This window comes from Rhodococcus sp. 06-156-4 (genome assembly GCF_002259345.1).
Lineage (GTDB): Bacteria > Actinomycetota > Actinomycetes > Mycobacteriales > Mycobacteriaceae > Rhodococcoides > Rhodococcoides fascians_E.
Map to the genome: position 1 here is coordinate 57283 of NZ_NPGB01000003.1, position 57671 is coordinate 114953.

At 64.9% G+C, this 57671-nt stretch carries 52 protein-coding genes (2 of these 52 only partly in view); 31 read left to right on the top strand and 21 right to left on the bottom strand.

Annotated features, from left to right (window positions below):
• Both CH290_RS00515 and CH290_RS00520 read right to left on the bottom strand, forming a co-directional pair.
• Positions 1–302, bottom strand: partial view of a hemolysin family protein gene (locus CH290_RS00515; RefSeq protein WP_019663690.1) — the 5' end (the start) only. Its footprint begins 1102 nt before the window's first position; the window shows 302 of its 1404 coding nt (coding positions 1–302); its start codon is at positions 300–302; its stop codon lies off the left edge, out of view.
• Positions 303–490: 188 nt separating this feature from the next.
• Positions 491–910 (bottom strand): universal stress protein, encoded by a 420-nt coding sequence (locus CH290_RS00520; protein WP_019663691.1) that lies wholly within the window; start codon positions 908–910, stop codon positions 491–493.
• Between the two features lie 106 nt (positions 911–1016).
• Between CH290_RS00520 and CH290_RS00525 the strand changes: the two genes are divergently transcribed.
• From CH290_RS00525 to CH290_RS00535, 3 genes are read left to right on the top strand one after another with little or no spacing between them, the layout of a single operon-like run.
• A complete protein-coding gene (locus CH290_RS00525; RefSeq protein WP_019663692.1) occupies positions 1017–2006 on the top strand; it encodes a Bug family tripartite tricarboxylate transporter substrate binding protein in 990 nt (329 codons plus the stop codon).
• On the top strand, positions 2003–2533 hold the full coding sequence (locus tag CH290_RS00530) for a tripartite tricarboxylate transporter TctB family protein (protein WP_019663693.1): 531 nt from the start codon (positions 2003–2005) through the stop codon (positions 2531–2533). The genes CH290_RS00525 and CH290_RS00530 overlap by 4 nt, the downstream gene beginning before the upstream one ends.
• Before the next feature lie 16 nt (positions 2534–2549).
• A complete protein-coding gene (locus CH290_RS00535) occupies positions 2550–4055 on the top strand; it encodes a tripartite tricarboxylate transporter permease (RefSeq protein WP_019663694.1) in 1506 nt (501 codons plus the stop codon).
• A 97-nt stretch (positions 4056–4152) separates the two neighbouring features.
• Here the strand turns inward: CH290_RS00535 and CH290_RS00540 are convergent, their stop codons facing one another.
• Entirely contained in the window at positions 4153–6330 is a 2178-nt protein-coding gene (locus tag CH290_RS00540) for a glutamine synthetase III family protein (RefSeq protein WP_033189251.1), read from the bottom strand.
• A gap of 301 nt (positions 6331–6631) precedes the next feature.
• Between CH290_RS00540 and CH290_RS00545 the strand changes: the two genes are divergently transcribed.
• From CH290_RS00545 to CH290_RS00565, 5 genes are read left to right on the top strand one after another with little or no spacing between them, the layout of a single operon-like run.
• Positions 6632–7900: an alkane 1-monooxygenase gene (locus CH290_RS00545; RefSeq protein WP_033189250.1), complete on the top strand. Its 1269-nt coding sequence runs from the start codon at positions 6632–6634 to the stop codon at positions 7898–7900.
• A complete protein-coding gene (locus CH290_RS00550; protein ID WP_019663697.1) occupies positions 7900–8067 on the top strand; it encodes a rubredoxin in 168 nt (55 codons plus the stop codon). Before CH290_RS00545 ends, CH290_RS00550 begins: the two co-directional genes overlap by 1 nt.
• A 3-nt stretch (positions 8068–8070) precedes the next feature.
• The gene (locus CH290_RS00555; protein WP_019663698.1) at positions 8071–8256 is read left to right on the top strand and encodes a rubredoxin; all 186 of its coding nucleotides are present in this window, start codon (positions 8071–8073) and stop codon (positions 8254–8256) included.
• A 20-nt stretch (positions 8257–8276) separates the two neighbouring features.
• Complete coding sequence (locus CH290_RS00560; protein WP_033189249.1) at positions 8277–8930, top strand: TetR/AcrR family transcriptional regulator; 654 nt, start codon at positions 8277–8279, stop codon at positions 8928–8930.
• The gene (locus CH290_RS00565) at positions 8927–9379 is read left to right on the top strand and encodes a GNAT family N-acetyltransferase (protein ID WP_019663700.1); all 453 of its coding nucleotides are present in this window, start codon (positions 8927–8929) and stop codon (positions 9377–9379) included. The genes CH290_RS00560 and CH290_RS00565 overlap by 4 nt, the downstream gene beginning before the upstream one ends.
• On the opposite strand, the gene CH290_RS00570 is transcribed toward CH290_RS00565, so the two are convergent.
• The 3 genes from CH290_RS00570 to CH290_RS00580 all read right to left on the bottom strand — a co-directional run bounded on the left by CH290_RS00570 (position 9376) and on the right by CH290_RS00580 (position 13861).
• Positions 9376–11508, bottom strand: coding sequence for a thiamine pyrophosphate-dependent enzyme (locus CH290_RS00570; protein ID WP_033189248.1), 2133 nt, complete (start codon positions 11506–11508; stop codon positions 9376–9378). The genes CH290_RS00565 and CH290_RS00570 overlap by 4 nt on opposite strands.
• Before the next feature lie 41 nt (positions 11509–11549).
• Complete coding sequence (locus tag CH290_RS00575; protein WP_033189247.1) at positions 11550–13121, bottom strand: MFS transporter; 1572 nt, start codon at positions 13119–13121, stop codon at positions 11550–11552.
• A 164-nt stretch (positions 13122–13285) separates the two neighbouring features.
• A complete protein-coding gene (locus tag CH290_RS00580) occupies positions 13286–13861 on the bottom strand; it encodes a TetR/AcrR family transcriptional regulator (protein ID WP_026347543.1) in 576 nt (191 codons plus the stop codon).
• Between the two features lie 90 nt (positions 13862–13951).
• Here CH290_RS00580 and CH290_RS00585 point away from each other — a divergent pair, with 90 nt between their 5' ends.
• Positions 13952–15211 carry an NADH:flavin oxidoreductase/NADH oxidase family protein gene (locus CH290_RS00585; protein ID WP_033189246.1) on the top strand — a complete coding sequence of 420 codons (1260 nt, stop codon included), beginning with the start codon at positions 13952–13954 and terminating at the stop codon, positions 15209–15211.
• 69 nt (positions 15212–15280) lie between these two features.
• Positions 15281–16165: a DUF5996 family protein gene (locus tag CH290_RS00590; protein WP_033189547.1), complete on the top strand. Its 885-nt coding sequence runs from the start codon at positions 15281–15283 to the stop codon at positions 16163–16165.
• Here CH290_RS00590 and CH290_RS00595 read toward each other — a convergent pair.
• The 6 genes from CH290_RS00595 to CH290_RS00620 all read right to left on the bottom strand — a co-directional run bounded on the left by CH290_RS00595 (position 16132) and on the right by CH290_RS00620 (position 25489).
• The gene (locus CH290_RS00595; protein WP_254924981.1) at positions 16132–17748 is read right to left on the bottom strand and encodes an MFS transporter; all 1617 of its coding nucleotides are present in this window, start codon (positions 17746–17748) and stop codon (positions 16132–16134) included. The two genes, CH290_RS00590 and CH290_RS00595, sit on opposite strands and share 34 nt — an antisense overlap.
• Positions 17749–17789: 41 nt before the next feature.
• A complete protein-coding gene (locus CH290_RS00600; RefSeq protein WP_033189545.1) occupies positions 17790–18623 on the bottom strand; it encodes an NmrA/HSCARG family protein in 834 nt (277 codons plus the stop codon).
• 53 nt (positions 18624–18676) lie between these two features.
• Complete coding sequence (gene madC, locus CH290_RS00605) at positions 18677–20215, bottom strand: MadC family VWA domain-containing protein (RefSeq protein WP_033189245.1); 1539 nt, start codon at positions 20213–20215, stop codon at positions 18677–18679.
• On the bottom strand, positions 20212–21279 hold the full coding sequence (locus CH290_RS00610) for a MadB family AAA-type ATPase (RefSeq protein WP_020111876.1): 1068 nt from the start codon (positions 21277–21279) through the stop codon (positions 20212–20214). The genes madC and CH290_RS00610 overlap by 4 nt, the downstream gene beginning before the upstream one ends.
• Positions 21280–21297: 18 nt before the next feature.
• A complete protein-coding gene (gene mdo, locus CH290_RS00615) occupies positions 21298–22569 on the bottom strand; it encodes an NDMA-dependent methanol dehydrogenase (RefSeq protein WP_019663709.1) in 1272 nt (423 codons plus the stop codon).
• Between the two features lie 118 nt (positions 22570–22687).
• The gene (locus tag CH290_RS00620) at positions 22688–25489 is read right to left on the bottom strand and encodes a helix-turn-helix transcriptional regulator (protein WP_033189244.1); all 2802 of its coding nucleotides are present in this window, start codon (positions 25487–25489) and stop codon (positions 22688–22690) included.
• A gap of 138 nt (positions 25490–25627) precedes the next feature.
• Here CH290_RS00620 and CH290_RS00625 point away from each other — a divergent pair, with 138 nt between their 5' ends.
• Positions 25628–27781 carry an HNH endonuclease signature motif containing protein gene (locus CH290_RS00625; protein WP_033189544.1) on the top strand — a complete coding sequence of 718 codons (2154 nt, stop codon included), beginning with the start codon at positions 25628–25630 and terminating at the stop codon, positions 27779–27781.
• A gap of 19 nt (positions 27782–27800) precedes the next feature.
• On the opposite strand, the gene CH290_RS00630 is transcribed toward CH290_RS00625, so the two are convergent.
• The 3 genes from CH290_RS00630 to CH290_RS00640 form a co-directional block, all read right to left on the bottom strand.
• Positions 27801–29387, bottom strand: a complete 1587-nt coding sequence (locus tag CH290_RS00630; protein WP_170947621.1) for a GMC oxidoreductase — start codon at positions 29385–29387, stop codon at positions 27801–27803.
• 104 nt (positions 29388–29491) lie between these two features.
• On the bottom strand, positions 29492–30043 hold the full coding sequence (locus CH290_RS00635) for a TetR/AcrR family transcriptional regulator (RefSeq protein ID WP_033189243.1): 552 nt from the start codon (positions 30041–30043) through the stop codon (positions 29492–29494).
• Positions 30044–30071: 28 nt separating this feature from the next.
• A complete protein-coding gene (locus CH290_RS00640) occupies positions 30072–30968 on the bottom strand; it encodes a LysR family transcriptional regulator (protein WP_033189242.1) in 897 nt (298 codons plus the stop codon).
• 123 nt (positions 30969–31091) lie between these two features.
• Here CH290_RS00640 and CH290_RS00645 point away from each other — a divergent pair, with 123 nt between their 5' ends.
• Entirely contained in the window at positions 31092–32183 is a 1092-nt protein-coding gene (locus tag CH290_RS00645; protein WP_033189241.1) for a tartrate dehydrogenase, read from the top strand.
• Positions 32184–32185: 2 nt separating this feature from the next.
• Positions 32186–33130 (top strand): phosphoglycerate dehydrogenase, encoded by a 945-nt coding sequence (locus CH290_RS00650; protein ID WP_033189240.1) that lies wholly within the window; start codon positions 32186–32188, stop codon positions 33128–33130.
• Between the two features lie 34 nt (positions 33131–33164).
• Here the strand turns inward: CH290_RS00650 and CH290_RS00655 are convergent, their stop codons facing one another.
• Together CH290_RS00655 and CH290_RS00660 are read right to left on the bottom strand one after the other, a co-directional pair.
• Positions 33165–33743: a hypothetical protein gene (locus CH290_RS00655; protein WP_019663717.1), complete on the bottom strand. Its 579-nt coding sequence runs from the start codon at positions 33741–33743 to the stop codon at positions 33165–33167.
• 10 nt (positions 33744–33753) lie between these two features.
• A complete protein-coding gene (locus CH290_RS00660) occupies positions 33754–34440 on the bottom strand; it encodes a TetR/AcrR family transcriptional regulator (protein ID WP_230620975.1) in 687 nt (228 codons plus the stop codon).
• A 119-nt stretch (positions 34441–34559) separates the two neighbouring features.
• Here CH290_RS00660 and CH290_RS00665 point away from each other — a divergent pair, with 119 nt between their 5' ends.
• The 4 genes from CH290_RS00665 (at position 34560) to CH290_RS00680 (ending at position 37863) form a co-directional block, all read left to right on the top strand.
• Entirely contained in the window at positions 34560–36047 is a 1488-nt protein-coding gene (locus CH290_RS00665; protein WP_020111887.1) for an MDR family MFS transporter, read from the top strand.
• A 55-nt stretch (positions 36048–36102) separates the two neighbouring features.
• Positions 36103–36303, top strand: coding sequence for a hypothetical protein (locus tag CH290_RS00670; RefSeq protein WP_033189238.1), 201 nt, complete (start codon positions 36103–36105; stop codon positions 36301–36303).
• Positions 36304–36412: 109 nt separating this feature from the next.
• Positions 36413–37132 carry a haloacid dehalogenase type II gene (locus CH290_RS00675; RefSeq protein ID WP_033189237.1) on the top strand — a complete coding sequence of 240 codons (720 nt, stop codon included), beginning with the start codon at positions 36413–36415 and terminating at the stop codon, positions 37130–37132.
• A 59-nt stretch (positions 37133–37191) separates the two neighbouring features.
• Positions 37192–37863, top strand: coding sequence for a response regulator (locus tag CH290_RS00680; RefSeq protein ID WP_019663722.1), 672 nt, complete (start codon positions 37192–37194; stop codon positions 37861–37863).
• Here the strand turns inward: CH290_RS00680 and CH290_RS00685 are convergent.
• Positions 37838–38224: a response regulator transcription factor gene (locus CH290_RS00685; RefSeq protein ID WP_306430910.1), complete on the bottom strand. Its 387-nt coding sequence runs from the start codon at positions 38222–38224 to the stop codon at positions 37838–37840. The two genes, CH290_RS00680 and CH290_RS00685, sit on opposite strands and share 26 nt — an antisense overlap.
• A gap of 75 nt (positions 38225–38299) precedes the next feature.
• Between CH290_RS00685 and CH290_RS00690 the strand changes: the two genes are divergently transcribed.
• From CH290_RS00690 to CH290_RS00755, 14 genes are all read left to right on the top strand, one after another.
• Positions 38300–39919 (top strand): GAF domain-containing sensor histidine kinase, encoded by a 1620-nt coding sequence (locus CH290_RS00690; RefSeq protein WP_033189235.1) that lies wholly within the window; start codon positions 38300–38302, stop codon positions 39917–39919.
• A 130-nt stretch (positions 39920–40049) separates the two neighbouring features.
• Positions 40050–40871 (top strand): alpha/beta fold hydrolase, encoded by an 822-nt coding sequence (locus CH290_RS00695; protein ID WP_033189234.1) that lies wholly within the window; start codon positions 40050–40052, stop codon positions 40869–40871.
• Between the two features lie 255 nt (positions 40872–41126).
• The gene (locus CH290_RS00700; protein ID WP_033189233.1) at positions 41127–42785 is read left to right on the top strand and encodes a serine hydrolase; all 1659 of its coding nucleotides are present in this window, start codon (positions 41127–41129) and stop codon (positions 42783–42785) included.
• Positions 42786–42822: 37 nt separating this feature from the next.
• Positions 42823–44124, top strand: a complete 1302-nt coding sequence (locus CH290_RS00705) for a serine hydrolase domain-containing protein (RefSeq protein ID WP_033189232.1) — start codon at positions 42823–42825, stop codon at positions 44122–44124.
• Positions 44125–44228: 104 nt separating this feature from the next.
• On the top strand, positions 44229–44876 hold the full coding sequence (locus CH290_RS00710; RefSeq protein WP_033189231.1) for a PadR family transcriptional regulator: 648 nt from the start codon (positions 44229–44231) through the stop codon (positions 44874–44876).
• Between the two features lie 18 nt (positions 44877–44894).
• Entirely contained in the window at positions 44895–46574 is a 1680-nt protein-coding gene (locus tag CH290_RS00715; protein WP_019663729.1) for a Na+/H+ antiporter, read from the top strand.
• Between the two features lie 94 nt (positions 46575–46668).
• Positions 46669–47652, top strand: coding sequence for a helix-turn-helix domain-containing protein (locus CH290_RS00720; RefSeq protein WP_033189542.1), 984 nt, complete (start codon positions 46669–46671; stop codon positions 47650–47652).
• Between the two features lie 235 nt (positions 47653–47887).
• The gene (gene oxdA, locus CH290_RS00725) at positions 47888–48940 is read left to right on the top strand and encodes an aliphatic aldoxime dehydratase (RefSeq protein ID WP_033189230.1); all 1053 of its coding nucleotides are present in this window, start codon (positions 47888–47890) and stop codon (positions 48938–48940) included.
• Between the two features lie 101 nt (positions 48941–49041).
• The gene (locus CH290_RS00730; protein WP_033189229.1) at positions 49042–49428 is read left to right on the top strand and encodes an ArsR/SmtB family transcription factor; all 387 of its coding nucleotides are present in this window, start codon (positions 49042–49044) and stop codon (positions 49426–49428) included.
• Positions 49429–49467: 39 nt separating this feature from the next.
• Complete coding sequence (locus tag CH290_RS00735; RefSeq protein ID WP_033189541.1) at positions 49468–50853, top strand: ABC transporter substrate-binding protein; 1386 nt, start codon at positions 49468–49470, stop codon at positions 50851–50853.
• A 130-nt stretch (positions 50854–50983) separates the two neighbouring features.
• On the top strand, positions 50984–52546 hold the full coding sequence (locus CH290_RS00740) for an amidase (RefSeq protein WP_033189228.1): 1563 nt from the start codon (positions 50984–50986) through the stop codon (positions 52544–52546).
• 73 nt (positions 52547–52619) lie between these two features.
• Positions 52620–53243: a nitrile hydratase subunit alpha gene (gene nthA / locus CH290_RS00745; protein WP_033189540.1), complete on the top strand. Its 624-nt coding sequence runs from the start codon at positions 52620–52622 to the stop codon at positions 53241–53243.
• 26 nt (positions 53244–53269) lie between these two features.
• On the top strand, positions 53270–53908 hold the full coding sequence (gene nthB, locus CH290_RS00750; RefSeq protein ID WP_033189227.1) for a nitrile hydratase subunit beta: 639 nt from the start codon (positions 53270–53272) through the stop codon (positions 53906–53908).
• A gap of 77 nt (positions 53909–53985) precedes the next feature.
• Positions 53986–55233, top strand: a complete 1248-nt coding sequence (locus tag CH290_RS00755; RefSeq protein ID WP_052083175.1) for a GTP-binding protein — start codon at positions 53986–53988, stop codon at positions 55231–55233.
• Between the two features lie 76 nt (positions 55234–55309).
• Here the strand turns inward: CH290_RS00755 and CH290_RS00760 are convergent, their stop codons facing one another.
• The 3 genes in view from CH290_RS00760 to CH290_RS00770 are tightly spaced (at most 39 nt apart) and all read right to left on the bottom strand, a layout consistent with a single transcriptional unit that may run on beyond the window.
• Positions 55310–56296, bottom strand: a complete 987-nt coding sequence (locus CH290_RS00760) for a LacI family DNA-binding transcriptional regulator (RefSeq protein ID WP_033189538.1) — start codon at positions 56294–56296, stop codon at positions 55310–55312.
• A gap of 39 nt (positions 56297–56335) precedes the next feature.
• Positions 56336–57571 (bottom strand): alpha-hydroxy acid oxidase, encoded by a 1236-nt coding sequence (locus CH290_RS00765; RefSeq protein ID WP_033189226.1) that lies wholly within the window; start codon positions 57569–57571, stop codon positions 56336–56338.
• Between the two features lie 37 nt (positions 57572–57608).
• A protein-coding gene (locus CH290_RS00770; protein WP_033189225.1) for a rhamnulokinase crosses the window boundary here: on the bottom strand, positions 57609–57671 show its 3' portion. It continues 1398 nt past the right edge of the window; 63 of the gene's 1461 nt are visible here — the last part of the coding sequence; the start codon falls outside the window, past its right edge — the gene reads right to left on this strand; its stop codon occupies positions 57609–57611.

Genomic DNA, 57671 nt, shown 5'->3' on the forward strand with positions numbered 1-57671 from the left:
GTCGGGATTCCGACACCGCCGAGGATGGTGCCGAGCGACTGACCGATGAGTGGTTCGGCGACGTAACCGACGAGCAGTCCGGTCACGGTGATTCCCAGTTGGGCACCGGACAGCATGAAGGACGTGCGTTTGGTTACCTGAAGAGTTCGACGGGCACCCGCGTCACCGGCTTCGGCGCGAGCCTTCAGCCGTGAGCGATCCACCGTCATGTACGCGAATTCCTGGGCCACGAAGTAGCCGGTACCGACCGTGATCAGGAATACGACGAGGAAGCCGAGCAAGAGAGTGAGAATCACGCTCATTCGCCGGACACCGCCTCGCACGTCGTGGAAATAGTGCGGGGGGCCGTGTCCGGCCCGGGTTTATCGCTGTCCATGAATCCTCTGTTTGATGGGTTGGGCAGTGCACGACCCTGGTTTGTTCGACACCGTGGTTTCGGGTGCTGCAACACCGTGGTTTCGGGTGTTGCTTCGGACCGTGATGTCCGATTCTAGCGGGCTCGCTCGACTTCGGGTGCTTTCACCACGAGAACCGGGACCGGACTGTCCAGAAGCACACGCTGCACGGTGCTTCCCATCAAGAATTTCCCGACGGCAGAGCGCCGCTTCGACCCGATGACGAGAAGTTCGGCACCGGTGTCGGCGACCAGGTCGACGATCGCTCCGGCGGGATCTCCCCCGTCCGGTTCGACGCGCACCGAGAAGGTCGCGTCAGCGACACCGCGGCTGGTGAGAATCTGCTCCGTCGCGAGAGTCGTTGCTTCCCTGTCCTCCTCGGACACTGAGTTGGTGTCCACGACAGCCAGGGCGACGAGCTCCAAGCCCCGGAGGTTCGCTTCCGACACAGCCCGGACGAGGGCCTCCCGACCCTCGGGCGAATCGCTCGCCACTACCGCTACAGACATGGGCATTTCACTTCCTCTGAATTGTGCTCATTGTGGTCACGTCGAATGATTGGACTATTCGGACAAAGCGTATCTACTGTGTCGCTGTGACACATCACACGAAAGGTTTTTGATGGCGGTCTCGCCCACATTGTCCAAGTCGATTCTTGCCGTCGCCGTCGTGGCTGCCGTGAGCGTCGCAGGTATCGATGCGAGCCGCAGCGAAAGCGGCTCCGACGCCAGGTCCAAGCTCACGATGATCGCGCCTGCCGCGGCGGGTGGCGGCTGGGATCTCGTCGCCCGCGAAGCGCAGCAAGCCCTGCGCAGCGACGGCATCGTCAACAACGCGCAGGTGGTCAACGTGCCGGGTGCGGGCGGAACGATCGGCCTCAGCCAGCTCGACAATCTGTCCGGTCAGGCGACGACGGTGATGATCACCGGCACCGTCATGCTCGGCGGCATCGCGATCAACAATTCCGAGACGACACTGGCCGACACCGTTCCCATCGCGAAGCTCGCCGAGGACTTCGAGGTCTTCGTCGTGCCGAAGGAATCGCCGTACCAGAATCTCGAGGACATGATCGCGGCGTGGCGTGCCAACCCCGGCGGCCTCCCCATCGGCGGCGGATCGCTCGGCGGCATCGACCACATCGTGGCAGGCCAGCTCGCGCAGGAAGCCGACATCGATCCCGCCGCGATCAACTACATCGCGTACTCCGGAGGCGGCGAAGTCCTCACCTCGCTGCTGTCCAACACGGTCGGGGTCGCCGTCAGCGGATACAACGACTTCCGCGACCAGATCGAGGCAGGCAACGTCCGTGCACTCGCGGTCGCCGCACCCGAACCCGTCGACGGCATCGACGTCGACACCTTCACCGAGCTCGGATACAACGTCGACCTGGTGAACTGGCGCGGCATCGTCGCGCCACCCGGTATCTCGGACGAGGACCGTGACACGTTGATCGCGATCGCCACCGAAATGCACGAGACGGAGCAGTGGCAGGGGGCCGTCGAACGTAATCGGTGGAAGGAATCGTTCTCGACGGGGGACGAATTCGCCGAGTTCCTCGATGTGGAACAGACCCGCATCACCGACATTCTCCGAGAGCTGGGACTCGTATGACCGACACGACTACGAAATCCGAGACCTCGCGCTCGTTCTGGGTCGGCCGTAGCGGACTGATCGTTCCGGCGCTGCTCGTCGCGCTCGGCATCTTCCTCGTCTACGGAACGATCACCATGGATGTTCCGGCGACCGCGACGTCCCCCGGGCCGCAGGTGTTCCCCTCCATCGTGGCGGGAGGCTGCTTCGTCGTAGCCGTACTGGTCACCATTCAGTTGTTGGTCAGGCCCGACGAGATCGATCGGGGCGTCGACGACGACGGACGCGCGTTGACCGGCACGGTCAGCAATTGGCGCACCCTGGCGATCACCGTCGGATCGGTCGCGCTGTTCATCGTGTTGCTCAACCCGCTCGGCTGGGTCCTCGCCGGTGCACTGCTGTTCTGGGGTGTGTCGATCGGCCTCGGCGGACGTCGCTACGTGTTCGACGCGGCCGTGGCGCTACTGGTCTCCTCGGCGGTGCAGTTGGCGTTCTCCGCCGGCCTCGGCTTGACCTTGCCCGGCGGCGTTCTCGCCCAGATCTTCTGATGGAGCTGACGTTCTCATGGATTCACTGAACAATCTCTTCGAGGGCTTCGGCACGGCGCTGACGCCGATGAACCTCGTGTGGGTGTTCGTCGGCGCGCTCCTGGGCACCGCTGTCGGTGTCCTCCCCGGCCTCGGTTCGGCCATGGCTGTGGCCCTGCTGCTCCCGGTGACGTTCACCCTCGATCCCACCGCTGCCCTCATCATGTTCGCGGGTGTGTACTTCGGCGGACTGTTCGGCGATTCGATCTCCGGCATCCTCATGAACACCCCCGGCAACAGCACCGCCATCGCCGGCACCTTCGAAGGCCATCGCATGGCCAAGAACGGTCGTGCGCCCCAGGCTTTGGCGACCTCGGCCATCGCGTCGTTCATCGGCGGCATGATCGCGACGACACTCGTCGTGTTCTTCGCGCCGACCCTCGCCTCGCTGGCGACCAACTTCGGGCCCGCCGAATACTTCGCTCTCGCGGTGTTCGCGTTCATCGCGACGTCCGCGGTGGTATCGGATTCCGCCTTGAAGGGTCTGACGGCTCTGTTGATCGGCCTGACCTTGGCGGTCATCGGCATCGACGGGCCGTCCGGGGCGTCGCGCTTCACCTTCGACGTACCCGCGATGTTCGACGGCATCCACATCGTCGTCATCACCGTCGCGATGCTCGCGCTCGGCGAGGTCATTCACATCGCATCGAGAATCGGCCGCCCCGAGGACAATTCGTTGATCAACTCGGGCGGCCGGCCGTGGCTGAGCAAGTCCGAGTTCCGGGAAGCGCTGCCGGCCTGGCTGCGCGGCACCGCATTCGGTGTTCCGTTCGGCGTCATCCCCGCCGGCGGCGCCGAGGTCCCGAGCTTCCTCGCGTACGGCACCGAGCGCAGGCTCGACCGTCGGCGCAAGAACCCGATGTTCGGCAAGGGCGCTATCCGCGGCGTCGCCGGGCCGGAAGCTGCTGGCAACTCCACCGCCGGTACCGCGATGGGCGCACTGCTCGCTCTGGGGCTGCCGACGTCCGCCACCGCGGCGATCCTTCTCGCGGCGTTCCAGCAGTACGGAATGCAGCCGGGGCCGTTGCTGTTCGAACGCAGCGGCGACATCGTCTGGGCCCTCATCGCCAGCCTGTTCCTCGCGATGATCGTGCTGCTGATCCTCAACCTGCCGTTCGCCCCGCTGTGGGCGCAGCTGCTGAAGATCCCCAAGAACTACCTGTACGCAGGCATCTCGGTGTTCGCGGCCCTCGGTGTCTACGCATCCAGTGCGTCCATCGTCGATCTGATGTTCATGCTCGGCCTCGGAATCCTCGGATTCATGATGCGCCGCTACGGTATTCCGCTGGCCCCGGTCCTCATCGCGGTGATCCTCGGACCCCTCGCCGAGGACTCGCTACGACGCGCACTCGCCGTCAGCGAAGGCGATCCGACCATTCTCGTCGGCAGCGCCATCACCGTGGTGCTGTACTCCCTGATGGCTCTGGCCATCGTCTTCACGATCGTGAGCAAGATCCGCGCTCGGGCGAAGGTCGACTTCTGACCCCTGTGTGAGTGGAAATGCAGGCCCTGGACAGGAGCGGAGCCTGCGGAGCGACCCGGTGGCACTGTCATTTCCACTCACATTGGGCTCACGTGAGTCAGAGGATGTACAGCATTTCCTGGTAGGTCGGAAGCGGCCAGAGATCGTCCGCCACCATGCCCTCGAGAGTGTCCGCTGCTGTCCGGACTGCGGCCATGGCAGGAAGCAGAGCGTCCTTCGCGTGGGTCGCCTCGGCGAGAGCGTCGCCGCCGGGGTCGCTGTCCAGTGCAGCCTCGAGAGTCGCCAGAGCCGAACGCAATGCGGACAGGGGCTCGGTCACCGACTGCAGTTCGGCGGTGTCGGCTTCGACGCCTGCAGCCTTCAGCGCTGCGACGTTCTGTGCCAGCTCGGTCTGGTACCGCACGGCCGCGGGAAGCACCGATGTCCGGCCCATCTCGACGGTGAGGCGCGCTTCGACGAACACCGTCAGTGCGTACTGCTCCAAGCCGATCTCGTACCGCGAGTGCATCTCTCGGTGGTTGAAGACGTTGTACTTCTCGAACAGCTCCATCGCGGAATCGGTGATGAGTTCCGGTAGCGCGTCGAGCGTCGTACGCAGGTTCGGCAACCCGCGGGACTCGGCCTCGATCTGCCAGTTGTCGGAGTAACCGTCACCGTTGAACACCACGGCGCCGTGCTCGGTGATGATCTCGGTGAGCAGATTCTGGACGGCCGTGTCGAATTCGGTGCCGTTCGCAACCGCGGTTTCCAGGTTGGTGGCCATGTAGTCGAGCGACTCGGCCATGATGGTGTTGATCGTGACCATCGGCCCGCTCACCGTCTGCATCGAGCCCGGTGCGCGGAACTCGAACCTGTTGCCGGTGAACGCGAACGGGCTCGTCCGGTTGCGGTCGCCCGGATCGGTCGGGAGCACCGGCAGCGTGTCGGCACCGATCATCATGGTTCCCTTGCCCTTCGACGACGTCGCCGCGCCCTTGGCGATCTGATCGAAGACGTCGGCGAGCTGGTCGCCGAGGAAGATCGAGATGATGGCCGGCGGGGCTTCGTTGGCGCCGAGCCGGTGATCGTTGGTCGCCGACGCCACCGAGGCGCGCAGCAGGCCGCCGTACTTGTGCACCGCTCGGATGACCGCAGCGCAGAAGACGAGGAACTGGGCGTTGTCGTGCGGGTTGTCTCCCGGCACCAGCAGCGACCCGAGCTCGGAGTTGCCGAGCGAGAAGTTGACGTGTTTGCCGGATCCGTTGACGCCGTCGAACGGCTTCTCGTGGAACAGGCATTCCATACCGTGCTTCTTGGCGATCGTCTTGAACGTCGTCATCAACAGCTGTTGGTGGTCGGCTGCGATGTTGCCGCGCTCGAACATCGGCGCGATCTCGAACTGCCCCGGCGCGACCTCGTTGTGCCGTGTCTTCGCTGGAATACCGAGCTTGAACAGCTCGCGTTCGGTGTCCATCATGAAGCCGAGGACACGCTCCGGGATGGCGCCGAAGTAGTGATCGTCGAATTCCTGCCCCTTGGGGGGCTTCGAGCCGAACAGCGTACGGCCTGCATTGAGCAGGTCTGGGCGTGCGAGGAAGAAGTGCCGGTCGACCAGGAAGTACTCCTGCTCCGGGCCGCAGAAGGACACGATGTTCTCGATGTCCTCGTGCCCGAAGAGGGTCAGGATGCGTTCGGCGTGACCGCCCATCGCCTGCTGCGAACGGAGCAGCGGCGTCTTGTGGTCGAGCGCCTCGCCGGTCATGGACACGAACACCGTGGGGATACACAGCGTGTTGCCGTTCGGGTTCTCGAGCACGTACGCCGGGCTGGTGACGTCCCAACCCGTGTAGCCGCGGGCTTCGAACGTGTTGCGCAGACCGCCGTTGGGGAAGCTCGACGCGTCGGGCTCGCCTTGGATGAGGGTCTTGCCGGCGAACTCGGCGAGCGCACTGCCGTCACCGACGGGGTCGAAGAAGCTGTCGTGCTTCTCCGCCGTCAATCCCGTCAGGGGGTAGAAGACGTGCGCGTAGTGGGTGGCGCCTTTCTCGAGCGCCCAGTCCTTCATCGCCGACGCCACGGCGTCGGCGACCATGGGATCGAGGGCCATGCCTTTCTCGATCGTCGCGATGACCGACTTGTAGACCGACTTGGGCAGGCGCTTCTGCATGACCACTTTGCTGAAGACGTTCTCGCCGAAGATCTCGCCGGGCTTCTCTTCCCCGACGAAGCTGACCGCAGGCGGGACGTACGCCTCGACGTCCTTGATCGCCTGCAGGCGGACGGTATTTCCACTCATGAGCTACCCCTTGACAAGGTGCGCTCCGCAATTGGATTTCGCGGAGTCCGACCTGGCGACACTACGAAGCTCCCGTGGCGGCAATGTTTCGCCGCTGTGACCACTGCAATTCGACGTCGACGCTCGAACGGGACCGGCACCCGATCACAACGCTCGGATATGGACTGAGTCACAACCCGATGGACAAATTTTCAATTTTGTCTATCCAGGTTTACATTTACGCGGTATTGTCATCCGCACAGTGATCGACACCACTAGGCGTTCGAGAGGGCTCGATCGCCTGAAGACGAGGAGTTCAGTCGTGGCAACCCAGACGAGTCCACAGTCGAATACGCCGGTCGACGAGTGGCGGGACAAGAAGCGGTATCTTTGGCTGTTCGGCCTGGTGCCGCCGACCGCGATCTTCATGGCGCTGGGTCTGGTGTGGGCGTTCAACCAACTCGGCTGGAATGCCGTCTCACCGATCTGGTGGTGGATCGGGCCGATTCTGGTGTACGGGCTGTTGCCGATCCTCGACCTGTTCTTCGGGCCCGACGGCCAGAATCCGCCGGACGAGGTCATGGAAGCGTTGGAGAACGACAAGTACTACCGATACTGCACCTACATCTACATTCCTTTCCAACTCGCGAGTCTGGTGATCGCCTGCTACCTGTGGACGGCGGACAACCTGAGCTGGCTCGGCATCGACGGTGGCCTCGGGCTGGCCTCGAAGATCGGGTTGGCAATCAGCATCGGCGTCATGGGCGGCGTCGGAATCAACACCGCGCACGAGATGGGTCACAAGAAGGACAGCTTGGAGCGCTGGCTGTCCAAAGTCACTCTGGCGCAGACGTTCTACGGCCACTTCTACATCGAGCACAATCGTGGGCACCACGTTCGCGTCGCGACCCCCGAGGATCCCGCCAGCTCGAAGTTCGGCGAAAGCTTCTGGCGGTTCCTTCCTCGCAGCGTGTGGGGCAGTCTGAAATCGTCCTGGAAGCTCGAGCAGACGCGCATGCAGCGACTGGGCAAGTCCACGTGGAACATTCGCAACGACGTACTCAACGCTTGGCTCATGTCCGTCGTGCTGTTCGGCGTTCTGACGGCAGTGTTCGGTGTCGGCATCCTGCCGTTCCTTCTCATCCAGGCGGTGTACGGGTTCTCGCTGCTCGAGACGGTGAACTACCTCGAGCACTACGGATTGCTGCGGGCGACCACCAAGTCAGGACGCTACGAGCGGTGCGCACCTGCCCACAGCTGGAACTCCGACCACATCGTCACCAACATCTTCCTGTACCACCTGCAGCGCCACAGCGATCACCACGCCAACCCCACCAGGCGATACCAGACCCTGCGCAGCATGGAAGGTGCACCCAACCTTCCCAGCGGGTACGCCAGCATGATCACCGTCGCCTACTTCCCGCCGATCTGGCGAAAGGTGATGGACCACAGGGTTCTCGAGCACTACCGCGGTGACATCACCGCGGTCAACATCGAGCCGAGCAAGCGCGCGAAGATCCTCGCACGCCACGGCGCCCGGTCCGGTAGCCGATCGGATGCAGCTACGGATGCACCGAAGGACGCGAAGTGATGACGGCGTACGAGTGCCCGGTGTGCAACTACGTCTACGACGAGGCTGCCGGGGCGCCGCGTGAAGGTTTCCCGGCAGGAACGCCGTGGTCCGAGATCGCCGACGATTGGCCGTGCCCGGATTGCGGTGTCCGGGAGAAGATCGACTTCGAACAGAAAGCAGGATGAGAGATGGCCACGGATTTCAAGCTCTACCAGTGCATTCAGTGCGGTTTCGAGTACGACGAGGAACTGGGCTGGCCGGAGGACGGGATCGAGCCGGGCACTCGGTGGGAGGACATCCCCGAGGATTGGAGCTGCCCGGATTGCGGCGCTGCGAAGGCCGACTTCTTCATGGTCGAGATCAGCAGGCCATGACCCTCGGGGCGCCCGATAGAGTGGGGGTCGTGTCAACGCAACCGGTCGACCCGAGCCTCTATCAGGACGCACCGATCAAGCACGCACCCTTCAAGGGTGCCGTGTCGAGTCCGATGCGGACGACGATTCTCGACGGGCTGCACGATCTCCTGCTCGAGCGCACGTGGTCGACGGTCAACATGGCGGACGTCGCCAAGGCTGCGGGCATCTCGCGGCAGACGCTGTACAAGGAGTTCGGTACCCGTAAAGGGTTGGCACAGGGGTACGCACTGCGGTTGACGGATTCGTTCGTCTCGGCGGTGGACGATGCGGTGTATGCCAACGAGGGTGACAGTCTGCGCACCCTCTACGTCGCGTTCACCGAGTTCTTCGGTCGCAGTGCATCGGACCCGCTGGTGCTGTCGATGCTGACGGACGATCCTCCGCCGGACCTGCTGCGGCTGGTCACCACCGAGAGCGGTGCCCTGATCGAGCATGCGTCGCTGCGGCTGGCGTCGACGTTCGAGCGTAGTTGGCTTCGCGCGTCGGCGCACAACGCAGACGTGCTGGGGCGCACCGTGGTTCGGCTGGCGCTCAGTTACATCTCGATGCCGCCGGAGAACTCGTCCGACGTGGCTGCGGACCTGGCGTCGCTGCTCACTCCGTTCGTCGACGCAATCAAGGGCACCGCATGAGCGAGGCACACCGCATGAGCGAGCTACACCGCGCGCACTTCGCCGAGCTGTCCGGTCACCAGGTCTACGCTCTGTGCAAATTGCGGGTCGACGTGTTCGTCGTCGAGCAGAACTGCGCGTACCCGGAGCTCGACGGCGCCGACGAGGATCCGTCGACGGTGCATTTCTGGCACACGGACAACGGACGGATCGTGTCCACGCTGCGGTTGCTGTACACCGACGGGGAAACCAGAATCGGACGGGTGTGTACGGCGGTGGACGCTCGCGGCCGTGGCCTGAGTGCCGAATTGCTGCGCGCGGCAATCGATCACGCACACGGTGACACCATCGTCATCGGCGCACAGGCTCAACTGGAGCAGTGGTACGGCCGGTTCGGTTTCGTTCGCAGCGGTGAGAACTACGACGAGGACGGGATCCCCCACCTTCCCATGACCAGGAAGGGCGATTAGGCGGTCATCTGCCGTGCTGCTTCGAGGACGGTGGCTTCGGAGAGCAGGACGTGCAGTGCTGCATCGCCCAGTGGGATGAAACTGTCCTCGCTGCAGACGCGTCGCACCTTGCCCGAGTATCCGGCGTCGACCACTGCGGTGACGATGCCTTCGCTCACACCACCGGACTTCCGCGTCTCGTCCACCACCAGCACGCGGCCGGTGGCCTCTGCATGTTCGACGATGTCCGCCAACGGAAGTGGTGCGATCCACCGGATGTCGACTACGCGCACGCCCACGCCGTCGTCGGCGAGTGTCCGCGCGACCCGCAGGCTCATCCTGACGCCGTTGCCGAAGGTGACGATGGTGAGATCGACTCCGTCGCCGTGGATTCGAGCGCGTCCGATCGAGGCAGGCGACACTGCTCCCCCGGCAAGCCACAGTCCGTCGCCGTCCAGGTACAGATCCCTGGTGTGGTACAGCGCAATGGGTTCCAGGACGACGCACACGGCGCCGTGTTCCACGGCAGCGTGGGCGCAGGCGAGAAGCATGGCGGCTGCGTCGTCCGGCATCGACGGCGAGGCGATGATCATGCCGGGAATGTCGCGCAGGGCGGCGACAGCGTTGTCGTTGTGGAAGTGCCCGCCGAAGCCCTTCTGGTAGCCGTATCCCGCTATCCGGACGATCATCGGATTTCGATACTGCCCGTTCGAGAAGAACTGCAGGGTCGCCGCTTCCCCGCGAAGTTGGTCTGCCGCATTGTGCAGGTAGGCGAGGTACTGAATCTCGGCGATCGGGAGCAGACCGGACACTCCGGCTCCCAGGGCCAGCCCGAGGATCGTCTGTTCGTCGAGCACGGTGTCGAACACCCGGGCCGCTCCGGCGTGCGCCTGCAGACCTCGGGTGACGCCGTACACTCCACCTTTGCGCGCCACGTCCTCGCCGAACAGGATCGATTGGGGACGGGTGGACAGAATGTGCTGCAGCGCAGCGTTCACGGCCTTCGCCAGGGTGGTGCCCGCCGGTAACTCCAGGCCGCCTTCCCCGGTCGATTCCTTGGCCGTGTCGGCTACCCGCGTCAGGGGTTCCATGACTGCTGCCGCGCTGTTCAACTGCGGTAGCTCGGCTACGTCCCGCGCCACACGCAGCACGTGTGCGCGCTTGTTCTCGTAGAGCTCCACCACGTCGTCGACACCGATCACGCCCGCGTCGACGAGGTGCCGTGCAGTGCAGAGAACGGGATCGCGGGCGAGATCGGCGGTGATCTCCGCAGCCGACCGATAGGACGACTCCACGTCGGATCCTGCGTGGCCCATCAACCGGACCGACTCGATGTGCAGGAAGGCCGGACGACGCCGTGTTCGAACCCAGGTCGCGGCCGCGATCGACGCGGCGTGGACGGCCTCGAGGTCTCGGCCGTCCGCGTGAAAGTATTCCAGGCCCGCTCTGGTGGAGAAGTTCGACGCGATCCAGCCCGCGGGGGTGCGCACGCTGATACCGATTCCGTTGTCCTCGCAGACGAACAGCAGCGGCATCGGAACGCCCTGATACGCAGTGTTGATCGCGGAGTTGATCGCCCCTACCGCGGTGGAGTGCCCGGCGGATGCGTCACCGAAGCTGCACACGGTCACCGCGTCGGACGGCCACGGGGAGTCCGCCCCGAGCTTGCGGGCCCGCGCCACGGAGAACGCGACTCCCACCGCGCGCGGCAGATGCGATGCGATGGTCGAGGTCTGCGGGAGGACCGCGAGGTCAGCTCGTCCGAACACCTTGTGCCTGCCACCGGAGATGGGGTCCTCGGTGGCGGCGACGACCCCGAGCAGGACGTCGCGAATGGGATCGCTTCCCCCTACCTGTCTGGCGCGTTCCAGGAAGAACGCGCCGGACCGATAGTGCAGAAGAGCCGGGTCCGTCGGCCGGAATGCACCGGCGACGGCCGCGTTGAACTCGTGCCCGGACGATCCGATCGTGTAGAAGCCCGTGCCGTGGGACCGCAACCATCGTGCCGCCAGGTCGAGGTGGCGGCTGCCGAGTTGAGCGTCGAACAACTCCAGTGCTCTCGTCGGGGTGAGAGTCGGCCCGAGTTCTTCTCGGCTTGCTCCCGCAGCTCGGATCGACTGCAGGAAGTACTCGTCGATCGGCTCGGCCATGCGGTCAGGATATGCGCGTGCGGCACCGCACGCGGGCGAAGTCAGCGCGAGTCGGTGTTTCGCCAGGCCAAGAGCACACCGGTTCCGGACTGACGCGCCCACGGGAGGAACACGGCCACGGCGAGGGCGCAGGCCAGTGCCGACCCGACGGTGACGTACGACGCGAGCTGAAATCCTTCCAGCGAGGCGGCTTTCATCGCGTACACCAAGTCCGCCTTCTGCGTGGCGAAGACGGAATTGGTCGGCGCCTTGACGATCTCGATGACGCTGACGACGGTCTCCCGGGCGAACGCCTTCTGGTAGGGCTCCATGAGGGCGTCGGGGATCGCGTCGATTCGAGGTCCCACCTTCGTGGTGTAGATGGACGCGACGATCGACCCCAGCACCGCGACTCCGAGCGTTCCGCCGACTTCGCGGGTGGTGTCGTTGACGGCCGAGCCTGCCCCTGCCTCGTCGAGCGAGACCGAGGACATGATGGATTCCGTTGCCGGCCCCTGAACGATGGCCAGTCCCAATCCCATCAGCACCATCGAGATCAACACCGGTCCGAGGTAGGGGGTTTCGACCTTCACCTGTCCCGCGATGAACATGCCGACGCTCATCACGACGAGTCCGAAGACGATCACCGCCGTGGTACCGACGCGCTGTGCGATCAAGGTGGCCAGTGGCGCGCCGATGGCGATGGACACCGCGAACGGTAGCGAGTGGATGCCGAATTGGAGTGGGCTGAGTTCCATCACACCCTGGAAGTACTGGGTGATCATGAACAGGAACCCGAACATCGAGAAGTAGGCGACGGCGATGGCCAAGGCAGGCAGCGAGAATCGGCGGATCCGGAACAGCGCCATGTCGAGTACGGGCGAGGGGGTGCGTAGTTCCCACCACACGAAGACCGCGAGGCAGACGACACCGAGCAGGTAGGCCGCAACACTGATTCCGGACAACCAACCCTGATGCGGGGCTTCGATGATGGCCCACACCAGTACGGTGATGCCGACCAGGGACAGAGCGATGCCGACCGGATCGAACCGACCGATGTGCGACGCCTTGGACTCCGGCACGAATCTCCATGCCGCAGCCAGCACCACCGCGGCCACGGGCACGTTGATCCAGAACACGGAGTGCCACGAGAAGTGTTCCAGCAGAAAGCCTCCCGCGGTGGGTCCGATCGCGATGGCGAAACCTGCCATCGCGGTCCACGCAGCGATGGCGAGTGCGCGTTCCCTGGCGTCGGAGAAGATATTGATGATCAGCGCGAGGGTTGCCGGAAACACGGCTGCGGCACAGATTCCCATCAGCGCGCGGGCCGCGATCACCTGCCCGAGGTTCGCTGCAAGCGCGCCGCCGATCGACATCACCGCGATTCCGGCGAGGCCGACGATCATGACTTTCTTCCGCCCGTAGCGATCCCCCAGATGGCCGAACGCGAGCAGGAGTCCGGCGAAGGTCAGCGTGTAGGCGTCGACGACCCATTGCAGGCCGCTGATGCTGGACCTCAGTTGCAGGCCCATCGACGGGAGCGCGACGTTGACGACGGTGTTGTCGAGTACGACGAGCAGTTCGGCGGTACAGATGACGACAAGCGCGATCCAGCGTTGCCTGGCTGTCGACATCGAAACAGGGGATGCGAGCGATCGGTGCTGAGATGTTCGAACCACGGGCGGATCCTTCCCGACTGGTCATGCCGCGGGCTACCGAACGTGCCTCGGCTATGACGCGCTACATAGCGACCATCGGAAGGTAACTGTAACTCGGAGTAATAGCAACAGTGTCGGCGTCAGGACGCGTCGAGCGCAGCCTCCAGCCAGGCGAGAAGTTCGACCTCGACCCGGTCCAGTGCAGCGGTGCTGCGCTGGGCTTTCGCGATGATCAAGGCACCCTCGAACGACGCGATCGCCATCGTGGCGAGACCGCGCGAACGCTCCTGCGACAGACCGCGCTGCCACAGCGACGCGGCTATCGTGTCCTCCCAGGACGTGAACGACTCGCCTGCGGCGACGAGGGCTGCGGGAGAGTTCATACCCTCCAGGGCAGCCGGCGCCACCGGACATCCGGCGGTGTAGTCGGTGGCCTCCAACTGCTGCCGGAAGCCGCCGATGATGGCTCTAAGCGTCGCGGCGGGCCCCTCGGCCGCGAGGCCACGCGAGATCATCGACCCCATCAGCGCACCCGCGGTCCGCGTCGCCTCCTCGACCAGCTGCGGCTTTCCCCGGGGGAAGTGGTGGTAGATGGACCCGCGGGGCGCGCCTGCATGCTCGATGACGTCCGCGAGCGACGTTGCCTCGACGCCGCGTTCCCTGAACAGCAAGGCCGCGCTGCGCAACATGTCCTCGCGGGCTGTACTCCGACTCACGCGACCTACCCCTCTTGACGTTACCGATCGTCACACTTACGGTGACGTCGGGTATGCACCACAGCATAACGTCGACGACGAGAGGCCACCATGACCACCGAGGTCGATCCTGTCACCACGCTCGCGGCACCGCTGACGTTGGCGTGCGGCCAGGTGCTGCCGAACCGCCTCATGAAAGCCGCGTTGAGCGAGGGCCTCGGCACCAGGACCCACAGCCCCGACGTTCGCCTCGAACGCCTGTACACGCGCTGGGGCGCGGGCGGTTACGGTCTCGTTCTCACCGGCAACGTCATGGTCGACCGTCACCACATCGGTGAACCCGGGAACGTGGTGATCGAGGACGACCGCGACCTCGACGGCCTGACCCGGTGGGCCAAGTCCGCCCGCGACGGCGGCTCCCCGATCTGGATGCAACTCAATCACCCCGGCCGCCAGGCCAATCCGATGGCAACCCGGTCCAAGCCGATCGCCCCGTCGGCGATCGCCCCCGGCATCCCCGGTATCCCGGCGCCGCGCGCCATGACGGAGTACGAGATTCGTGGCATCGTCGAGCGATTCGCGACCGCAGCACTCGTCGCCGAGTCCGCCGGATTCGACGGCGTCCAGATCCACGGGGCACACGGCTACCTCGTCTCGCAGTTCCTCTCACCGTCGGCCAACCGACGTGACGACCGATGGGGTGGCAGTCTCGACAACCGCATGCGGTTCGTACTCGAGGTGGTCCGCGCCATCCGCACAGCCGTGTCCCCCGGCTTCGCCGTCGGCATCAAGCTCAACTCGGCGGACTTCCAGCGGGGCGGATTCGGTGAGGAAGAGTCACGTCTCGTCGTCGAACATCTGGCCGACGAACACATCGATCTGATCGAGATCAGCGGTGGAACCTACGAGTCGCCCGCGATGATGGGCCGGTCGGTGGCCGAGAGTACGCGTCGGCGTGAGGCGTATTTCCTGGATTACGCTCGCGAGGTCCGCGCTGCCGCGGGCGACGTTCCGCTTGCGGTCACCGGCGGTTTCCGCACGCGGTCGGCGATGGGCGCTGCCGTGGCGTCGGGAGAATGCGACGTCGTCGGTCTCGGGCGGCCCGCCGCTGTCACACCCGACGCAGGCAACGCGCTGCTCCGAGACGGCGCCGACAGCGTTGTGTCGCCGGCAATCGGCCTCGGGTTGCCGCGCAAGTACGCCAAACCACTCGACGGCGCCCTGGACCTGCAATGGCACACCGACCAGCTGCACCTGATCGGCGCAGGATCCGAACCGGATCCGAACCGATCCGTGTGGCGCACCGCGGTGCGGACTCTGCAGCGCAACGGGCTCGACGCCTTCCGCAGCAGGCGCAGCGGAAGCCGGTAGCGGGGTGAATCGCGAGTAGTCAGTCGACGTACTGATGTTTGTCGCGTCGAAGTGCAGGACGATATGGCCATGCAACCCGAATACGACGCATGGCCGTCACTTCCGGTGGACTCGTGGATCGAGACCCGCGACACCGTTCAGCTCTGGACCCAGATCGTCGGTAAGACGCGGATGGCGCTCGGCCCGGCCGTCAATCATTGGTGGGGTGTGCCCCTGTACGTCGACGCCCGCGGCCTGACGACGTCGCTGATGCCCGTCGGCGATCGAGGGCTCGAGATCAGGTTCGACTTCCTCGCTCACGACCTGATCTTCGAGGTCACCGACGGCCGCACGCGCCGCATGAAGCTGGAACCGCGCACCGTCGCGGACTTCTACTCCGAGTACACCGCGCACCTCGACGCGTTGAGCATCGACGTCGACATCGTCGGAACGCCGGTGGAGTTGCCCGACGCGACGCCGTTCGCCGAGGACACCGTGCACGGTTCCTACGACGCGGAGGCGGTGTCGGCGTTCTGGCGTTCGCTCGTCAGCGCGCACTCGGTGTTCTCCGCGTTCCGGGCCGATTTCCGCGGCAAGTCGAGCCCAGTTCATTTCTTCTGGGGTGCGTTCGACCTGGCGGTCACGCGATTCTCCGGCCGACCAGCGCCCACTCATCCCGGCGGTATCCCCAACTGCCCGGACTGGGTGATGCACGAGGCGTACAGCGACGAGGTCTCCAGCGCCGGGTACTGGCCGGGTGGGGCGGAGGAAGGCGTCTTCTACGCCTACGCCTACCCCCATCCCGACGGGTACGACACCCACCCTGCCGTCGAGGCGCCGGCGCACTGGGACTCCGCACTCGGGGAGTACGTCCTGCCGTACCACCTCGTTCGCCAGTCGGACGACCCCGCGGCCACGGTGCGCCGGTTCCTCGAGCAGACTCATTGCGCTGCCGTGGAGACCGCCGGTTGGTGACGGGGTGAAAGGCAGACCGCGTGGGTTTCGCCTGCCGGTGCTCCGCCGAGAACGTGGGTGAGCGCCGCCGCGATGACCTCGTGGTCGGAGCCGGTCCAGCGTTCGTCGCGCTGGCGTCGGTACTGCGACCACGACGGCACGCGGAACTGTTCGAGAATCAGCTCCGGGTTGTCGAGGCTGCGATACAAGCGCCAGGAGAACGCTCCGGTGCGTCGACGTGAACGCCCGACTCCTGCCATGGCTGCGGTGAACGCGTCCCGTTCGGAGTCCTCGACCGTGTAGGACACCGTGATCTGCACTGGTCCGTCGTCCGGTTCCGGTTCGAACACCACCGTCGGTGTCGGCCAGGCGCTGGACACGGTCCGATCGAGGGTTCCGGTGTCCGGCAGCAGCGGCAGCAGGGCCACGCTGGCGGCGACGATCACGAGCAGTGCCGTCGCCACCAGCGCGGCGTCGACGAGACCGATGGTCGACGCCACCCACCCCCAGACCAGGGATCCGGCGGCCTGCGATCCCATGAACACCAACAGATAGACCGACATCGCCCGAGCGCGGACCCAATGCGCGACCGACAGCTGGATGGCCGCGTTCAGTGCGGTCAGCGTCGTGATCCACGCGATACCGGCCAGCACGAGACCCGGGATCACCACCCACATCGGCAACCACACGAGGGCGGCGGTTCCCGCGCCGTACGCCAGAGCCGACACGACGAGAAGGGTGTTGGCGGACCACCGGGCTCGCAGCGCAGGTGTCAGGGCGACGCCTGCCACCGCCCCGACGCCCAGCACGCCGAGCAGTGCGCCGTATCCCATTGCGCCCAGGTCCAGAACGGACGCCGCGATGGACGGAAGGAGCGCCCACAGAGCCGACGCGGGAAAGGCGAACAGTGCCGAGCGGACGATGATCCGTCGGATTATCGGGCCGGAGCGGACGTACCGAAGGCCGGTCAGCAGTGACTCTCCGAGTCGCTCCCGGCCGGACGTGTCCGTGCGGGGACGCTTCCACCCGAGCAGCGCTCCGACGACGGCCAGGAACGACAGCGCGTTGAGACCGAAGACGAACGTCGGCCCGGCGAACGCGACGAGAACGCCTGCGACAGCCGGACCGATGGCGCGAGCTGCATTCACGGTGACACTTCCCAGTGCGGACGCGGCTGGAATCTGATCCCGCGGAACCAATTCAGGCTGGATCGCCTGCCACGCCGGAGCCGACAGCGACGTCCAACACCCGAGGACGAAGGTCGACGCCAGCAGACCGATCGGCGTCAGCGCGTCCGTCCAGGCCAGGACCGTGAGAACCCCGGCCGTGACACTCGACGCGACGCCGATCACGAGAAGCAGGATCCGACGATCCAGTGCGTCGGCGAGGACTCCCGCGAACAGCGCCAGCAGCAACGTCGGGGCGAGGCTCGCGGTCTGCACCGAGGCGATCACCGTCGTAGACGCGCTCCGTTCGACGAGGAACCACTGCGCCCCGACGGTCTGCATCCAACCGCCGATGTTGGACACGAGCTGAGCGAGAAACAGCATGCGATACAGAGAATTTCGCAGCGGCGCCCACGCGGAACTCTCGGGTGCGGACACGGCCGTCTCCCCAGTCGCCCCAGTCGCCCCAGTCACCCCAGTCACCCCAGTTCCGCCAACCAGTCCGTGAACCTCTGCCACCCGATCTCCGGGTACTTGCGGCGCAGACCGTCGATGTTCGCGTCGTACCCGGTATCGGTCAGGAACTGGAACATCGCGCGCATGTCCGGCGACGAGATCGCGGCGGCGTCGTACGAGTGCGCGGTGACGGTGGTGCCGAGGGCCGCCCCGAGCGCAGCGGCCATCTGGGCGGGGGTCGGATCGTCGGATGCCAGATCGATTCGGGCGCCGAGGAATCGGGACGGATCGGACAACACGAGCGCGACGAATCGACCGAGATCGCGGCGGGACATCTGCTGCAACGGGGTGTCCACCGGTAGCGGTAGGTCGAGTCGTCCACGTCGAACGTCCTCGATGCCGCCGAGCATGTTGTCGTAGAAGTAGGTGGGGCCGACGATGGTGAACGGCACGGTGGACGCTCGCAGAATCGCTTCCGTCCTGGCCTTCGTCTCGAAGTGCGGTATTCCCGTGGATCGATCCGCGTCGGCAACGGACGAGAACACGACGTGGGGAACGTTCGCGGCCACCAGTGCGTCGACGAGTGCCTGCCCCTGGGCGATCTCCGCCTCCGGTCCGTCCTCGAACGGAGTGGTCATCGCGAACACGCCGGCCACACCGGTGAACGCGTCGGTTGTCGCGGACCGATCGGTGATGTCCGCTTTCCTGATCTCCACACCCCGCTGCTGGAGTGCGTCGGTGCGGGCGGACACTCGCCGTACCAGAGCTCGGACCGGAATGCCCCGTTCCAGAAGGGCGTCCACGACAGCCCCTCCCTGACCTCCGGTTGCTCCCACGACTGCACAAGGCTTGCTCATACTCGTCACACTGCCGTGCCCGTGCAGTTCGGTCATCAGTCGTGCGACTGAACTCAGCGCAGAGCATTACCCAAATCGGGCGCTCTCTCGATCAACTGACGCGCATCCCTGGCCGTCACGACGCCGTTGCACACCTCGGCGTACTCGCTCATGGCGCACGAGGCCTGCGACCAGTACCGCTCGTGCTCGGGTGTCACCCAGGCCAGGCGATGCACCTTCCTGGCCAGTTCCTCCAATTTGTCCACCCGCGGTGGCAGACCGTTGCACCGGCCGTCGCCGACGATCAGGACCGAGGTGCGCGAGGTGACCTTGGAGCCGTGCGTCGTCAGCAGTTCCTCGAGCGTGCGTCCGTAATCGCTGCTCGCCTCCAGATCCAGCTCGGGTGCTGCCAGAACCGATGCGAGCGCGTCGTCACCGGTACTGCGCGCCAGCAGGTCCGTCACGTCGATCGGGTTGTCCACGAAGGCGAGGACCGTGCACCTGCTGGTCCGATGCCGCATCGCCTGCGCGAGCCGCAGAGTGAACGCGGTGATCGGGCGTACCGACAACGAGACGTCGGCGAGAACGAGGAGTCGAACCCGTTCCGGCACAGGCTTGTCCACCATCAGATGGAAAGGAACCCCGTCGGTTCTCATGCTTGCCCGGACCGTCCGACGCATGTTCAGTCGCCCGTTCGTGGCTTCGCGCGGCCGAGGCCGCGGTGTACCGCGCATGCGGCGCAGCACTTCTCGGCATGCATCGTTCACGTCGGCGCGCGACGGGATGTCGGAATCGGGCGAGTCGGACGCCGTCGCCGTATCGCGTGAGGTACCGGCGCGATCCTGGCCGGAGATCGCGTCGACGAACGCTTCCACCGCGTCGACCAACTTCTCGAGTTGCGCCGCGGTCAACGGTTCTCCGTCACCCTGGTCACCGTAGAGCGAGTGGGGGTCGTAGGCGTCGAGCCAACGGAGAATGCCCTCCGGGTCGTCCCATGTCAGCGTCCCCTGCGAGATCATCGCCTGCGCCGACGACAGGTCGCCGACGGTCGCGGAGTCGGCGCGGTCGACGTCCACGGTGAACGACACGCCCCTTCTGCCGCTGTCGTTCTCGGTGTCGACGGCCAGGTTGGAGTCCGCACCGGTGATGGACAGGTCGTCGTCGTCCTTGTGCGGGTTGAATCCTTTGTCCGCCTCGGGAGTGTCGAAGAAGTCACCGACTTCGGCTGCATTCTCGTTGTAGTCCGCGTAGCGGCCGGTGTCCTTGTCGTCGTTCGAGATCTCGAGGGTAGTAGGCGCCCCGTCGGCACCCGAATCACGCGTCGGCCGATGCTCGTCCAGAACGGCAACCGGCCGGGGGTGGAACAGCCGGTCGAAGGCGGCGTCGAATCCGTCCTGCTCGTAACTGTACTTGGCGCACGTCGCACGCAACGCGGACTCGAGGGTCCTCAGGTCACCGGCACCGACGAGACCGAGAACCCGTCGCACTTCGATCACTTCGGCGGGCGACGCCGACACGCCGTGCCGACGCAGCAGGCGGCCGAACACCGCCGCGACGACGTCGAGTACGTACGCCGGTGTACCTCGAGGAGCGAGACCGGACACGGCACTCACTTCTTTCTGATTCCGAACCCACTGCCGGTCGAGCGCGGGTCGCGGCCGCCGGTACCTCGGAAGGCCGCGGTGGTGGTGTTGGGCGGCCGGGAGGCGACGCTCGTGCGCGGCTCGTCGGCTGTCTCGGGTTCCGGTGTCTGCGCTCGACCACGAACCAGCTCGACGTCGCTTCCGTACTTGAGAAGAGCTGCCAGCAGGATCTCTCGCGTGCGTTCGGTGTCGTGATCCTTCAGGATCATCGCGGCGCGGGCTGCATCGATGACCTCGGAGACCGATGGACTCTTGCGCAGCGGGAGTTCCCTCAGGGACCTGGCGAGTTCGACGACGTCGGCGACGGTGGCGTCCTCCACTTCGGGGGCCCGGGAGGACACGATCTCACGTTCCCGTTCGGGCGTCGGGTAGCCGACGGAGAAGTGCAGGCAGCGACGTTTCAACGCGGCGGACAGTTCGCGAGTGTCGTTGGAGGTGAGGATGACCCACGGGTCGGTCCTCGCCGCGAAGGTTCCGACCTCCGGGATGGTGATCTGCTTCTCGGCGAGGATCTCGAGGAGCATCGCCTCCATGGACTCCTCGGTCCGGTCGACCTCGTCGATGAGAAGTACGACGGGTTCCTCGGACAAGATGGCGTCGAGGAGTGGCCGCACCGCAAGGAACTTCTCGGAGTACAGCCCGAAATCCGTGTCCGCCAGTATTTGCGACGCTTCCGCGGTGCTCTCGACCGCCGCGAGTTCGGAGCCGATGCGATCGCGCAGCATCTGTACGTGCAGAAGCTGTTTGGCGTAGTCCCATTCGTAGAGGGCGCGATTATCGTCCAGTCCCTCGTAGCACTGCAACCGCACCAGCCTGCGCCCGCCTGCGACGGCGAGCGCCTTGGCCAGTTCGGTCTTGCCGACACCGGCCGGCCCTTCGAGCAGCAGTGGTCGATCCAGGGCGATCGCGAGATGGACTACGACCGCGAGATCGTCACCCGAGATGTATCCCGTTTCGCGAAGACCGTCACGGACGGTGTCCGCGCTGGTCGAGAAGATCGGTTCACTGCATGCCTCCAGGCCGGCCGATGTCATGGTGGTTCTCTCCTGCGCTCAGTAAGCCTTGTTGATGGCGTGATCGACGACGGGGATCATGGAGTCGACGGTGACCTCGCGGGGGTTGCCCGGGGTGCACCAGTCTCCCTGGATGTGCTCGGAAATCTTGAGCACCGTCTTCTCGTCGCCGGGGATGACCTCGCCGCGTCCGGTGTACTTGCCGGTGTTCATCCGGTTCTTGTCGTAGAGCCTGGTGTTGACCTCACCGAAGTTGTCGGGAATGCCGACGTCTTTCGCGAGGCGAATCGCGGCTTCCACGGCAGCGTCGGCCGCCTGCACCGTCGTCAGGTTGCGGGTGTCCACGCCGAGAGCGCCTGCCATCTGTGCGTAACGCTCGTACCGCGAGGGCAGGTTGTACTCCCACACGCGGGGCAGAGCGATGGCGTTGTTCAGGCCGTGGTGCGAGTCGAAGTAGGCACTGACCGCGTGCGAGATGGAGTGCACGATGCCCAGACCACCGGAGTTGAACGCCTGTCCGGCGATGTACTGCGCGTTCATCATTCCCTCGCGGGCCTTCAGGTTGCGCGGTTCGTACACGGCCTCGCGGAGGTTCTTGGCCACGAGCTCCACCGAGTACAGAGCGTTGCCGAGAGACGGCGCGAAGTCCAACCGGGAGACGAAAGGCTCACTGCCGTGGGCCAACACGTCGAACCCGCAGTAGGCGGTGAAGTGCTGCGGGCAGGTGTAGTACAGCAGCGGATCGTCGATGGCGACGGTGACGATCGATGCCTCGTCGAACGCGACCCACTTGTGCGGGTTGTCCATGTCCGACGTGTCGGTGATCACGTACGCCCAGGACGTCTCCGAACCGGTTCCGGCGGTGGTGGATACCGCGATGTGAGGAGGGTTCTCCTTGTTGGTGGATTTGGCGAAGCCCTCGAACTCGTTGATGTTGCGTCCGTCGTGAGCGATCACGATGCGAGCGCCCTTGGCTGCGTCGTGGCTCGAGCCACCACCGACGGAGATGATGCTGTCGCACTTCTCCTTCTGGTAGAGGGCAGCAGCGTCCATGACGTTGTAGTCCTTGGGGTTCGACTCGACCTTGTCATACAGGACGACCTCGACACCCTGGTACTCGATCTTGCCGATGAGTTCCTCGATGATCCCCGAACCGCGGAGGCCGGTGGTGACGAGCAACGAGCGCTTGAATCCGAGGTTCTTCGCCTCGACGCCGATGATGTCGTGTGCGCCCACTCCGAGAAGCGCGCGTGGGAAGGGGTGGAATTCTTTGATCGGGAAGTCCCAGATCTGGTTGAGCTCGATTGCCATCGGATCCTCCTGGTGAGTCGGTGTGACTACGCTCACTCTGAGGGTTCGACATGATCGGCGACAAGGGATTTCACCCCGAACCGCCCGTCCGCTGGACCGAACTACCCGATCGGTCAGGTCAGCGTGCTGCCCGGTCGATCATCCCCCGCAGTTCGTGACGCTTGCTGACTCCGAGCTTCGGATACACGTGATACAGGTGCGAGCCGATCGTGCGTGGTGACAGGTGCAATTGCTCGCCGATCTGGCGGTTCGTCAGGCCTTCCGCGGCGAGGGTCGCGATGTGTTGTTCCTGAGCAGTCAGCGACGCCCACCCGTCCGTCGTCGTCGACGTCGATCCGCGAGTGCCGCCTGCTGCCCGCAGTTCCGCCCGAGCGATGTCCGCGAACGTCCGCGCGCCGACGGATTCGAACGTGTCCAACGCCGCTGCCAACTGTGGCCTGGCGTCGGTAGGACGGCGGTTGCGCCGCAGCCATTCGCCGTAGTGAAGCTGAGCACGTGCACGCTCGACCGGCCACTGACCACCGTCCGGATCGAGAACTGCCGTCCGGTAATGACGTTCGGCGCCGCGGGTGGTTTCGCTCACCAGCGCGGCAGCCAGGTGCCGAAGCAGCCTGATCCTGGCCGGTGGCTTCGACCCGATCGCACGCCCGATGGCTGTCACGAACCGCCTGGCCGACGCCTGTTGCCCGCTCCTTGCACCAGCCCATGCCAGGTCCGCGATACCGAGCACCGATTGGATGCTGTGCAGCGGCGTGCCGTCGTCCTCGAAGACACCTCGCAGTCGCTCGTACGCGCTCGCGAAATCACCGTTCACACAGGCAAGGAACGAACGGGACCGCGTCAGATCGACCGTCAGCGCACCGTTCGCTCGCGGCTCGAACAGTGTCGCTGCCCGCGCCAGGTGTCCTTTCGCGACATCCACGTTGCCGCGGTGAGTCTCGATGGTGCCACGGTGGATTTCGACGATCGCTTCGACGAGCGCCATCCTGCCCACCGTCGCCACCTCGGATGCCTCCTCGGCAGCTTTGTCCACCTCGTTCCACCGGCCGGTGTCGACAAGGGCACCCAGGAATGCAGCCATTCCCATCGCCCCGGCTCCGAGACTTCCTACCTCACGCAGAGATTCGATTCCCCGCCCGAAGTAGGACAGGGCGTCGACGCTGTTCTCGCTGAGGTATGCCCTCGTCCCTTCCGCCAGCAGGTACGAGATCTTGGCCGCGATGGACGAGGTCTCGTCCAGGGTTTCGTGGGCCTCCGCTCCGAGGGTGCTCGTCGAGTACTCGGCAATCAGCTGCCGGACTGCTTCTTTCGCCGCGTCCGGCATCGGCGACAGAAGGTCGCGCCCTTCCGAGGAGACCTCACCGCCGGCGCTCGGTGCGGGAATCGCCTCGGCGAGACTGGACAGTGCGGTCCTTCGCCACTCTCCGCCACTGAAATGCGCCGCGCCGAGCGCAGTGAACAACAGCGCCAGAGTGAGACTTTCGTCCGTCGGTGTGTACTCCGAGAACGTGCGACGCACCACGTCGAACGCCTCGTCCGGTTTCGCTGTTTGCAGCAGTATCGAGGCAGTCGGAAGCGCTGCCGCACTGCGAATCTCGGGCGAGGTCGTTGCTCGGCGAACCTGAGCAGCCAACGACAGTCCCCACTGCGGATCGCCCGCCATGTAGGCAGCGTGTGCAGCACTGGCGTATCGCAACGCCGCTTTGTCCGGCGCCGGAGAGATTTGCGCAGCCCGTTCCAACGCACGTGCGACCTCGAAGAACCCTCCTCGGCGGTGAGACAGTTCGGCGGCGCCTTCCAGTTCCGCGGCCACCGATTCGTCCAGGCCGTCCGCTGCCGCAGCACGGTGCCACGCCCGGCACGGCGGATCGTCGACCAATCGAGCCGCGAAATCCTCGTGTGCGGCGCGGCGCTGATCCACACTGCAACCCGAATAGGCTGCGGCGCGCACCAGTGGGTGCGTGAAATGTACGGCGCGGCCGTCGATCACGACGAGACCGGAGTGTTCCGCTTCCCTCCACACCGACAGATCGCTGCCGAACCCTGCAGCCGCGGTGATGACGTCCAAGGATTCGTATCCGGATCCGGACGCCGCGTAGAGCAACAACTTTCGCGTCGGCGGTGTCAGATCGGCAATCCGAAGGGAGAACAGCGACTGCACCCGACGAACCCGGTCGTCGCTCGTACCGGCCGACAGGTCGACGCCCGACCGAACGACGGCACGGCTGAACTCGATGATCGCGAGAGGATTTCCCTCGGCCTGACGAATGATCTCGAGCCGCGCGGAGCGAGACGGCGTCGTGGGCTGACGGTCCAACAGCGCAGCCGACTCGGCGTCGGTGAGGTTCGGAACCTCGGCTGCCGCGACACCGGGATCGACGCCGTCGGGAATCCGGTGCCCCCGCGCACTGCACAATGCGGTCATCGGCCCGGCCACCCGCCTGACCGCGTACACGACGATGTCGAGCGAATCTCGGTCGAGGAGGTGCGCGTCGTCGAGAAGCAAAACGAGAGGTGACTCCTCGGCGAGCACTTCCAGGAGGTGGAGTACCGCGTGCCTGCAGGCGTACATGTCGACCATCGCGGGCAACGGCGCACGGCCCAACATCTCGTCGAGTGGGGTTCGAACCGCCTCGGGTAGACGGTCGACGAACGCCATGACCGGCCACAACAACTGCTGAAGTCCGGAGAACATCTGCTGCGTCTCGGCGTCCACGCCCGACGCCTGCAGCACTCGAACACCGGCGTCCTCGGCGACGGCACGCGCATGCCGGAGAAGAGTGCTCTTCCCGATCCCGGCCTCCCCCAGCAGCCAGAACATCCGATCACCCGCGCCGGGATCCGTCACCATGCGAGTGATCGATGCAGCCAGCGCGTCTCGCCCGACCAGCGCCCCGGCGAGCGGGTGTTCCGCAGTCATCGAGCACCGCCCGTAGTTGTAGCAACAATCTGTCGTTCACATTGTGACACCGCCGCGCCTGTCGTACGACGTTCGCATAGCCACCCACGGCGGCGCATACCCGTTGTGTTCGAACATATGTTCGATTACACTTGGGGCATGGGAATGCAGGGGGGCACGACCAGAGAGGTTCGCGCAGCTGCCGATGCAGCTGCGGCGACGGCGCTGTCCTCGCTTGCAGATGCCCGCCGGGCCGAGAACAGGTGCGCTGCCGCGGTGGTCCGTTCGGTACACGACTTGACCGAACTCAGATTCGCAACGGAGATGGACGTACATCACTTAGGAGAGGACGAAGCCGACATCGCGTTGGCCAGGCGCACGGTCGAATGCGAGGCCGCCGTCGCATTGTCCCTCTCCCGCATGATGACGCGTGACCTGTTGACCGTCGGTGCGCAGCTCGCGTGGCGCCTACCTCGGGTCTCCGCAGCCTTCGGCGAGGGCGACTTGGACTACCCACGCGCCCGGGCAATCGCACTCACCTTGGAGAAGGCAAGCGACACCACGGTCGCGGCGTTGGAGGAGTCCATACTGTCGGCCGCGCTGCGCATGAACACCAGAGCACTCAAGGAGAACATCTGGCGAGCCTGGTTCGAGCACGACGCCGCCGAAGCCTCCGCCGCTCAGAAAGCAACCGAATCCGAGGAGCGCTGCGCCGAGGTGAAGCGAGGCGATGACGGTACGGCCACCCTCATTGCCAAGATGTCCACTCTCGAAGGCGCGGAATGCAACTCAGTTCTGGAAGAATTGATCGGGACAGTGTGCTCCCGTGATCCGCGGACCAAGAAGCAGCTCCGAGGATTCGCACTGCTGGCTCTCTTCCACCGCGAGGACTACATCCTCTGCACCTGCGGTCGAGCAGAGTGCCCTGTCCGCAGCACCGAGCGAGTCCACAAGGATCGTCGCCCCCACCTGCTCCAGATCATGATCGACATCAAGACACTGCTGGGGCTGACCAACGAACCCGCGACCCTCGGAGACGGAACCGTTCTCGACCCTGAAATCGCACGACACATCGCCGGCAGTGCCGAGTGGCAGATCCTACTGACCGAACTTCTCGACGCCGCGCACCACGCGACCACTGCAACCGATCGCACCGCCGAAGCCCGGGTCGAGTCCGACGAGGCCTCGCCGCAACACAACACCGACGGCAACGACGGGGACAGCGATAACGACGGCCCCGGTGACTCAGGTGGCCCTGGTGTTCCGTCCGACCCTGATGTTCCGTCCGACCCTGATGTTCCGTCCGGTCCTGTACCGCGGGTAACTTCGGGCGGCGGCGCGTCGGAAGGTCCGCGCGCTGTGCGGCTGCTGCGCCGTGGCGAGATCCGGTCGGCAGCTCCGCTGCCTTCACGGGAATCCGCTTCCGCCAACAGAACAACGTCGTCGAAGGGCCGACACCGCGACATCGATCTGTCGAAGTACATACAGGACTTCCTGTCCGCGTCGGCGCAGGATTCATCGTTGACCCGCGGAGTACACCCCGACGGCCATGGCGGTTTCCTCGAGCCGCCACCTGGCGCGCTGACGTACAGGCCGTCGGCCGAGCTTGTCGCACTCACGCGAGCTACGCACTGCACGTGCACATTTCCTGGGTGCAGTGTGCCGTCCGAACGGTGCGAGATCGACCACGTCGTACCGTTCGACCACAACGATCCCATCGCAGGCGGATGGACCGTTCGATCCAACCTGCAGCCTCTGTGCAAATACCACCATCAAGCGAAAACACTGAAGCTGTGGAACGCTGCGGTATTGGCCGGCGACGCGATCTACTGGGTATCGACGTCGGGCCTTCGCCACATCACACCGTCGACCTTCGGGACAGTCGTGGTGCCCGCGACGTTCCGACATACATCGAAACACCGCATGCGGCCTGAATCGTGGATATGGAACTCGGACCGAGAGAGCGGCATGGGCTACGTCGTCGACCCATGCGATCTGGACGACTCGGCGCACCCCATGTCCGCCGACAGAGCAGACGCTGCAGCGACGCTGGAGCGGGTGCCCTCCGACGCACTGTACGAGCCGACATGGTGGGAGATGCACATCTCCGTCACCGATTCGACGTGGTCGAAGGTCGCCAACATGAATTCTCCGATGGCCGACGGCACCATTCGCATACCCTCGCTCGGCGACATCGCGCGGATGACCGACACCCAGGACCGGGAGGATGCCACGTTCATTCGGCGCATGTTCGTCGAGCATCGAACGGTCATCGCAGCCCGAGAAACACGAAACTACCGGGCGCCCTTCTGAATGCTCTGCGCTCGGGACGCTAGATGATCGTGCCGACGTCCTCGGTGACCAGTCGGTCGAGGGCGCGTTCCGCGATGGCTGCGATGGTCATCGACGGGTTGCAGGCGGCCGCATTGCCGGGGAGAAGCGCCCCGTCGAGAACGTACAGTCCACGCTGCCCGAGGACACGACCTTCGAGATCGCACACCGAACCCATGTTGGCGCCGCCGAGTGGATGCCACGTGGTCGGCACGAGGGCGTTGGTGTCGGTGAGTACACCCGACGGACCGGCCAACCGGTGTGCAGCCGGCCCGATCTTCGACAACTGAATACCCGAGTCACCCTCCCACGGCCACCGCAGTACCGCATCGTCGACGGCACTGTCGTACACGAATCTTCCGCGTCCCTCGCTCACGCCGTACCCGACCATCGTCGTACTTCGGCCGTCCAGTCCGAGCGGCGGGAACGACGCCTGGATGATCGTGAAGGCAGCATTCGGATCGTCCCACTGCAAGCTCCCGTAGACGACGGGTCCTCCCTGCTGCGGTCCGAACCCGTTCACGATGTCGGTCCACACGTAGATGCGGTCTGCGTTGGTACCCCATCCTTCGCCGAGAGCATCCGGCATGTCGGGGATACGCCCCGATGCGGACGCCCGCAGCAGCAACTTGGTGGTGTTGGTGCTTCCCGCGGCCATCACCAGCGTGTCGGTCGTCAGAATCTTGTTCTCGAGCACCACACCCGACGGGTCCGTTCGGTCGACGTAGAGGGTCCATCGGCCGTCGGGAGCCCTCTCCACGTCCCTGACCTCGTGCAGGACTTCCACGGTGACGAGTCCCGTCGCCTCGGCCGCGGCGATGTAGGTGACGTCGACCGAGTTCTTGCCACCGTTGTTCACCCCGAGAGCGCCGTCGCCGTTGGTGTAGGACGGTGCCATTTCTCCGCGCAGTTCTGCGAGGGCGTAGTTCCAGTCGATCGGCATCGGAATCTTCGATACCGGAAATCCCTCACGCTCCGCGTTCCGGGCGAACACTCGCGCTGCCTGGTAATTGGGGCTGTCGATCAGTTCGTCCGGTGCGGTGGCCAGCCCGAGCATGCGTGCCACGCGCGGGTAGTGCACGCGGTCGAGGGTCTTCCAGTCGAGGCCGTCCGGGAAATTGGCGTCGAAGACGTGTTCCGCGGGTTGCAGTGTCATTCCCTGGTAGACGAGTGACCCGCCTCCGACGCCGGCCGCACACAGCGCCGTCATGTTGTCTCCGACGACGGCCTCGAGGAGACCGGCGTACGGATCGAAGGCGACCGGTCTCCCGAAGAGCTGCGGGTTGGACCTGTGCCACAGAATGCGTTTGTCCGGGTTGGCCGCGTGCGGGAACGTCTCGGCGTTCGGGCCCGTCGGCCAGCGCATTCCACGCTCGAGCACCGTCACCGGCACACCGGCCTCCGCCAATCGAAGCGAGGCGACGCCGCCGCCGAATCCGGACCCCACGACGACGACGCGGTGGTCCTCTCGAACGAGAGGCACCCGGTTCACCCTCGAGCGGGCACCGGCCCGGCCACCTCCCAGTGCGGCGCCCGCAACAGCGACCCCCGCCCCGGTCAAGAACGTTCTGCGACTCACAGTCGGCAACGAGCCCACCCCCACCCCGTCGGAAACGACAGCCCCTTCGGACCGCGTCGACCCAAAACTAGACACTCCAGCGAAGAAGTGTCAAGGTTTTCTCGGGCGCGGTGTCAGGCCAATCGGTCGAGCGCGGGTTCGAGCCACCTGCCGAGGAACTCACGAAGGGACTCGTCCGTACGCACCGCATCGCTGTCGAAAACGATCACCGACAGGCCGAGGCGCACGGTGATCTCGACGATCTCGTCCAGGTGCCGCTCGTCGACCATGCCGCGATCGACGAGCGAGTCGAAGAACTGCCGCGCAACAGGTTTGGCGCGCGCGATCATCCCGTAGTCGAAGACAGGGTTTCCCTGCTCCGCCACCAGAAGCGCCGCGAGCACGGGATTGGAGCGAAACGCGTCACGTCCCGACACGATCATCTCGGTCGCGAACTCCGCCACGGAGCCGGTGGATTCGAGCCTCGCACGAATGCCGCCCAGAATCTCCAGTACCAGACTGGCCACCGCCTGGGACACGACCTCTTCGCGAGACCCGAAGATGCTGTAGACGGTTTGCCGCGAGACCCCCGCGGCACCGGCGACCGCGGCAACGTTGACCCCCTCGAATCCACCGTCCTCGATCAACCGCAGAGTTGCGTTGAGGACCTTCTGGCGCGACCGCATTCGTCCATTATCTACGTCGTCAGCAGTTTCACGCGGACAGGCGCGGCGGCAGGTGTTCGCGAAGATGGTCGACGGCCGCGCGCACCCGTCGTGGAACCTGCGGAGCCGCCGAGTAGACGGCATGAATGTCCGCGTCGGGGGTAGCGATGTCCGAAAGAACCTGCACCAACGAGCCGTCGCGCAGCATCGGACCGACGTGCCACAGCGATCGCATCAGCAGACCGCGTCCCTCCACACACCACGCGGTGGTGACGTCCCCGTCGTTGCTCGTCATGTTCCCGGAGACCCGCAGCGCCGTCTCGTCGGCGCCGACGCCGAATCGCCACAGCGCGAAGTCACCCTCGTCCTGCCGCAGCACGATGCAGTTGTGCCGGCGGATCTCCTCGACGGTGCGAGGCGATCCGTGTTCGGCGACGTACCCGGGCGAGGCGACCACGATCCGACGGCTGCGCGCGAGCCGCTTGGCGGTGGACCTCGAATCCTGCAGCGCACCAACCCGGATGGAGAGATCGTACGGCGTCATCGATGCCGCCGGAGGTGTTGCGGAGAGTTCCACGTCCACCTCGAGTCTCGGGTGCAACGCTACGAACTCCGCCATCAGTGGCGCGATGTGCGCCCGCCCCAACCCGACCGACGAGTGAATCCGAAGTCGACCCCGCAGCTCCGCGTAGTGGCCACTGATCGATTCCTCCAGCTCGGCCACGTCGGCCGAAATGGCCGCGGCACCGCGTGCATACCGCTCACCTTCCGGCGTCAACGTGAGCCGGCGGGTACTGCGATGGACCAGGCGGACCGCCAACCTGGATTCGAGCTGAGCGAGTCGTTTGCTGACCGAGGAGACGGACACCCCCAGCTCGCGCCCCACAGCGGTGAGGCTCGTTGATCTGGCCACCACCTCGAAGAATCCCAGATCGTCCTTCTGCATTCGACGCCTTTCTTTCCTCCAAGGAAAGAATACTTTGCCAGATGCCCCCTTTCTCCGCGGCTTCTTGCGAATTACTGTCGAACCTAACGTTCACCTACAGACCGACACCAGGAGGACCGCTCGATGGGTTCCACGCACAGAATCGCTGTCATCGCCGGAGACGGAATCGGCAAGGAAGTGGTTCCCGAGGGTCTCGCGGTTCTGCAGGCGGCCGCGTCGACGTTCGACTTCACGCTCGACATCGAGGAGTTCGACTACGCGAGTGCGGAGTACTACACCGCCCACGGAAAGATGCTGCCCGACGGCTGGTTCGATCAACTGAATCGCTTCGACGCCATCTTCTTCGGCGCGGTCGGGTGGCCGGATGTGGTGCCGGATCACGTGTCGTTGTGGGGCAGCCTCCTGCAGTTTCGTCGCACGTTCGATCAGTACGTCAACCTCCGGCCGGTCAAGTCGATGCCGGGCGTGGCAAGCCCTCTGGCCGGACGCGAGCCGGGCGAGATCGACTTCTATGTCGTTCGCGAGAACACCGAGGGTGAGTACTCGAGCATCGGCGGCACGATGTTCGAGGGCACGGACCGGGAGACCGTCATCCAGGAAACCGTGATGACCAGGACGGGAGTCGATCGAATCCTGAAGTACGCCTTCGATCTCGCCCAGCAACGACCTGCGCGCCACCTGACCTCGGCCACGAAGAGCAACGGGATTTCCATCACCATGCCGTACTGGGACGAACGCGTCGAGAAGATGGCCGCCGGGTACGACGACGTCCGAGTGGACAAGTACCACATCGACATTCTGACCGCGAACTTCGTGATGCATCCGGATTGGTTCGACGTGGTCGTCGCCAGCAACCTGTTCGGCGACATCCTGTCCGATCTCGGCCCGGCCTGCACCGGGACGATCGGGATCGCACCCAGCGCGAACATCAACCCGGAGAGGAAGTTCCCGAGCCTGTTCGAGCCGGTACACGGTTCCGCACCCGACATCGCCGGGCAGGGCGTCGCCAATCCGATCGGGCAGATCTGGAGCGCGTCGCTGATGCTCGAGCACCTCGGCGAGCCCGAGGCAGGCGCCGCGGTTCTGCGTGCCGTCGAGTCCGTTCTGGCCGACGGCTCCTACGCCACACCGGATCTGGGTGGCACGGGTACCACCGCCTGCCTCGGCGCCGCGGTGAAGGATGCTCTGCTCGCGTCCGGCGTCAGCGGCCACTGAGCATGGCACGGATTCTGATCACCACCGACTATCTCGAACCGGGTGACGACGTCGACCAGCTTCTTCGCGGCCGTGGGCACACCACCGTCCACAGCCCGGCACGCGGTGCGCGCCCTCCGGGTGAGATGGCCTCGCTGCTCTCCGTCGCCGACGCCGCCCTCGTGGCGGGAGAACCGATCACGGCCGAGATGATCGATGCAGCACCCGATCTCACCGTCATTGCGCGCAGCGGGGTGGGTTACGACACCATCGACGTGGACGCGGCCTCGCGGCGTGGGGTCGCCGTGTGCAACACACCGGGGGCCAACAGCAACGCCGTCGCCGAGATGGCGTTCATGCTGGTCTCGATGTGCGCTCGACGCGTCGGCGAGACGCTCGCCGGGGTGGCGAGCGGAGGTTGGCCGCGGCACGACACCGTCGAACTACGCGGGTCGACGCTGGGGATCATCGGATTCGGGCCGAGCGGGTCACGTCTGGCCGAGCTCGCCGCGTGTTTCGGAATGAGAGTACTGGTCCACACGTCGTACCCCGACCCCGCGAGGCGGGTGCAGTACTGCGGTCTCGACGAGGTGCTTGCCGAGTCCGATTTCGTGTCGCTGCACGTGCGGCCGACGGCCCGGAACAAGCGCATGATCGGCGTTCGCGAACTGTCGATCATGAAAAGCACTGCTTCGCTGATCAATACGGCCCGAGGTTCCCTGGTCGACGAGGACGCCGTGGCGGACGCGGTGCGCTCGGGCGGTATCGCAGGGGCCGGGCTCGACGTGGTGGACGTCGAGCCGTTGCCGACCGCCAGTGCGCTGCGCGAGCTTCCGAGCGTCGTGGTCACTTCTCACCTCGCCGGCCAGACCGCGCAGGCACGCGCGAGCGCGAGTCGCTCGGCAGCGGAAGACATTCTGCGAGTCCTGGACGGGGGCGAGCCGCTCGGTCGGGTGAACCTGACCTGACTCTGCCTGGCCTGAGACTGCCGGCCCTGACAGTTCAGTGCGAGGTGTAGACCTTCAGCAACACGATGACGGCGGCCAGAGCCGCGGTCACCAGGCCGGCGACGAACACCTTGAACGTGAGGGGTTCGCCGCGTAGTCGCTGAGCGACGATCTGCAGTGTCGCGATGCGGAACACCACGACCCCACCGGCGATGAGCTGCGCCCAGAACGTCGGCAGGATCCACAGCCAGGCGAGGGCGAGGATCGCCGCCGGAACGGTGCCGGACGATGCGATGGGGACGGCGTCTCGGATCTCGTCGATCACCGTCTGCTTCTTCTGGGTGTCGGTCGATCCGTGCACCGACTCGGGAATGTTGCTGCGCGCGACGATCTCGGCGAACACGTGGGCAACGAACGTCGTCGATGCGGTGGCCAGCACGAGGAGGAACGCGTCGCCGTCGTCGATGCTCGCGGGCGACGCCGCGACCACCGCGGTCAGCACGAGGATGTTTCCGTAGACGTACGCCGACAGCCTGGCGGCAGCGCGGGTGGGGGTCAGCGGTCCGCTCGCCCGAGTGGACAGGCGCCGGTACGCAGCCGTCCGAACGATGCGGCTCCGCAGTGTGGCAATCATGTGGAGAAGACTATTGCTGCCCGATCACCTGTCGCAGTTCACCGCGCGTAGTTCGATAGATTTCCGCGAGATCGGCGTCCTCGCCTGCATCGACGCGTGTGGCCCACTCGTCGAACGCGATCCGAAGCGTCATCCCCGCACTCTCGACCATCAGCCGTGCGAACGTGCGTGATCGCGTGCCGTTCAGGGCGCTAGTCAGCGCGTCGGACAGGCGGCACAGCGCGGTCGCATCCATCGCGATCGCAGTGGCTCGCAACTGCGCGTCTCCGTTGATGAGTCGACGCGCACGCAGCACGCGGCTCGTGGTTTCCTCCGAGGCTCCGACGAGCCGAAGAGCGGCGCGTTCGTAGATCGCTTCCATCCCGGCGAGGTCGATGTCGCGTGCGTCGGTGTGCTCGAGCCACTGCTCGATCTCGGCGTCCAGATCGAGATCCACCGACAGGATCGACTCTTCCTTCGTCTTGAAATGACGAAAGAACGTACTGGGCGACACGCCTGCCGCTTTGGCGATCTCGTCGACGGTCGTCGCGGCCACTCCCCGCTGCTCGAACAAGTCGAGCGCAGCCAGGTTGATGTCCAGCCGGGTCTCGCGCCGCCGTCGTTCCCTCAGATCGAGCACCGGCGGCGCGTGATCGGACTGCGCATGATCGGACTGCGCGTGATCGGACTGCGCTGGCGCCCCACCCGCATTGTTCATCTCCGCGTCACCCTTTCTGTTGGCCTCAACATACCAGTCCATTCCAAGTTGACAGTCACTGTCAGTTCGCCGCACACTGTCAACAAGAACGTCGGACACACTTCGAGGAATCACTGAACATGCAGACAGACGCGATGGATACTTCGCCGAGCAAGAACGAGGCCTCACAGCTGCCGCCGGGCGGGAAGCTGCTCATCGGCGTCCTGGTGGTCGCGGCATTCGTCATGATCCTCAACGAGACGATCATGAGTGTCGCGCTGCCGCGGTTGATGGTGGACCTGAGCATCACCGCAACGACCGCACAATGGCTGACCACCGGCTTCATGCTCACCATGGCCGTCGTCATCCCGACGACCGGATACCTGTTCCAGCGCTTCACGTTGCGTCAGGTGTTCGTCGCCGCGATGACGTTGTTCACCGTCGGCACCCTGCTGGCGGCGTCGGCTCCCGGGTTCGAACTGTTGCTCGCGGGCCGCATCGTCCAGGCCAGCGGTACCGCCCTCATGCTGCCGTTGCTGATGAACACCGTCCTCAACCTCGTTCCGGCCCACGAGCGAGGAAAGATGATGGGCGTCATCTCCATCGTGATCGCCGTGGCTCCTGCCGTCGGCCCGACGATCTCCGGCATCATCCTCGACGCACTCGACTGGCGCTGGATGTTCTGGCTCGTGCTGCCGATCGCGTTGATCGCCTTCGGCATCGGCGTCGGACTGGTCAAGAACGTGACGCCGACCAGCAGGCCATCCTTCGATGGGTTGTCGGTCGTACTGTCCGCGCTGGCATTCGGTGGACTCGTCTACGGGCTGAGCAGCATCGGCCACTCCGCCGAGGGATCGTCGATCCCCGTGTGGATTCCGTTGACCGTCGGAGTGGTTGCGCTGGCGATCTTCGTGATGCGACAGATCGCCCGTCAGGATTCGGAGCGTGCCCTGCTCAACATGCGGCCGTTCTCCACACCGACGTTCACCATCGGACTCGGCATGCTGATGATCAGCATGATGGCCCTGTTCGGTGCCTTGATCCTGCTGCCGATGTACCTGCAGAACATCCTCGGGCTCGACACGCTGACCACCGGACTCATGCTTCTGCCCGGCGGTCTGACGATGGGCTTGCTCGCGCCCTTCGTCGGACGCGCGTTCGACCGAATCGGCCCTCGGCCCCTCGTCATTCCCGGGGCAATGATCGTCAGCGCCGCCCTCTGGGCGATGACCCTGCTCGACGCCGAGTCCTCGCTCCCGATGGTCGTCGCGATCCACTGTGTTCTGTCGGTCGGTCTCGCCACGATCATGACACCGCTGATGACATCGTCGCTGGGATCGCTGCCGAAGCACCTGTACTCGCACGGCAGCGCGATCTTCAACACCCTCCAGCAGTTGGCGGGCGCCGCCGGTACGGCACTGTTCGTGACCGTCATGTCCACGACGGCAGCCTCACGCGTTGCCTCCGGAGTCGCGGAGACCGCAGCCAGCCAGGACGGCATCCACACCGCCTTCCTGTGCGGAGGCGTCGTCTCCCTCGTCGCGGTAGCCGCCTCGTTCTTCATCCGCAGGCCTGCAGCCGACCAGCCGGCCGAGCACGTTCAGCCGGAGGAAGTCAGGACCGCCTAGCGCCCGCACCGTGCCCGGCGGTTGAAGCCGCTGGACAACGGTTACTCCAGTCGGCATGACCAACACCCCTGACCACAGCAACACCCCTGACCACAGCAACACCGATGCCCGCTCCGAGGATTCTCCGAAGGGCGGGCATCCTGGTCCCGTCGACGAAGGCAAGAACGGCGGCATGGCCACCCGCGAGCTCGCTCCGGATCTCGCCGACGGGGATGCAAACGACGGGGATGCAGCTGAAGGCAAGTCCTCGGACTGACGCCCGGCGTCGAACTCGCACCACGTGCGGTCCGCGATATCCGGCGTTACGGTGTTGAGCCGAGCCGAGCCGAGCCGAGCCGAGCCGAGCCGAGCAGTGAGGACCGTCCGTGGATCTTGCCCAGTACGACGCATTGAGTTTCGATTGTTACGGCACTCTGATCGATTGGGAAACCGGAATCGCCGCGGTTCTCGCGCCCTGGGCGCGGGATGTCGGGCTGACGATGTCCGACGAGGAACTGTTGCTCGCGTACGCCGCGAACGAGGCGCAGGCCGAGGTGGATTCACCCGGGTCGCTGTATCCCGACATCCTCGCCGACGCGTTCCGTCGCACCGGCGAGGTTCTCGGGGCTCCGGTCTCCGATACGTGGGCGACGCGCCTGGGCAGTTCGGTCCCCGAGTGGCCCGCGTTCGCAGACAGTCACGACGCTCTGGCGGCTCTCGCGTCGAGATACTCGTTGATCATCCTGTCCAACGTTCACCGCGACGGATTCGCCGGAAGCAACGCCCGTCTCGGCGTTCGATTCGACCGGATCATCACCGCGGAGGATGTCGGAGCGTACAAGCCGGCACCCCAGCACTTCGACGCTCTCGACGCCACGCTCGCGGATCTCGGCATCCCGAGGACCCGACTTCTGCACGTCGCGCAGAGCCTGTTCCACGACCACGTCCCTGCTGCGCGCCACGGCCTCGACTCCGTGTGGATCAACCGTCGACACGCACGACCGGGGTGGGGCGCGACACCCGAGCCGACGGGCGACGTCGGCTACGGTCTCGAGTTTCCGTCCATGGCGGACTTCGCCGCCGCAGCTTTAGAGTCGAACGACTGATGACGGCGGACGCACCGCCGATGCACACTGCTCTCTCGACACCAGCGTGAGGGAGCGTGATGGCAGGGCTGCGGGTAGTGATCGCCGATGACGACGTACTGCTGAGGGAGGGGCTGTCCAGCCTGCTGACTCGGGCCGAGCTCGACGTGGTCGGCACGGCAGGCGACGCCGAGGAACTGCTCGCACTGGTGGACCGTGAGCGTCCGCAGTTGGCGATCGTCGACATCAGAATGCCGCCGACCTACACCGCGGAGGGGCTCGACGCCGCACTCCGCATTCGCAGCGAATTCCCGGGCGTCTCGATGCTTCTGCTCTCCGCTCACGTCGAGGTGGAGCATGCGCTGGAACTGCTCGACGACATGAAGAACGGGTCGGCCCAGGGCATCGGGTATCTGCTCAAGAGTCGCGTCACCGATGTCGACGATTTCGTCGGCGTCGTCGAACGCGTCGCCGCAGGATCGTCCGTGATCGATCCTGCGCTCGTCTACGAGTTGGTTGCGGCGAAACGCCGCGACGATCCGCTGGGCGCGCTGACCGCACGGGAACGTGACGTGCTCACTCACATGGCCGAGGGGCTGTCCAACGCCGGTATCGGCCGTCGCCTGTGGATCACCGAGGGCACCGTCGAGAAGCACGTCCGCAGCATTCTCACCAAGCTGGATCTGGCCGAGACCGCGGACGACCACCGACGCGTGCGCGCCGTGATCATGTATCTCGACACACTGTCGTGAGCAGCGTTCGGATCGACTCGGCCGACAGGTCGAACTTCGGCAGGAACCCGACGGCCGAGCTCGATTCCACGAGGTCCGCGAAGTCGTCTTCGTCGTGCGTGGACACCAGAATGATCGACGGCCGTGATTCGGCGCCCGCCTCGGCGATTGCTTCCACCACGTCGAACCCGCTCTCGTCACCGAGGTCGATGTCGACCAGAACCAGATCCGGGCGTGCGCCCAGGACGATCTCCACCGCCTGCGCGAGCGTCGACGCAGTTCCGACGACCGTGACGTCTGCCGCCTCCAACATTCGGCGCGCCGACAGGCAGAACGCGTCGCTGTCGTCGACGATGAGGCAGCTGCGGGCGAAGGACTTCACTTCACCCAGGGTGTCAGACGCCGCCTCGGCCGACATGCCCGCTAGCCGGAATACTCGTCCCGCGGGCTACGTCCGATGACTACGTCCGTGACGCGCAAGGAGCGCCTCGTCACCCTGGTGCTGCGTCCCAGCTCCCCTCCCGTCGCCTGCGGAATCGCCCTCGCCGCGGCGCTCGTTCTGGTCGAGATCGTCGTGGTTCTGATGCTCAAACGGATCGCACCCGAGAACGCCTTCGGCGCGGTCTTCCTGTTCGGTGTGCTGGTCGTCTCCGCCGGTTGGGGATTTCGGTTGTCGATCGCGACCTCGATTGCCAGCGCCGCGGCATACGCGTACATCCACGTCATCGAAAGCAGCGAAAGCCTGGTCCCCGCAGTCGTCGTCTTCCTGGCTCTCGCGCTGCTGACGAACACGCTCGTCGGGCAGTCCCGTTTGCGTGCAGTGGAATCGGCGCGGCAGAACCGCCGAGCCACGGCGTTGGCGCGACAACAAGCGTCGCTTCGACGGGTCGCCACCCTCGTCGCCTCCAGGGCCGAGCCGGACGAGGTCTACGCCGCCGTCACCGCCGAGCTCGCCGGAGGTCTCGGCATCGAGCACGTCTCCGTCGTGCATTTCGACCCCGTGCATTTCGACCCCGTGCATTTCGACCCCGTGCATTTCGAACCCGTGCATTTCGAACCCGTGCATCTCGACCCCGTGCAGGCTCGTTCGGGGTTGGACAGCTCGACGCCGGGGACGTACGTGGTGCTCGCGGGGCGTGACACCACCGAAGGACACCGGCTCACTCCCGGTGAAAGGCTCACGCTCGGCGGACACAACGTGTGCACCGCGGTCGCCGCGACGGGCCGACCCGCGACGATCGACTTCACCACCGCAACAGGCGATATCGTCGACCGTCTCCAAGGCCGAGGAATTGCACTCGGCCTGGGCGTACCGATCAGCGTCGACGGAAGAATCTGGGGTGCGATCGTCGTCGGCTCCACCGAGAGCTCGGTCGAGCCCGATCTGCAAGACCGACTGACCGACTTCGCGGACCTCCTCGCCACCGCCGTCTACAACAGCGAGACGCGAGAAGAGCTCACCCGGTCGCGGGCTCGTGTCGTCGCCGCTGCGGACCAGGCCCGACGGAGCATCGAACGAGACCTGCACGACGGCGCGCAACAGAGAATCGTCTCTCTCGGAATGGAATTGAGAACAGCACAGGCCGTCGTTCCCGAGGATCTGCGCGAGCTGAGACAGAGCCTGGACCGCAGTGTCGACACACTCGCGCAGATACACTCCGATCTCCGCGAGCTCTCACGCGGCATACACCCCGCCATCCTCTCGCGCGGCGGACTGGCGCCTGCACTCAAGACGCTTGCTCGTCGCAGCCCGGTACCGGTATCGCTCACGACGGACATTCCGGTCCGCCTGGACGACTCCATCGAAGTGGCAGCGTATTACGTCGTCGCCGAATCACTCACCAACACAGCCAAATACGCTGGCGCCTCACATGTCCAGGTGACTGCGGTCGTCACCGACGGCGACCTGACCCTCACCGTCGCCGACGACGGTCGGGGCGGCGCCGACCCCACCCTCGGATCGGGCCTGATCGGTCTGCACGACAGGGTGGCGGCAGCAGGCGGCACGCTGGCACTGCACAGCCCTCCCGGTGCGGGCACGTCTCTCACGGTCACCATCGCGGCGCCTACCGGCTAGCCGGTATCGCGCCCGGCCGAAATCAGGCACACGGTGTGGACGCCAGCCGCGACGACATCGACGCGCGCGTGGACGAGTGTTCTGGGTACCACCCTTTCGGGGCCCAGCATTTCCATTCGAGGAGCTCACCATGCCGTACATCACCACAACCGACGGAACCGAGATCTACTACACCGAGCAGGGCACCGGTAAGCCGGTGCTGCTCAGCCACGGGTGGCCGCTGTCCTCGGATGCGTGGCAGCTCGAACTCAAGCTGCTCGCCGACGCCGGATACCGCGCCATTGCCCACGATCGCCGCGGCCACGGACGTTCCTCGAAGACCTACACCGGCAACGACATGGACACGTATGCTCGCGACCTCGCCGAACTCGTCGAGGCACTCGATCTGCAGGAGCTCACTCTCATCGGTCACTCCACCGGAGGCGGCGAGGTCGTCCGCTACGCAGCGCAGCACGGCGGAACCCGCGTCGCCCGGGTCATCACGGCGGGTGCCGTACCTCCCATCATGCTGAAGTCCGACACCAATCCGGAGGGCACCCCGATCGAGGCGCTCGACGACATCCGCAACGGCGTCCTGACCGACCGGTCGCAGTTCTACAAGGACCTCGCCGAGCCGTTCTTCGGAGCCAACCGCGACGGCGCACAGGTGTCGCAGGGAGCGAAGGACGACTTCTGGCGTGAGGGCATGCTGGTGAACCTCGCCGCGGCGTACGACTGCGTCAAGGCGTTCTCCGAGACCGACTTCACCGAGGACCTGAAGGCTCTGACCGTTCCCGTGTTCATCGCTCAGGGCGACGACGATCAGATCGTGCCGATCGCCGCGGCAGCGCTGAAGTCCATCGAACTCGTCAAGGACGGCACGCTGAAGGTCTACGCCGGGGCACCACACGGCATCCACGGCGATTACCAGAAGGCGTTGGACGCGGACATTCTCGCTTTCATCGCGAAGTAGCGCGGGCCGCACCTCTCTTCCGTGCGTGTGGAGTCACCGACCGTGGTGGTTCCACACGCACGGCACGGAATCTGCCCGATACTGCAAATTACATAGTGCAACATGCAGTCACGGGTGTATCGTCATCGCCACAGTGCGCAGCGTCCATCGTCGGGATCGGCGCGCCTGCCAAATCGATCTGTGCTCGTGGACTCGTGGACAGTGCCCACGAACCGTCCACGTGAGAACACGTGACGCTTCGGACGGAGCAACTCGATGGTCGGGACATGCACTCCCCTCGTTCGTGCGCGATTGTCGGCTCTCACCGTCCTCGCACTCGGGATGACCGTGCTTCTGGCGTGTAGTTCCACCGCCGGCACGGACTCCGCTTCCAACGCCGACTCCAATGCAGGATCGGAGACGAACGCGAGCGCACTCGCCGAGACTCCTCCGCAGGTTCCACCCGCGTCGATCGACCGGGCAGCCGTCGACGCCGCCGTCGGACAACTCGACGGGTACGTGGAGGACATGATGGCACGAACGGGCGCTCCCGGTATCGCCGTCGCGGTCGTCCACCAGGACGAAGTGCTGTATTCGAAGGGATTCGGTGTTCGGAAGGTCGGCGAACCGGACCCGGTGGACACCAGCACGATGTTCCAGCTTGCCTCGGTGTCGAAGCCCGTTGCGTCGTCGGTGGTCGCCTCGCTGGTCGGCGAAGGCAAGCTCGAGTGGGACGAGCCGATCCGCCGGTTCGAACCGGGTTTCGCGGTGTCCGATCCGTACGTCACCGAGAACGCCGGCTTCACCGACCTGATGTCGCACCGCTCCGGCCTGCCCGACCACGCAGGCGACCTCCTCGAGGACCTCGGCTACAGCTACGACGAGATCATCGCTCGCTTGAATCAGGTTCCGTTGGAACCGTTTCGAGACAACTACGACTACACCAACTACGGGTTCTCCGCAGCAGGCGTGGCAGCAGCCAAATCCCAGGGCACCACGTGGGCGGAACTGTCCGAGGAGAAGATCTACGAACCCCTCGGCATGACCAACACGACGTCGAGCCAGCAAGAATGGGTCGACTCACCCAACCATGCCTTCAATCACGTTCCGACGGAACCGGGTTCGACCACGTGGGAAGCGAAGTACGTCAGCGATCCCGAAGGCCAGGCCCCGGCGGGTGGTGCAGCGTCCTCCGTCGACGACATGGCCCAGTGGATCCGCATGGAACTCGCGGGCGGGGAGTACGACGGCACCACCGTCGTCGAGCCCGAAGCCCTGCAGTTCACCCACCAAGCGCATTCTCTCGCCCACCCCGCGGAGACGCCAGGAGCGCGAGACACTTTCTACGGCATCGGCTTCAATGTCGGCACCGACAGTCAGGGCCGCGTCGAGGTCAGTCATGCAGGGGCGTTCGGACTCGGCGCGAGCACCGACGTCGTGATGCTACCGAGCGAGCAACTCGGCATCGTCGTACTCGCCAACACCGCACCCGTCGGTGTCTCGGAAACCATTGCGGCACAGTTCATGGACTACGCCAAGAACGGTGAACTCACCGTCGACTGGGCGCCGTTCATCGCAGGCCAGTTCGAGAAGATGGTCGCGCACGGCCGTTCCGAGACGGACTACGAGAATCCGCCCGCGTCGACGACGCCTGCGCGGGAGCCGAGCAGCTACGTCGGCACGTACACCAGCCCGTTCTACGGCGCTGCCGAAGTCACTGCCGAAGGCGACGAACTGGTGCTGAAACTCGGCAAGGAACTGCAGTCGAGTTACCCCCTCACCCACTACGACGGCGACACCTACTGGTTCGAACCCGTCGGCGAGAACGCGTCGGGGCCGACAGGCGCCGAGTTCGCCCTCACCCCCGGAGCGCCGACCACACTCACCGTCGAGTATCTCGATCCTCTCGGACTCGGCACGTTCACCCGCTCCTGACTTCGTAGACGCCCACGACACGAACGGACCCCAGACGATGCACCGCACTTCAGGCAAACTACTGACCATTCTGTTCACTGCAGGACTGCTCGTCGCGGCATGTTCGTCGGGCAACGACAGTGCTGTGTCCGAGAGTGCTGTGTCCGAGAGTGCTGTGTCCGAGAGTGCTGATTCGTCCTCGGCCCTCGTGCCGTTCGACACTGCGGCGATGGACGCGGTAGTGGACGAGATGGCGAAGGAATACCGCGAGATCGGCATGGTGGTGTTGATCCGGACTCCGAACGGCGAGTACGTGAACACCTGGGGCAGCACGGATGCTGGTACCGCGACGCCACCTACGCTCGACACCAAGGTGCGCGTCGGGTCCAACACCAAGACGTGGACGGGCACCGTCATCCTGCAGATGGTTCAGGAAGGCAAGATCTCCGTCGACGACCCGGTGAGCCAGTATCGCCCCGATGTCCCCAACGGTGAGAACATCACCATCGGACAACTCCTCGACATGCGCAGCGGTCTCTACAGCTACACCCAGACCGTCGAGCTCAACCGAGCGCTCGACGAGGATCCCGAAAAAGTCTGGCAACCAGAGGAACTGGTTGCACTCGGGCTCTCGAACCCGCCGACGTCCGCTCCGGGCACCGAATACAACTACTCCAACACCAACACCGTGCTGCTCGGGCTGATCGCGGAGCAATTGGACGGAAAGCCGATCGCGCAGATCTACCAGGATCGACTGTTCTCCGCGCTCGAGTTGACGGACACCTCGTTCCCGGCGAACACCGACACCTCCATTCCCGCGCCGCACACCGCCGGATACTCCTACAGCGGAAACCTCGAAACCCTCGGCGAAGGAAAGGAATCGCTGTCGCCCGAACGTATCGCCGCCATCGACGCAGGCTCCGTCACGCCGAGAACGACGACGAACGACAACCCGTCGTGGACGTGGTCTGCCGGACAAGGAATTTCGACGGCGAACGAGATGGCCACGTGGGTGAAGGCTCTCGCCGTGGGCGAGCTGCTCGACGCCGACACCCAGCAGCTGCGGATGGACAGCATCACCCCGAGCGACGACACGGGAACCGCAGCGTACGGCTACGGAATCGCACAGATGGGTCCGCTGTACGGGCACATCGGCGAGATGCCGGGATACAACTCCTTCATGGGATACGACCCGGAGAACGACGTCACGTTCGTAGTCTGGGCCAACCTCGCCCCGGCGGTCGACGGCAGCGCACCCGCCGCCAAGGTCGCCCGAGAACTGTTCCCGTTCGTGTACGCGGCGCCGTCCGCCGAAGCCTCGAACGCCGTCGAGGAGCACAGTGACGATGCCGGCGAGTGACAGGCAGGCACATGACAGGCAGGCACATGACAGCTCGGGCCGATAGTTAGGATCGGGACGTCGGCGCCGATCGGCGATCGGTCTTTCGGCAGGAAGGACCATCGGTGGCGCAGGGCGATCTGAACACAACCTCGTACGTCATCCTCGGATTGCTCGCCACGCGGGATTGGACGGCCTACGACATCTCGGTGCAGTTCGGCCGTGGAGTCGCCGAACTGTGGCCCCGGGCCGACCGCCAGCTGTACAACGCGCCGAAGAAGCTGCTCGAACGGGGCCTCGTCTCGGCATCGACGGATCCGGTGGGCACCGGCCGCAGCCGCACCGTCTACTCGATCACCGACGCGGGCCGCGACGCCCTGGCATCATGGCTCGCGACGGCGTCCAGGCCGTCGGCCATGGAGTTCGAAGGCATGATTCGGGTGCTGTTCGCCGAACAGGGCTCGCTCACCGACCTGCGCAACAACATCACCACGATGCGCGATCAAGCCCAGCAAACCCGTGCACTGTTCCTGGCCCACGCCGAGCGTCTGCACGACGTCGACAACTCGACGTTCCCCGAACGCCAACACCTGATGACGCTGGCCAACCGCTTCATGATCGGCCACTTCACCCACATCTCCGACTGGGCGGAGTGGGCTCTGACCGAAACCCACACGTGGTCGGACACGACGTCTCCGGCCACCACTCACCGCGAACGCAGCCGCGCCATTCTCGAGGAATCTCTGGAGCAGGATCGAACGCCGCCGGACTGAACACTCCGGCCCGCAGGTTTGAGAGCACGCCGGGGTGGAATCCATGCTCGTGAACTCACCCAGCGGCGCAACTACGTGCTGAGCATCCTCGGACTCGTGTTGGCCGCGACGGCGCTGATAGTGCTGGCGCAGGTCGTGTCCGAGAAGTCGTCGATCCCTGCCGCAGCGTTGCTCACCGTGGCAGGTCTTGCGGTGTCGACGTCGTCGCTACCGGACATCGTATTGGACCCGGAACTCGTGCTGACGCTGGTGATTCCGCCGCTGCTCTACAGTGCAGCGTTGAACTCGTCGCTGGTCGCGATCCGTCGCAACGTGTGGACGATTTTGAGTCTGTCCGTCGCGTTGGTCGTGGTGACGGCCTCCATCGTCGGCGTCGGATTGGCGCTGCTGATACCCGGGGCGACCCTCGCCGCGGGAATGGCCCTGGGAGCTGCCGTCGCACCGCCCGATCCCGTGGCTGCACTCGCGGTCGGCAGGCGAGCCGGGATACCGCCGAAGTTGATCACGCTGATCGAAGGCGAGGGACTGCTCAACGACGCGACCGCGCTGACGATGCTGACCGTCGCGGCCACGGCGATCGCGGCGCAGGACATGACCTTCACGCACGCGGGCGGACTCTTCGTGCTGGCCGCGGTCGGCGGAGTCATCGTCGGGTGCGCGATCGCGCTCGTCATCAGGTTCGTGCAGAAGTTCCTCGGCGATGCGCTTCTGCTCAATGTCGTATCCCTGGCCACACCGTTCGTCGCCTACGTCGCCGCGGAGGAAGTGCACGCGTCGGGAGTGCTCGCTGTCGTCGTCGCTGCTCTCTTCATCGGCCACGACACTCGCCACGCCGTGTCCGGAGCGAGCAGATTGCAGACGGGCGCCGTGTGGAGATTGATCGATCTGCTGCTCGAGGGTTTCGTGTTCCTGCTGATCGGCGAACAATTGCCGACAGTGATCGAGGGGCTTGCGGCCTACCCGCTCACCACCGTCGTCGGCGCCGTCGCGGTCACGCTCGCCGGCGTGCTGCTCGTCCGTCCCCTGTGGCTGCTCGGCACCGAGGCAGCGGCACGCATGGCCGACCGGTCTTCCTCTCGGTCTTCGCGGCTGTCGGGACGGGAGGTTGTGGTGATGAGCTGGGCGGGAACTCGCGGAGTGATCACCGTCGCCGCAGTGTTCTCGCTACCGCTGACGACGGAATCGGGTGAGCCGTTCGAGATCCGAAATCTGTTGCTGTTCTGTGCTTTCGTGGTCGTCCTGGTGACCGTGGTGGCGCAGGGCACGACGTTCGCCCCTCTCGTGCGACTGCTGAACGTGCGGGCCGACCCCGCCGCCGAATCGAGGTTGCGCAACGAAGCGCGCGTGGGCGTGACGAAAGCGGCCTTGCAGCAACTCGATCACATCGCCGACGAGGAGGAGATCGACGACGACGGCCGCGCGCTCATGCGCCGCGAGCTCGAGGAGCGCATCGACCGGTACAACCGCAGGCTCGATCATCTCGACGAGACCGACGACGACGCACCCGTCATCTCCCCCGAGCAGCAGGCCGCGACAACGGTCCGCCGTCGCCTCATCGACGCCCAGCGCGAGGAACTGGTGCGCTGGCGTGACGCCGGGCGCCTCCCCGACGCCGGGATGCGGAGCCTCGAGCACGAACTCGACCACGAGGAGCATTCCTTCAAACAGCACCCGGACGAGACGGACCAGCCGGGCTGACGAATATGTCGATTCAGGTCGACATGTCACCACAGTGGCGTTAGCCTTCACCAACGCCGCCATTCGCCCGACATGCACCGAGGAGGCCCCGTCGATGCTCGTCAGATCCGGATTCTCGGTTCCCTCGCGCACGACGCGTGCCTGCGACTGGTCGGACATGCTGCGCGAGCATTTCGTTGCTCTCGACGTCGACGGTATCGAGCGGGACTGCCCCTTCACCGGCTCGGTCAAGTCCAACGATCTCTCCTACCTGAAGGTCTCGACCGTGCAGTCGACCGAGCAACGGATCGCCCGGACCGATTCCCTGATCAACTCCGATCGGGCGGACTACCTTCAGATCGGGCTGCTTCGGCGCGGAGGCGCAGTGGTGAGCCAGGACGGACGCACGTGCACCCTGCATCGAGGTGACTACGTTCTCTACGACACCACACGGCCGTTCGACTGGCAGATCGAGGGCCACGCGGACGACCCGTCGTGGGCCCTGGACGTCTTCACCTGGCCCAAAACAACGCTTGCATTGAGCGAGGTCGAAATACGTGCCATGACGGCAGTGACTCTCGACGGCAGAGCAGGACTGAGCGGTCTCCTGGGTCGATTTCTGCGCGACCTCGCGTCGGTGCGGACGACCGACAGCGATGTTCGCGGCGAGGAGCAAGTCGTCGAAGAGATCGGCGGCTTGGTCAAGTCGGTCCTGAACGCAACCGTACGTCCCGCGGTCTCGCGGAGCACGCCGCTCTACGATCGAGCCCTCTCGTTCATCGATGACAACCTCGGCGACCCCGCCCTGGCCCCGACGGATGTAGCGTCGTCCGTCGGGGTATCGGTCCGGCAACTGCATCGCGTCTTCGCCGAGCACCACAGCACCGTCTCGAGGAGCATCCGCAGCCGACGCCTCGCGCAGTGTCGACAAGAAATGTGCTCTCACGACGACAGCGACCGCTCACTGAGCCAGATTTCACACCGCTGGGGTTTCGTCGATCTCTCGGTCTTCAGCCGAGCGTTCAAGGACGAGTTCGGCACGAGCCCCAGCCGGTATCGCGCACGGGCGCACGAATCGGGCGAGCACCGGACGGTCTGACCCGCTGACGGCTCGAACCTGCTGGTCTCTCGAACCTGCTGGCGCACTGTCCCATTCGACACCATGACGTACGCCGAAGTGTTGATTCGGGAAACGACGGTTTTCGGTCGCTCACCGTCATGTTTTCGGCACTGACGGTCAAGTTCGGACCTGCAGGCGGGCGTAGATTTTCGGTACTGCCGGAGCCGAGTGCCAGGCCCGGCGGATTCGACTACACACTCGATCGGAGTTCCCCATGGAATCAGCAATCGGCGAGCACCTGAAATGTCCACGATCACTGACACGGCGAGTGCCCGACTCGTACGACCCGCCGTTCCCGATGTGGGTCGGTCGCGCCGACCAGGACGTCCGTCAGGTCGTGATGGGATACCTCGGAGTCCAGTTCGCCGGCGCGGGCAGCCGCGACTCTGCTCTACAGGCGTTGCGTCACATGGTCGAGGATTTCGCGTTGCCGGACGGGCCGCTGCACCACGACACGACACACCATGTGGACAAGTCCGGATACGACAACTTCATTCTCGTCGGCTACTGGAAAGACCCTGCGGCTTACCGCCGTTGGGCGCAATCGCCCGCCGTGGCCGACTGGTGGTCCTCGGAGGAACGACTGTCGGAGGGGCTGGGTTACTTCCGCGAGATCGTAGCCCCGAGAGCCGAGCAATTCGAGACTCTGTACGCATTCCAGGATGCACTTCCCGGTGTCGGCGCGCTCATGGACGGAGTCAGCGGCGAAATCAACGAACACGGTTATTGGGGCTCCATGCGGGAGAGATTTGCGATCTCGCAGACGGACTGGATGCTCCCGTCCGGCACCCTGCACGTTGTGCACGGTGACCCCGAGTCCGGCGGACGCGTGATGGTTGCAGGCCATGACAACGTAGCGCTGATCAGGTCCGGTCAAGACTGGGTCGACGCCGAAGACGACGAGCGTCGCCTCTATCTCGAAGAAATCCTTCCCACGTTGCAAGCTGGAATGGATTTTCTCCGCGACAACGGCGAGGCGGTCGGCTGCTACAGCAACCGTTTCGTGCAGAGCATCGACCTCGACGGAAACCTGCTCGACCGTAGTTACAACATCGGGCACTGGGGTTCACTCGACAAACTGGAGCGGTGGGCGGAGTCGCACCCTACCCACCTGCGCATCTTCACGACGTTCTTCCGCGTCGCGGAGAATCTCGACAAACTCAGGCTCTACCACGAGGTATCGGTCTTCGACGCAAGCAGTCAGCTGTACGAGTACGTCAATTGCCACGCGAGCACAGGCATGCTGCGTGACGCACGACAGCCGTAGCGTGTAGCCAGGTCTTTGCGTCGCCGCTTCCCTTCCTCGCCGCGATTGGATATGTTGATCAGCGTCGACATATTCGAGTCAGGAAGCGTGGTCCAGCAGAGGTGACTACTCAGCGGAACGAAGAATTGGCGTTCGCCGCACTGGCCGACCAGGTCCGACGGCAGATTCTGGATACGTTGGCATCTCACGGTGAATGCAGCGCAGGGTTCATCAGCGATCAGATTTCCTCGGTGGGCCGAACGACCGTCTCGACTCATTTGAAGGCTCTTCGTCTCTCCGGCGTGATCGTCGAACGCAAACAGGGCAGGCACCGACTCTTCGCCATCGACCCAGCAGGTCCGGCCAACGATGCACTTCAGTTTCTTCGCGACGTGTTGGGTCGCGCTCTCGAGGCGGGCGTGGCGTCGACGCACACCGATTCATCCGACAGTTCCTCCGAGGACGCGGACGACGACTCGACGGACGTACCCACTCGTCGCCGAGCGTAGGTGACGTTCGCACCACGACCAATTAGGTAGGTGGACATCGTGGCTGGTTTTACCGTGACGGCCCATGTCGCCTCCGCCGACCCGCCGAGCCTTGCCTTCGACGAATTCGAGCGGGGGCGTCTGCTCGATTTCGAGTGTGTACGGCTGACAGTCGGTGCCGCCGTTGCACTGTCGTTGCCCATCGGCGATCCGGCCGCCGCCGCAGATGTGGGGAGCATGCCCATCACGCTGCTGGGCCACGTCGCCGGGGTGAAGCGTGGACGATCGGTCTCGATAGTCCACCATCAACCATGGCGAGGACGATTGAAGGTTCGGTTCTTCCCGGACGGCACAGGAACCAGAATCGTCGTGGAATCGAGTCTGGGTGACGACGGTATCTCGTGGCTCGCGAACAAGCGCGGATTCGCCCCACTGGAGCCGCCTCGCACGGACCGTCACCGCATCGGGCTTCTCGTGAGTAAGTCGGGGTCGGCCGCCGTGTTCGCACAGGCGACGGAGGCCTTGGCAGCGCTCGCGGTGGAGGAGATCAACGCTGACGGCGGAATCGACGGCGTCGACGTCGAACTCATGACCGAGGACGACGCATCCGATTCCGCGACGGGCGCCGCTGCCGCGATTCGACTGATGCGCAACGGCTGTCGGGCGGTGTTCGCGTGCGTCACCTCCGCGACGTTCAATGCCGCTGCAGCAGTATTGAACGATACCGATGTCCTGTTGGTGCACACGGTTCTCAACGAGGGAGGTCCACCCAGCGCGGGCCTCGTACGGTTGGGCGAGCGTCCACTGGATCAAGTCCGCGCCGGAGTTCCCGCGTTGATGGCGGACTCCGGTTGTACACGATGGTTTTTCGTCGGGCACCGATATTCGTGGTCCTACGGGGCGCATCGTGCGGCCCGCCAAGCAGTTGCCGACGCAGGTGGTTCCGTCGTCGGCGAGAGCTACACACCGTTGGGAACCACCGATTTCTCGGACACCATCGGGGCGATCGTGAACACGGGTAGTGAACTGATTCTGTCTTCCCTCGTCGGGCACGACGAGGTCTTCTTCGAGCGGCAGTGCGCAGAGAGCGGGTTGCGCTCCAGTACAAGGACGTTTGCTCTGGTTCTGGACGAGGCGACCCAGCAGCTCATCGGACATTCCGATGCCGAGGGAGTGTGGGCAGCATTCTCCTATTTTCAGTCCGCAGCGGACGATTCCGAACTACTCGCCCGGTACAGCGGACCGCTGCTCCCGCCACTCAGTTCGCTGTCGAAGACCACATACCAAGCAATCCTGGCGTACGCCCACGCGGCGACAGGCATAACGGTGGGCGATCGTGCGTCGATCCGTTCTTCGCTCCTCGATACACCTTCTCGCTTCACACGTTTCATCCGTCGGCCGATCCTTCTGGCCGAATCGCGGCGCGGCACTCTGCACACCCGCTGACGCACGACCGTCGACCCCCACCGCGTAACGCAAGCTTTACAAGTCGATATGTCGACACCCATTGACGCTTTTTACGATCACGCTTACGCTGAACGCAAGTGAAGCCCATCACATCAGGAGTGAATCCCACATGGCAGTATCACGTCCGGACGAGTCCGCAATCTCCAGTGCAGCAGAGCATTACGGCCTCGATCTCACCCCCGCGGCCCGTGGCGAATGGGTAGGACTGGTCGACGGCGCACTCGGGTCCTACGACATCGTGGACGAACTCTATGCAGACGAAGCGGCGCCGTCTCCCGTCGTTCGTGAGTACTCCGCACCGTCGGAATGCGCCAATTCCCTTGGCGCTTGGTACGTCACCACCGAGACGACCCCGACATCGGACGGGCCATTGTCCGGTGTGCGCGTCGCGATCAAGGACAACGTGAGCCTCGCCGGCGTTCCGATGGCCAACGGTTCTCGGACCGTGGAAGGCTTCGTACCCTCGCGGGACGCGACGGTCGTGACGCGATTGCTCGCCGCAGGGGCGACGATCGCGGGTAAATCGGTCTGCGAGGACCTGTGTTTCTCCGGTTCCAGCTTCACCCCGGCTAGCGGACCCGTGCGCAACCCGTGGAACAGAGATCGCGAGGCAGGCGGATCATCCGGTGGCAGCGCAGCTCTCGTCGCGAACGGTGACGTCGACATCGCCGTCGGCGGGGACCAAGGCGGCTCCATACGCATACCGGCGGCCTTCTGCGGAGTCGTCGGCCACAAGCCGACGTTCGGACTGGTGCCGTACACGGGCGCCTTTCCGATCGAACGCACCATCGATCACCTCGGACCCATCACTCGATCCGTGGCCGACGCAGCCCGAATGCTTTCTGCCATAGCAGGGTACGACGGCAACGACCCCCGGCAGCACGCGAACGTCGAGACACCCGACTTTCTCGCTGCCCTCGGCGAGTCCGTCGCCGGAATGAGAGTCGGTGTCGTCGACGAGGGATTCGGTCATGATGCGTCACAGCCCGGGGTGGACGCCGAGGTCCGCTCGGCCGCGCTGATGCTGTCCGAGGCAGGATGCATCGTCGAGAATGTCGGCATCCCCTGGCACCGTCACGCGTTCCATGTCTGGAATGTCATCGCCACAGACGGGGGCGCCTACCAGATGCTCGACGGCAACGGATACGGAATGGGCGCCGAAGGGCTCTACGATCCCGAGCTCATGGCTCACTTCGCTTCTCGTAGAATCGAGTTCGCCGACGAACTGTCCGAGACGGTGAAACTGGTTGCACTGACCGGACACCACGGCATCACGGCCCTCGCCGGGACCGCGTACGCCAAAGCCAGGAACCTCGTCCCACACGTCCGAGCGGCCTACGACACGGCCCTCGCTACGTACGACGTCCTCATCATGCCCACCGTTCCCTACGTTGCGTCGGAATTGCCTCCGGACGACGTCGACCGCCCCACCTACATCACCAAGGCGCTGGGCATGATCGCGAACACAGCCCCGTTCGACGTCAGCGGCCATCCAGCGTTGTCGGTTCCCACCGGGCTCGTCGACGGCCTGCCCGTCGGAATGATGATCGTCGGCAAGCGATTCGACGATGCACTCGTGCTGCGCGTCGGGCATGCGTTCGAACAGATACGCGGGTCGTTTCCCTCTCCGGCCGGGTCTGCGCATTCGGCCTCGCACCTCAGCCCCGCCTGACCCTCGTCCGGAAGCGGACGGCCCGCACCCCTTCGCCCAACAGTTTTCAGCCCCCACAGAAAAGGTGAAACACATGTCAGTGACGATCGACCACAAGGCCGAGAACGCGGCCCCCGACCAAGCGCCGGTCTCGGACCGGGCATGGGCACTCTACCGAGCACTCGACGGGAAGGGCCTCGTACCGGACGGGTACGTCGAGGGGTGGAAGAAGACCTTCGAGGAGGACTTCAGCCCACGCCGCGGTGCCGAGCTCGTCGCCCGTGCCTGGACCGACCCAGAATTCCGTGACCTACTGCTGACCGACGGGACAGCCGCAGTAGCGCAGTACGGCTACCTGGGACCGCAGGGTGAGTACATCGTCGCCGTCGAGGACACAGACACACTCAAGAACGTCATCGTGTGCTCGCTGTGCTCGTGCACCGCATGGCCGATTCTCGGTCTTCCTCCCACGTGGTACAAGGGATTCGAGTATCGCGCCCGGGTGGTGCGTGAACCACGAAAAGTTCTGTCCGAGATGGGCACCGACCTCCCGGACGATGTCGAAATCCGCGTGTACGACACCACCGCGGAGACGCGCTACATGGTACTTCCGCAACGCCCCGCGGGCACCGAGGGCTGGAGCCAGGAACAGCTTCGAGAGATCGTGACCAAGGACTGCCTCATCGGAGTCGCGCTCCCCCACCTTCCGACCGACTGAATCACGACACCAGAAAGAAGCAGACCATGGATGGAGTACACGATCTTGCCGGAGTTCAGGGATTCGGCCGGGTTCCGCACACTGCGGACGCCGACATCGGACCGACGTTCCACGGCGACTGGGAACATCTTCCGTACAGCCTGATGTTCGCCGGCGTGGCCGAACTGGGAGCGTTCAGCGTCGACGAAGTTCGATACGTCGTCGAACGCATGGAGCCACGGCACTACATGACGACGCCGTACTACGAGCGCTACGTCATCGGCGTGGCCACCTTGATGGTGGAGAAAGGAATTCTGACTCAGGACGAACTCGAATCGTTCGCAGGCGGGCCCTTCCCACTGTCGCGCCCTTCCGAGTCCGAGGGACGGAGCGTTCGTGAGAACTCGGCGACGTTCGAGGTCGGTCAGCGAGTACGCGTGAGAGACGAGTACGTCCCAGGACACATTCGTATGCCCGCGTACTGCCGCGGACGCGTCGGGACCATCTCACATCGCACGACGGAGAAGTGGCCGTTTCCGGATTCCATAGGCCACGGGCGGGACGATGCAGGCGCTGAACCCACGTATCACGTCAAGTTCGAGGCCGAAGAACTGTTCGGCCAGGACACCGACGGCGGCAGCGTCGTGGTCGACCTCTTCCAGGGATACCTCGAACCTGCAGCGTGAGACCGCACGTGCGGGCGGCCGGTCCTGCCGACGGCCGTCCGCACGCGTCACCGCACACACGAAAGGATTCACCGTTCATGAGCGACACTCGACTCCCCGTCACCGTGTTGTCTGGATTTCTCGGAGCCGGAAAAACCACCCTTCTCAACGAAGTACTGCGCAACCGTGACGGCCGTCGGGTAGCAGTGATAGTCAACGACATGAGCGAGATCAACATCGACAGTGCCGAAGTGGAACGCGAGATTTCGCTGAGTAGATCCGACGAGAAGCTGGTCGAGATGACCAACGGCTGTATTTGCTGCACCTTACGCGAGGATCTTCTTTCTGAAATCGGTACACTCGCCGCCGCAGGTCGCTTCGATTACTTGTTGATCGAGTCGTCCGGAATTTCCGAACCACTGCCCGTTGCAGAGACATTCACGTTCATCGATGCCGACGGACATGCCCTCTCGGACGTCGCTCGACTGGACACGATGGTCACGGTGGTCGACGGGCACAGCTTCATCGGGGATTATCGGTCGGGTGGACAGGTCGACGCCGATGCCCCCGAGGACCAGCGCGACGTCTCCGATCTGCTGGTGGATCAAGTCGAGTTCGCCGACGTCGTCCTCATCAGCAAAGCCGACCTCGTCACCGAGGATCGTCTGATCGAGCTGACTGCGATTCTGCGTTCTCTCAACGCAACCGCGTGGATCGTGCCGATGTCGAACGGACGTATCCCACTCGACACAATTCTCGACACCGGGCTCTTCTCACTCGAGAAGGCAGCGCAGGCGCCTGGATGGTTGAAGGAGCTTGCCGGTGAACACACACCGGAAACCGAGGAATACGGAATCGGCTCGGTGGTCTACCGCGAACGCGCCCCGTTTCACCCGGAGCGTCTGCAGGCGTTCCTGACGGGTAAATGGACGAACGGAAACCTCCTACGGGCCAAGGGCTACTACTGGAATGCCGCACGATTCACCGAGATCGGCAGTGTCTCGCAGGCCGGTCATCTGATCAAGCACGGATACATCGGTCGTTGGTGGAAATTTCTTCCCGACGAACACTGGCCGATCGACGACTACCGGCGTTCCGGAATTCTTCAGAAGTGGGAAGAACCCGTCGGAGACTGCCGTCAGGAGTTGGTGTTCATCGGCCAGGACATCGACGCCGCACTTCTGCGCAAGGAACTCGACGCATGCCTGCTCACCGACGCCGAGATCGAGCTCGGTCCCGACGTGTGGATCACCTGGGCCGACCCGCTCGGAGAAGGGTTCGGGAAACACGTCGCCAGTGCCGTAGCTCAGACCGGCCGCTCCACCTCTCCGGCCGTCGGTACGTAGGCGGGTAGGACCGACTGCAGTCAGGGCGGTTTCCTCAGTGCAGTTTCCTCAGTGCAGTTTCCTCAGCGCAGTTTCCTCAGCTCGTCGAATCGCGGATGGTGAGGGTCGGCTGGAACTGCACGTGGCGTGGTTCGGCGCGGTGGTCCTGGGCCGATTCCTCCAGCAGATCCACCGCTGCCCTGCCGATGTCGCGGCTGGGCTGCCTGATCGAGGACAGCGACACGACGGCCGACGCTGCGAAATCGATGTCGTCGTAGCCGATCACGGCGATGTCGTCGGGGACGACCGAGTTGCCCAGCATCACCAGGCTCTGCAGAACTCCCAGTGCGAGCAGGTCGTTGGCGCAGAATATGGCATCCGGTCGGTCTTTCGGGGCGCGCTCGGCGATCGAGGCCGCAGCCGCTCGGCCTGCCAGGACACTGGGCTCGCGGGTCGGCACGACCTCGATGACGGCGCCCGCCGCCTCCGCGGCCATGCGCGCGCCTCGCAGTCGATCCGCGACCTGTCTCAGCGAGGTGGGCCCACCGACGTAGGCGATTCTGCGCCGGCCCTGCTCACACAGATGACGGACGGCGAGTTCGCCTCCGGCGATGTCGTCCACCGCGACGGACGAGAACGACGTACCCGTTCCGTCGCGGTCGACCAGTACCACCGGGGTGCCTCGGGACTGGAGGAGTTCGAGTCGCTCGAGATCCTCCCCGACCGGAGACACCAGCAGGCCGTGGACACGTTGCTCGTCGAACGTGTCCAGGTAGAGACGCTCACGTTCCGGATCGTCGTCCGTGGACCCCAGGAGAACGGTGAGCCCTCGGTCGGTGGCACTGGACTCGACGCCTCGTGCGATCTCGGTGAAGAACGGGTTGCCGATGTCGAGCACCACCAGCCCGACGCATCGAGACCGGCCGGCACGCAGCTGCCGGGCAGCGTCGTTGCGGACGAATCCGAGTCGGTCGATCGCGGACATGACACGTTTCACCGTCGCGGGCGCAACCTTGTCGGGTGCATTGAGCACGTTGGACACCGTGCCGACGGACACACCCGCCGCCGCAGCAACCTGCTTCATGCTCTTCGCCACGACTGCAGTCTTACCAGCCGACCACGGTCACCGTGGGCGCGGGACCAACCGCTCGAGCTGAGTGACGTGGCCAGGGCCCAGTTCCTCCAACGCGGTGACACCCAAGAGACGCATGGTGCGTTCGACCTGCTCGGACAGAATGTCCACGGCACGGTTGACCCCGGCTTCGCCGCCCGCCATGAGCCCGTACAGGTAGGCGCGGCCGACGAGCGTGAATCGGGCTCCGAGGGCGATCGACGCCACGATGTCGGCGCCGGACATGATGCCGGTGTCGATCATGACCTCGGTGTCCTTGCCGACCTCGCGGGCCACCTCGGGCAGAAGGTGGAACGGAATCGGAGCACGGTCGAGTTGTCGTCCGCCGTGGTTGGACAGAACGAGACCGTCGACGCCCAGTGCGGTGACGGCCTTGGCGTCGTCGAGCGTCTGGATTCCCTTGACGACGAGCTTGCCCGGCCACTGCTCCTTGATCCACGCCAGGTCCTCGAAGGTGACCGTCGGGTCGAACATCGTGTCGAGCAGTTCCGCCACGGTGCCGGACCAACGGTCGATCGACGCGAACGACAGCGGTTCGGTGGTGAGGAAGTCGATCCACCACTGTGGACGCGGCAGCGCGTTCAACACGGTTCCCGGTGTCAGTGCAGGCGGAATCGTCATGCCGTTGCGCTTGTCTCGCAGCCTCGCTCCCGCCACAGGAACGTCGACGGTGACCAGAAGGGTGTCGTACCCCGCCTTCGCGGCACGGTCGACGAGGCTCATCGACCGCTCGCGGTCCTTCCACATGTACAGCTGAAACCAGTTGCGACCGTGCGGGTTGGCGTCGCGGACGTCCTCGATCGAGGTCGTTCCCATCGTGGACAACGAGAACGGGATGCCCGCGCGAGCTGCCGCATGCGCACCGGCGATCTCCCCCTCGGTCTGCATCATGCGGGTGAAGCCCGTCGGGGCGATACCGAAGGGCTGCGCCACCGGTGCGCCGAGCACGTCCCATCCCGTCGACACCTTGGACACGTCGCGCAGGATGGACGGCGAGAACTCGATGTCCTGGAACGCCTGACGCGCCCGGCTGATCGACAGTTCGGCCTCCGCCGAGCCGTCGGTGTAGTCGAACGCCGCCGTCGGGGTTCGACGCTTGGCGATCCGGCGAAGATCCTCGATGGTCAGGGCGGCGTCGAGCCTGCGCTTCTTGCCGTTCAACTCCGGCTTCTTGAACTGCATCAGGGGCGCGAGATCGCGCACCTTGGGGATTTGCCTCTTGACCATGGTCAATCCTTTGTCGTGTTTGTCATAGCGCTGTGGTTCAAAGGGATGCCGCCCGGCGGGAGGACGCAGGTTCGTGACGAACGGGAGGGAAGGTGGTTGC

Excerpts from the sequence above, each read along its gene's own strand:
- CH290_RS00520 (WP_019663691.1), bottom strand. The coding sequence starts at position 910 with ATGCCCATGTCTGTAGCGGTAGTGGCGAGCGATTCGCCCGAGGGTCGG.
- CH290_RS00525 (WP_019663692.1), top strand. The coding sequence starts at position 1,017 with ATGGCGGTCTCGCCCACATTGTCCAAGTCGATTCTTGCCGTCGCCGTC.
- CH290_RS00530 (WP_019663693.1), top strand. The coding sequence starts at position 2,003 with ATGACCGACACGACTACGAAATCCGAGACCTCGCGCTCGTTCTGGGTC.
- CH290_RS00535 (WP_019663694.1), top strand. The coding sequence starts at position 2,550 with ATGGATTCACTGAACAATCTCTTCGAGGGCTTCGGCACGGCGCTGACG.
- CH290_RS00540 (WP_033189251.1), bottom strand. The coding sequence starts at position 6,330 with ATGAGTGGAAATACCGTCCGCCTGCAGGCGATCAAGGACGTCGAGGCG.
- CH290_RS00550 (WP_019663697.1), top strand. The coding sequence starts at position 7,900 with ATGACGGCGTACGAGTGCCCGGTGTGCAACTACGTCTACGACGAGGCT.
- CH290_RS00555 (WP_019663698.1), top strand. The coding sequence starts at position 8,071 with ATGGCCACGGATTTCAAGCTCTACCAGTGCATTCAGTGCGGTTTCGAG.
- CH290_RS00565 (WP_019663700.1), top strand. The coding sequence starts at position 8,927 with ATGAGCGAGGCACACCGCATGAGCGAGCTACACCGCGCGCACTTCGCC.
- CH290_RS00570 (WP_033189248.1), bottom strand. The coding sequence starts at position 11,508 with ATGGCCGAGCCGATCGACGAGTACTTCCTGCAGTCGATCCGAGCTGCG.
- CH290_RS00575 (WP_033189247.1), bottom strand. The coding sequence starts at position 13,121 with ATGTCGACAGCCAGGCAACGCTGGATCGCGCTTGTCGTCATCTGTACC.
- CH290_RS00585 (WP_033189246.1), top strand. The coding sequence starts at position 13,952 with ATGACCACCGAGGTCGATCCTGTCACCACGCTCGCGGCACCGCTGACG.
- CH290_RS00590 (WP_033189547.1), top strand. The coding sequence starts at position 15,281 with ATGCAACCCGAATACGACGCATGGCCGTCACTTCCGGTGGACTCGTGG.
- CH290_RS00600 (WP_033189545.1), bottom strand. The coding sequence starts at position 18,623 with ATGAGCAAGCCTTGTGCAGTCGTGGGAGCAACCGGAGGTCAGGGAGGG.
- CH290_RS00610 (WP_020111876.1), bottom strand. The coding sequence starts at position 21,279 with ATGACATCGGCCGGCCTGGAGGCATGCAGTGAACCGATCTTCTCGACC.
- mdo (WP_019663709.1), bottom strand. The coding sequence starts at position 22,569 with ATGGCAATCGAGCTCAACCAGATCTGGGACTTCCCGATCAAAGAATTC.
- CH290_RS00620 (WP_033189244.1), bottom strand. The coding sequence starts at position 25,489 with ATGACTGCGGAACACCCGCTCGCCGGGGCGCTGGTCGGGCGAGACGCG.
- CH290_RS00625 (WP_033189544.1), top strand. The coding sequence starts at position 25,628 with ATGGGAATGCAGGGGGGCACGACCAGAGAGGTTCGCGCAGCTGCCGAT.
- CH290_RS00635 (WP_033189243.1), bottom strand. The coding sequence starts at position 30,043 with ATGCGGTCGCGCCAGAAGGTCCTCAACGCAACTCTGCGGTTGATCGAG.
- CH290_RS00640 (WP_033189242.1), bottom strand. The coding sequence starts at position 30,968 with ATGCAGAAGGACGATCTGGGATTCTTCGAGGTGGTGGCCAGATCAACG.
- CH290_RS00645 (WP_033189241.1), top strand. The coding sequence starts at position 31,092 with ATGGGTTCCACGCACAGAATCGCTGTCATCGCCGGAGACGGAATCGGC.
- CH290_RS00650 (WP_033189240.1), top strand. The coding sequence starts at position 32,186 with ATGGCACGGATTCTGATCACCACCGACTATCTCGAACCGGGTGACGAC.
- CH290_RS00655 (WP_019663717.1), bottom strand. The coding sequence starts at position 33,743 with ATGATTGCCACACTGCGGAGCCGCATCGTTCGGACGGCTGCGTACCGG.
- CH290_RS00660 (WP_230620975.1), bottom strand. The coding sequence starts at position 34,440 with ATGAACAATGCGGGTGGGGCGCCAGCGCAGTCCGATCACGCGCAGTCC.
- CH290_RS00665 (WP_020111887.1), top strand. The coding sequence starts at position 34,560 with ATGCAGACAGACGCGATGGATACTTCGCCGAGCAAGAACGAGGCCTCA.
- CH290_RS00670 (WP_033189238.1), top strand. The coding sequence starts at position 36,103 with ATGACCAACACCCCTGACCACAGCAACACCCCTGACCACAGCAACACC.
- CH290_RS00680 (WP_019663722.1), top strand. The coding sequence starts at position 37,192 with ATGGCAGGGCTGCGGGTAGTGATCGCCGATGACGACGTACTGCTGAGG.
- CH290_RS00690 (WP_033189235.1), top strand. The coding sequence starts at position 38,300 with ATGACTACGTCCGTGACGCGCAAGGAGCGCCTCGTCACCCTGGTGCTG.
- CH290_RS00695 (WP_033189234.1), top strand. The coding sequence starts at position 40,050 with ATGCCGTACATCACCACAACCGACGGAACCGAGATCTACTACACCGAG.
- CH290_RS00700 (WP_033189233.1), top strand. The coding sequence starts at position 41,127 with ATGGTCGGGACATGCACTCCCCTCGTTCGTGCGCGATTGTCGGCTCTC.
- CH290_RS00705 (WP_033189232.1), top strand. The coding sequence starts at position 42,823 with ATGCACCGCACTTCAGGCAAACTACTGACCATTCTGTTCACTGCAGGA.
- CH290_RS00720 (WP_033189542.1), top strand. The coding sequence starts at position 46,669 with ATGCTCGTCAGATCCGGATTCTCGGTTCCCTCGCGCACGACGCGTGCC.
- oxdA (WP_033189230.1), top strand. The coding sequence starts at position 47,888 with ATGGAATCAGCAATCGGCGAGCACCTGAAATGTCCACGATCACTGACA.
- CH290_RS00740 (WP_033189228.1), top strand. The coding sequence starts at position 50,984 with ATGGCAGTATCACGTCCGGACGAGTCCGCAATCTCCAGTGCAGCAGAG.
- nthA (WP_033189540.1), top strand. The coding sequence starts at position 52,620 with ATGTCAGTGACGATCGACCACAAGGCCGAGAACGCGGCCCCCGACCAA.
- nthB (WP_033189227.1), top strand. The coding sequence starts at position 53,270 with ATGGATGGAGTACACGATCTTGCCGGAGTTCAGGGATTCGGCCGGGTT.
- CH290_RS00755 (WP_052083175.1), top strand. The coding sequence starts at position 53,986 with ATGAGCGACACTCGACTCCCCGTCACCGTGTTGTCTGGATTTCTCGGA.
- CH290_RS00760 (WP_033189538.1), bottom strand. The coding sequence starts at position 56,296 with ATGAAGCAGGTTGCTGCGGCGGCGGGTGTGTCCGTCGGCACGGTGTCC.
- CH290_RS00765 (WP_033189226.1), bottom strand. The coding sequence starts at position 57,571 with ATGGTCAAGAGGCAAATCCCCAAGGTGCGCGATCTCGCGCCCCTGATG.